At 59.0% G+C, this 57,671-nt stretch carries 45 protein-coding genes and 2 pseudogenes (1 of these 47 running past the window's edge); 20 read left to right on the forward strand and 27 right to left on the reverse strand.

Annotated elements, in window-relative coordinates:
* Positions 1-159: 159 nt before the first annotated feature.
* From ACQKPC_RS14690 to ACQKPC_RS14715, 6 genes are read right to left on the reverse strand one after another with little or no spacing between them, the layout of a single operon-like run.
* Complete coding sequence (locus ACQKPC_RS14690) at positions 160-1,674, reverse strand: ABC transporter substrate-binding protein (RefSeq protein WP_427625256.1); 1,515 nt, start codon at positions 1,672-1,674, stop codon at positions 160-162.
* 33 nt (positions 1,675-1,707) lie between these two features.
* A complete protein-coding gene (locus ACQKPC_RS14695; protein WP_427625258.1) occupies positions 1,708-2,679 on the reverse strand; it encodes an ABC transporter ATP-binding protein in 972 nt (323 codons plus the stop codon).
* Positions 2,676-3,662, reverse strand: coding sequence for an ABC transporter ATP-binding protein (locus ACQKPC_RS14700; protein ID WP_401170938.1), 987 nt, complete (start codon positions 3,660-3,662; stop codon positions 2,676-2,678). The genes ACQKPC_RS14695 and ACQKPC_RS14700 overlap by 4 nt, the downstream gene beginning before the upstream one ends.
* Positions 3,659-4,513, reverse strand: coding sequence for an ABC transporter permease (locus ACQKPC_RS14705; protein ID WP_218395056.1), 855 nt, complete (start codon positions 4,511-4,513; stop codon positions 3,659-3,661). The genes ACQKPC_RS14700 and ACQKPC_RS14705 overlap by 4 nt, the downstream gene beginning before the upstream one ends.
* Positions 4,510-5,457: an ABC transporter permease gene (locus tag ACQKPC_RS14710; RefSeq protein ID WP_427625261.1), complete on the reverse strand. Its 948-nt coding sequence runs from the start codon at positions 5,455-5,457 to the stop codon at positions 4,510-4,512. The genes ACQKPC_RS14705 and ACQKPC_RS14710 overlap by 4 nt, the downstream gene beginning before the upstream one ends.
* A gap of 3 nt (positions 5,458-5,460) precedes the next feature.
* The gene (locus tag ACQKPC_RS14715; RefSeq protein ID WP_427625263.1) at positions 5,461-6,348 is read right to left on the reverse strand and encodes a proline iminopeptidase-family hydrolase; all 888 of its coding nucleotides are present in this window, start codon (positions 6,346-6,348) and stop codon (positions 5,461-5,463) included.
* A 180-nt stretch (positions 6,349-6,528) separates the two neighbouring features.
* Here ACQKPC_RS14715 and ACQKPC_RS14720 point away from each other — a divergent pair, with 180 nt between their 5' ends.
* Both ACQKPC_RS14720 and ACQKPC_RS14725 read left to right on the forward strand, forming a co-directional pair.
* Positions 6,529-7,287, forward strand: a complete 759-nt coding sequence (locus ACQKPC_RS14720) for a LuxR family transcriptional regulator (protein WP_427625264.1) — start codon at positions 6,529-6,531, stop codon at positions 7,285-7,287.
* A gap of 93 nt (positions 7,288-7,380) precedes the next feature.
* A complete protein-coding gene (locus ACQKPC_RS14725; protein ID WP_427625265.1) occupies positions 7,381-8,325 on the forward strand; it encodes a proline iminopeptidase-family hydrolase in 945 nt (314 codons plus the stop codon).
* Between the two features lie 118 nt (positions 8,326-8,443).
* On the opposite strand, the gene ACQKPC_RS14730 is transcribed toward ACQKPC_RS14725, so the two are convergent.
* Positions 8,444-9,340: a LysR substrate-binding domain-containing protein gene (locus ACQKPC_RS14730; protein ID WP_427625266.1), complete on the reverse strand. Its 897-nt coding sequence runs from the start codon at positions 9,338-9,340 to the stop codon at positions 8,444-8,446.
* 160 nt (positions 9,341-9,500) lie between these two features.
* On the opposite strand from ACQKPC_RS14730, the gene ACQKPC_RS14735 reads away from it, so the two are divergent.
* Positions 9,501-10,802, forward strand: a complete 1,302-nt coding sequence (locus tag ACQKPC_RS14735; protein WP_427625267.1) for an NAD(P)/FAD-dependent oxidoreductase — start codon at positions 9,501-9,503, stop codon at positions 10,800-10,802.
* A gap of 70 nt (positions 10,803-10,872) precedes the next feature.
* A complete protein-coding gene (locus ACQKPC_RS14740; RefSeq protein ID WP_427625268.1) occupies positions 10,873-11,961 on the forward strand; it encodes a polyamine ABC transporter substrate-binding protein in 1,089 nt (362 codons plus the stop codon).
* A gap of 215 nt (positions 11,962-12,176) precedes the next feature.
* Here the strand turns inward: ACQKPC_RS14740 and ACQKPC_RS14745 are convergent, their stop codons facing one another.
* The 5 genes and pseudogenes from ACQKPC_RS14745 to ACQKPC_RS14765 form a co-directional block, all read right to left on the reverse strand.
* Positions 12,177-12,968 (reverse strand): ABC transporter ATP-binding protein, encoded by a 792-nt coding sequence (locus ACQKPC_RS14745; protein WP_008074309.1) that lies wholly within the window; start codon positions 12,966-12,968, stop codon positions 12,177-12,179.
* A 65-nt stretch (positions 12,969-13,033) separates the two neighbouring features.
* Positions 13,034-13,885 carry a nitrate ABC transporter permease gene (ntrB, locus tag ACQKPC_RS14750; protein WP_063343812.1) on the reverse strand — a complete coding sequence of 284 codons (852 nt, stop codon included), beginning with the start codon at positions 13,883-13,885 and terminating at the stop codon, positions 13,034-13,036.
* A gap of 15 nt (positions 13,886-13,900) precedes the next feature.
* Positions 13,901-15,183 (reverse strand): annotated as a pseudogene (locus ACQKPC_RS14755) (CmpA/NrtA family ABC transporter substrate-binding protein).
* Between the two features lie 356 nt (positions 15,184-15,539).
* Entirely contained in the window at positions 15,540-16,187 is a 648-nt protein-coding gene (locus ACQKPC_RS14760; RefSeq protein WP_427625270.1) for a hypothetical protein, read from the reverse strand.
* Positions 16,184-17,374, reverse strand: coding sequence for a methyl-accepting chemotaxis protein (locus ACQKPC_RS14765; protein ID WP_427625271.1), 1,191 nt, complete (start codon positions 17,372-17,374; stop codon positions 16,184-16,186). The genes ACQKPC_RS14760 and ACQKPC_RS14765 overlap by 4 nt, the downstream gene beginning before the upstream one ends.
* A 448-nt stretch (positions 17,375-17,822) precedes the next feature.
* Here ACQKPC_RS14765 and ACQKPC_RS14770 point away from each other — a divergent pair, with 448 nt between their 5' ends.
* Positions 17,823-18,155, forward strand: a complete 333-nt coding sequence (locus tag ACQKPC_RS14770; RefSeq protein WP_427625272.1) for a hypothetical protein — start codon at positions 17,823-17,825, stop codon at positions 18,153-18,155.
* Here ACQKPC_RS14770 and ACQKPC_RS14775 read toward each other — a convergent pair.
* From ACQKPC_RS14775 to rfaH, 13 genes are all read right to left on the reverse strand, one after another.
* Positions 18,130-19,590 carry a family 16 glycosylhydrolase gene (locus ACQKPC_RS14775; RefSeq protein ID WP_427625273.1) on the reverse strand — a complete coding sequence of 487 codons (1,461 nt, stop codon included), beginning with the start codon at positions 19,588-19,590 and terminating at the stop codon, positions 18,130-18,132. The genes ACQKPC_RS14770 and ACQKPC_RS14775 overlap by 26 nt on opposite strands.
* An 8-nt stretch (positions 19,591-19,598) precedes the next feature.
* Positions 19,599-20,663, reverse strand: a complete 1,065-nt coding sequence (gene galE / locus ACQKPC_RS14780; RefSeq protein ID WP_427625275.1) for a UDP-glucose 4-epimerase GalE — start codon at positions 20,661-20,663, stop codon at positions 19,599-19,601.
* 83 nt (positions 20,664-20,746) lie between these two features.
* Positions 20,747-22,165 (reverse strand): oligosaccharide flippase family protein, encoded by a 1,419-nt coding sequence (locus tag ACQKPC_RS14785; protein ID WP_427625276.1) that lies wholly within the window; start codon positions 22,163-22,165, stop codon positions 20,747-20,749.
* A 13-nt stretch (positions 22,166-22,178) separates the two neighbouring features.
* Complete coding sequence (locus ACQKPC_RS14790; RefSeq protein ID WP_427625277.1) at positions 22,179-23,132, reverse strand: glycosyltransferase family 2 protein; 954 nt, start codon at positions 23,130-23,132, stop codon at positions 22,179-22,181.
* A 17-nt stretch (positions 23,133-23,149) separates the two neighbouring features.
* Complete coding sequence (locus ACQKPC_RS14795; RefSeq protein WP_427625279.1) at positions 23,150-24,463, reverse strand: O-antigen ligase family protein; 1,314 nt, start codon at positions 24,461-24,463, stop codon at positions 23,150-23,152.
* A gap of 1,050 nt (positions 24,464-25,513) precedes the next feature.
* Positions 25,514-26,626 (reverse strand): glycosyltransferase, encoded by a 1,113-nt coding sequence (locus ACQKPC_RS14800; RefSeq protein ID WP_427625280.1) that lies wholly within the window; start codon positions 26,624-26,626, stop codon positions 25,514-25,516.
* Positions 26,623-27,702, reverse strand: coding sequence for a glycosyltransferase (locus ACQKPC_RS14805; RefSeq protein ID WP_427625281.1), 1,080 nt, complete (start codon positions 27,700-27,702; stop codon positions 26,623-26,625). The genes ACQKPC_RS14800 and ACQKPC_RS14805 overlap by 4 nt, the downstream gene beginning before the upstream one ends.
* Positions 27,703-27,725: 23 nt before the next feature.
* Positions 27,726-28,433 carry a WecB/TagA/CpsF family glycosyltransferase gene (locus ACQKPC_RS14810; protein ID WP_427625282.1) on the reverse strand — a complete coding sequence of 236 codons (708 nt, stop codon included), beginning with the start codon at positions 28,431-28,433 and terminating at the stop codon, positions 27,726-27,728.
* A 29-nt stretch (positions 28,434-28,462) separates the two neighbouring features.
* Positions 28,463-29,854: an undecaprenyl-phosphate glucose phosphotransferase gene (locus tag ACQKPC_RS14815; RefSeq protein WP_427625283.1), complete on the reverse strand. Its 1,392-nt coding sequence runs from the start codon at positions 29,852-29,854 to the stop codon at positions 28,463-28,465.
* A 142-nt stretch (positions 29,855-29,996) separates the two neighbouring features.
* Entirely contained in the window at positions 29,997-32,243 is a 2,247-nt protein-coding gene (locus ACQKPC_RS14820) for a GumC family protein (protein ID WP_427625284.1), read from the reverse strand.
* A gap of 2 nt (positions 32,244-32,245) precedes the next feature.
* On the reverse strand, positions 32,246-32,779 hold the full coding sequence (locus ACQKPC_RS14825; protein WP_427625285.1) for a polysaccharide biosynthesis/export family protein: 534 nt from the start codon (positions 32,777-32,779) through the stop codon (positions 32,246-32,248).
* Positions 32,780-32,796: 17 nt separating this feature from the next.
* Positions 32,797-33,951: an outer membrane beta-barrel protein gene (locus tag ACQKPC_RS14830; RefSeq protein ID WP_427625287.1), complete on the reverse strand. Its 1,155-nt coding sequence runs from the start codon at positions 33,949-33,951 to the stop codon at positions 32,797-32,799.
* Between the two features lie 206 nt (positions 33,952-34,157).
* Positions 34,158-34,679, reverse strand: coding sequence for a transcription/translation regulatory transformer protein RfaH (rfaH, locus tag ACQKPC_RS14835; protein ID WP_427625361.1), 522 nt, complete (start codon positions 34,677-34,679; stop codon positions 34,158-34,160).
* Between the two features lie 700 nt (positions 34,680-35,379).
* Between rfaH and ACQKPC_RS14840 the strand changes: the two genes are divergently transcribed.
* Positions 35,380-37,506, forward strand: coding sequence for a TonB-dependent siderophore receptor (locus ACQKPC_RS14840; RefSeq protein ID WP_427625288.1), 2,127 nt, complete (start codon positions 35,380-35,382; stop codon positions 37,504-37,506).
* Positions 37,507-37,590: 84 nt separating this feature from the next.
* Here the strand turns inward: ACQKPC_RS14840 and ACQKPC_RS14845 are convergent, their stop codons facing one another.
* On the reverse strand, positions 37,591-39,060 hold the full coding sequence (locus tag ACQKPC_RS14845) for an aldehyde dehydrogenase family protein (protein WP_427625289.1): 1,470 nt from the start codon (positions 39,058-39,060) through the stop codon (positions 37,591-37,593).
* A gap of 684 nt (positions 39,061-39,744) precedes the next feature.
* On the opposite strand from ACQKPC_RS14845, the gene ACQKPC_RS14850 reads away from it, so the two are divergent.
* The 14 genes and pseudogenes from ACQKPC_RS14850 (at position 39,745) to ACQKPC_RS14915 (ending at position 56,144) form a co-directional block, all read left to right on the forward strand.
* Entirely contained in the window at positions 39,745-40,413 is a 669-nt protein-coding gene (locus ACQKPC_RS14850) for a haloacid dehalogenase type II (RefSeq protein WP_007904415.1), read from the forward strand.
* A 36-nt stretch (positions 40,414-40,449) separates the two neighbouring features.
* Positions 40,450-41,724 carry an NAD(P)/FAD-dependent oxidoreductase gene (locus ACQKPC_RS14855; RefSeq protein WP_427625291.1) on the forward strand — a complete coding sequence of 425 codons (1,275 nt, stop codon included), beginning with the start codon at positions 40,450-40,452 and terminating at the stop codon, positions 41,722-41,724.
* Between the two features lie 86 nt (positions 41,725-41,810).
* The gene (locus ACQKPC_RS14860; RefSeq protein ID WP_427625292.1) at positions 41,811-43,457 is read left to right on the forward strand and encodes an ABC transporter substrate-binding protein; all 1,647 of its coding nucleotides are present in this window, start codon (positions 41,811-41,813) and stop codon (positions 43,455-43,457) included.
* Positions 43,458-43,503: 46 nt separating this feature from the next.
* A complete protein-coding gene (locus ACQKPC_RS14865) occupies positions 43,504-44,460 on the forward strand; it encodes an ABC transporter permease (RefSeq protein WP_007904412.1) in 957 nt (318 codons plus the stop codon).
* A complete protein-coding gene (locus tag ACQKPC_RS14870) occupies positions 44,457-45,329 on the forward strand; it encodes an ABC transporter permease (RefSeq protein ID WP_427625293.1) in 873 nt (290 codons plus the stop codon). The genes ACQKPC_RS14865 and ACQKPC_RS14870 overlap by 4 nt, the downstream gene beginning before the upstream one ends.
* A 1-nt stretch (position 45,330) precedes the next feature.
* Positions 45,331-47,175 carry an ABC transporter ATP-binding protein gene (locus ACQKPC_RS14875; RefSeq protein WP_427625295.1) on the forward strand — a complete coding sequence of 615 codons (1,845 nt, stop codon included), beginning with the start codon at positions 45,331-45,333 and terminating at the stop codon, positions 47,173-47,175.
* Positions 47,172-47,480 carry a (2Fe-2S)-binding protein gene (locus tag ACQKPC_RS14880; RefSeq protein ID WP_007904408.1) on the forward strand — a complete coding sequence of 103 codons (309 nt, stop codon included), beginning with the start codon at positions 47,172-47,174 and terminating at the stop codon, positions 47,478-47,480. Before ACQKPC_RS14875 ends, ACQKPC_RS14880 begins: the two co-directional genes overlap by 4 nt.
* A complete protein-coding gene (locus tag ACQKPC_RS14885; RefSeq protein WP_427625297.1) occupies positions 47,462-48,838 on the forward strand; it encodes an FAD-dependent oxidoreductase in 1,377 nt (458 codons plus the stop codon). Before ACQKPC_RS14880 ends, ACQKPC_RS14885 begins: the two co-directional genes overlap by 19 nt.
* The gene (locus ACQKPC_RS14890; protein ID WP_427625299.1) at positions 48,835-49,989 is read left to right on the forward strand and encodes an NAD(P)/FAD-dependent oxidoreductase; all 1,155 of its coding nucleotides are present in this window, start codon (positions 48,835-48,837) and stop codon (positions 49,987-49,989) included. Before ACQKPC_RS14885 ends, ACQKPC_RS14890 begins: the two co-directional genes overlap by 4 nt.
* The gene (gene argE, locus ACQKPC_RS14895; protein WP_427625300.1) at positions 49,986-51,143 is read left to right on the forward strand and encodes an acetylornithine deacetylase; all 1,158 of its coding nucleotides are present in this window, start codon (positions 49,986-49,988) and stop codon (positions 51,141-51,143) included. The genes ACQKPC_RS14890 and argE overlap by 4 nt, the downstream gene beginning before the upstream one ends.
* 187 nt (positions 51,144-51,330) lie before the next feature.
* Positions 51,331-52,554 (forward strand): annotated as a pseudogene (locus ACQKPC_RS14900) (nitrate- and nitrite sensing domain-containing protein); the annotation flags it as partial.
* Positions 52,555-53,412 carry a methyl-accepting chemotaxis protein gene (locus ACQKPC_RS14905; protein WP_427625362.1) on the forward strand — a complete coding sequence of 286 codons (858 nt, stop codon included), beginning with the start codon at positions 52,555-52,557 and terminating at the stop codon, positions 53,410-53,412.
* A 153-nt stretch (positions 53,413-53,565) separates the two neighbouring features.
* Entirely contained in the window at positions 53,566-55,023 is a 1,458-nt protein-coding gene (locus ACQKPC_RS14910; protein WP_427625302.1) for an NAD-dependent succinate-semialdehyde dehydrogenase, read from the forward strand.
* Between the two features lie 41 nt (positions 55,024-55,064).
* A complete protein-coding gene (locus ACQKPC_RS14915; protein ID WP_427625303.1) occupies positions 55,065-56,144 on the forward strand; it encodes a tartrate dehydrogenase in 1,080 nt (359 codons plus the stop codon).
* Between the two features lie 445 nt (positions 56,145-56,589).
* Here ACQKPC_RS14915 and ACQKPC_RS14920 read toward each other — a convergent pair whose 3' ends face one another.
* On the reverse strand, positions 56,590-57,671 hold the 3' portion of the coding sequence (locus tag ACQKPC_RS14920; RefSeq protein ID WP_427625304.1) for an aminotransferase class V-fold PLP-dependent enzyme. 88 nt of this gene lie beyond the right edge of the window; only the last 1,082 of its 1,170 coding nucleotides appear in the window; its start codon lies beyond the right edge, outside the window; its stop codon occupies positions 56,590-56,592.

Here is a 57,671-nt window from a genome sequence, read left to right on the forward strand (position 1 = left end):
GTGTAGTCTCGCTGACTACGCCTTTTTGCTGATTCCATTACGTCCTCCTGAAAAACAGATCAGAAGGTGTAAACCTTATTCAGGACGGGACACAGGCATAAAAAAAGGACCTCTGAAAAGAGGTCCTTTTGTTTTTCCATGCTTCAGCGCAACGATTGCTCAGTTCTTCACCGTTTCCTCAAGAGAGAAACGTCCCAGTGGATTCTGCTGGAAGTTTTCGATGTTCTTGCGCGAAATGTTGATGTAAGGGCTGTAGTAAAGGTCGATCCAGTTGACGTCATTTTTGGCGATCTTCTGCAGGTCGACGTACATCTGTTCACGCTTGGCCGGGGCCGCTTCAATGCGGGCAGCCGATACCAGATCCTTGACCTTGTCGTTCTTGTAGCGGGTCATGTAGTTCATGTTGGTGTCGTGGCCCAGAACGAACGTGGTCTTCTGGTCCGGGTCGAGGATGTCGTTGGTCCAGTACATCACGGACAGGTCGTAGTCACCGTCGACCAGCATCTGCCAGCTCTGGGTGGGGTCAACCTTTTGCAGGGTGGCGGTCACACCGACGGCTGCCAGTTGCTGTTGAACCAGCACCGCAATCTGCTCATCAGCTTCGTTACCGGCATTGACCACGTAATTCAGCTTCATGCCCGCTGCGCCGGCATCGATCAGCATCTGCTTGGCTTTGACCGGGTCAAACGGACGCTTCAGGTTGTCGGCGTAGTGGTAAAGCGAGCCTTTGGGGATGTAGGAGTAAGCCTCCTGGCCATGGCCGAAGGTCACGGTATCGACCACCGATTTTTTGTTGATCGCCATGTCCAGTGCCTGACGTACTTCAGGCTTGCTCAGCAACCCGTGCTCATGGTTGATCAGCAGGTGATCTTCCCGAGTGGAAGGGTCGGAGTGGATGGTCAGGTTGGGATCCTTGCGCAGCGCATCGACTCGCGAAAACGGTACGAAGATCGCGGAGTCCAGCTCACCTGCCTGCACCTTGAGCATCCGGGTGTTGTCGTCCGGAATGGAAATCCACTCCACGCCATCCAGGCTGACCTTGTCGGCCTGCCAGAAGTGCGGGTTCTTTTCCAGCTTCACGCGATCGCCGCGCAGCCATTCCTTGACAAAAAATGCCCCTGACACCACTGGCTCCTGAGCATAGGCATCTTCGCCCATGCGGGTCATGGCCTTCTGCGAGAGCACCGACACGGTCGGCGAGGCCAATTGCGAGAGGAACGGTACCGACGGGGTAGTCAGGGTAACGACCAGGGTCTGTGGATCGGCCGCTTTCGCCGTGTCGATCAGTTTGTAGGCATCGCTCCACAGCGAGGCCTTGTTATCACGAGTGCGCAACAGACTGAATGCCGCATCTTCGGCCGTGATCGGCGAGCCGTCGGAGAATTTCGCCGCGCGCATTTTGAACGTGTAGGTCAGGCCATCGTCGGAGACTTTCCAGCTTTCAGCCAGGCCGGGCTCCATCTTGCTGCCGGCCTTGTTGACCCGGATCAGTGTGTCGTAGACATTGGAAAATACCCAGGTATCGCGGTTTTGCGCGCTTTTGATCGGGTCGAACGTGGTGCTTTCTTCACGGCAACCGATGGTGAGTACACCCGCCGCCTGGGCAATGCCGCTGGCAAGGGTACAAGCGGTCAATGTGGCTGCGGCGAGCAATTTCAAATGCCTGGATCTCATGGTCAAACTCCTTCTTGATGAGTACGTGGTTTTTTAAAACAGAGGCTCCTCGAGCACGCAGTCGTAACGGCGAGCGTCGAGTTGACGGGTAGGGGGCGCCACCTGGCTACAAGTGGCACGAATGTAGCGACAGCGTGGGTGAAAGGCGCAGCCGGATGGCAACTGCAAAGGGCTGGGCGGTTCACCGGGCAAAGGGTCGGTGGGTAGCGCCCGGGCCGGATCGATTTCTGGAATCGACTGGATCAGCGCGGCGGTATAGGGATGTCGCGGGGAGCGAAATACTTCTTCCACCGGTCCTTCTTCCACGATCTTGCCCAAGTACATCACCGCCACTCGATCACAGAGCCGGCGAACGATCGCCAGATCATGGGCAATGAACACAATCGCCAGGTTCATGCGCTGGCGCAGCTCCAGCAGCAAGTTGATGATCTGCCCCTGGATGGACACGTCCAGCGCGGCCACGCATTCATCGGCGACGATCAGGCGCGGCTCCACGGCCAGCGCACGGGCGATCCCGACACGCTGGCATTGGCCACCGCTCAAGGCGTGCGGTTTGCGGGAGGCCAATTCGGGGCGCAGACCAACCAAAGTCAGCAGTTCATCGACACGGGCGGCAATCAGCGATTCCGGCACTTTGCGTTGTACCCGGAGCACTTCTGCCAGGGTCTGGCCGATGCTAAGGCGTGGATTGAGGGCGGCATAAGGGTCTTGGAAAACCATCGCTGTCTCATGACGCAGTCTCTCGATATCGATCTTCCCGGCATGGGCCATGTCGATGCCGTCGAACAGCACCTGCCCGGCGTAAATCTCGTTGAGGTGCAGGATCGCCCGCCCCAGGCTGCTTTTACCGCTGCCCGACTCGCCGACCAGCCCGAGCGTTTCTCCAGCCGAGAGGGTCAGCGAGACGCCGTTGACCGCCGTCAGCCATTGCCGGTTCATGCCCAGCAAACCAGTGCCCGGCGCGGCGAAGCGCACATGCAAATCCTTGACCTTGAGCAGGGTCATGAGCGGTCTCCGGCGGCCAAGGGGTAATGACAAGCGATGCGGTGTCCATGGCTGACCGGCTGCAAACCCGGCATCAGTGTTGTGCATCGGTTGCCGATTTGCTGGCAACGCGGATTGAAGCGGCAACCCTGGGGCAGGGCGTCGAGCAGGGGCGGTTGCCCGGCGATGGTTTTGAGCAATGCGTGACCGTGACTGGTGGCCGGTTGACAGTCGATCAACCCCGCGGTGTAAGGGTGGCGTGGATGGGCCAGCACCTCGTGCTTGTTGCCGTGCTCGCACAAGCGTCCGGCGTACATCACCGCAATCGAGTCGCAGGTCTGCGCAACGACCCCCAGGTCATGGGTGATCATGATGATCGACAGGCCACGCTGGTCACGAAGATCCAACAGCAGGCGCAGGATCTGCGCTTGCACCGTGACGTCGAGGGCGGTGGTCGGTTCGTCGGCGATCAGCACGTTCGGGTTGCAACCCAGTGCCACGGCGATCATCGCTCGCTGGCGCATGCCGCCGGAGAATTCGTGAGGGTAACTGTCGACTCGTCGCTGCGGATCGGGAATGCCCACCTGACGAAGGACGTCGATGGCTTGAGCGCGGGCTTCACGCTTGCTGGCGCCTTGGTGCAGACGAATACCTTCGCCAATCTGCTCGCCGATGCGCATCAACGGGTCGAGATGGCTGCTGGGGTTCTGGAAAATCATCCCCAACTGACGCCCACGCATGCGACGCATGCCGGCCTCGTCCAGGTGCAATAGATTTTCCCCGGCCAGTTGCACGGCGGTGCCTTCGACACGCAGGTTCGGCGACGGCAACAGTCTCATTAAACCGCGACAAGCCAGGGTCTTGCCGGAGCCGCTTTCTCCCACCAGTCCGAGCACTTCACCCTCGGCCAGGTCAAAGGACAAACGATCCACCAGCGTCACCTCGTGCTCACCCTTACGGGCGATAACGCTGAGCTCCTCGACCTTCAGCACAGGCGCACTCACGAGCGTTCACCCAAGTGTTCGGCAACAGCATCGGCCAACAGGCTGAAGCCCATGGCCAGGGTGACGATCGCCAATCCAGGGAAGGTGCAGATCCACCAGGCGGAAGTAATGAAACTCTGGCCTTCGGCGACCATCGTGCCCCACTCGGCGGTCGGTGGTTGAACCCCGAGGCCGAGGTAACTGACCGCTGCGCCATTGAGCAATACCAGCACCGCATCGGACATGGAAAACACGATTGAACCGAACATCGCGTTCGGCAGCAGGTGCCTGAACAGAATGCGCCCATGACCGAAGCCGAGGCTTTTGGCGGCCAGGGCAAAATCGCTTTCCTTGAGTATCAGGATCTGCGAGCGGATCAATCGTGCGTAGGACACCCAGCCCACCAGTGCCATGGCGATATAGAAACTCATCAGGCCGGGACCGAGGATCGCCATGATCGCCAGCATTAACACCAGGAACGGGAAGGCCAGGATGATATCGATCAGGCGCATGCAGAACGTGTCGAAACGCCCGCCGATGTAGCCGGACAAAGCCCCGACACACGTGCCGATCAGAAACGGGAAAATCACCCCGATGACCGCCAGCTGCAAGTCGATGCGGGCCGACCAGATCACTCGGGACAAGACGTCGCGGCCAAAATTGTCGGTGCCGAAAGGATGGGCCAGATGGGGCGCCAGCAAGCGAATATCCGTGTTTTGGGCGATCGGATCGAAGGGCGCGATCCAGGGCGCGAAGATCGCCAGCACCAGCCAGCCGAGCAGGATTGCCAGGCCCAATCCCATTGCCAGTCGAGGGTTACGCAAACCCAGGCGCAGGTTCAGTCGGGGGACCGTCGTTGCCTGGCTGCTCATCGGATCTTCACCCGTGGATCGATAGCGACTGTCACCACATCGGCGAGAAAGTTTACCGCCACGGTGGCGCAGGCCAGCACCATCGCTACGCCCTGGACCACCATATAGTCACGGGTGAAGATGCCTCGGACCAATAACTGGCCGATCCCGGGAATGGCGAACAGACTTTCGATGACCACCGTGCCGCTGATCAGCCAGCCGATATTCACCGCCAGCAGGTTGACGGCGGGTACGAGTGAGTTGGGCAGTACATGGCGACGAAACACTACGTCTTCAGACAGGCCGCGAGCCCGGGCTGCCGTGACATGGTCGGCTTGCAATTCCATCAGCATGCTTGCCCTCAGGTTACGTATCAATACCGCCGATAACGCCAGGGCAATGGTCAGGCAGGGCAGGACCATGTGGTGCAGTTTGTCCGGCCAGGAACGGCCGTAGCCGGAAACCGGAAACCAGCCCAGTTGTACGCTGAATAGCAGGATCAACATGATCCCCAGCCAAAATGCCGGCATGCCGAGGCCGGCGGTGGTGAACAGGCGGATCAGGTTGTCGCTCCAACCGCCCTTGTTACGGGCCGCAACGGTGGCCAGCGGCACCGCGATCAACATGGCCAGCAGCACGCTGCCAAGCACCAGAAACAACGTGGGCTCGATGCGCGTGCTGATCAGTTTCAAGGCGTCGACCTTGTACAGCAATGACTGGCCGAGGTCGCCATTGAACAGGTTTTTCAGGAAGTAGAAGTACTGCATCCACAGCGGCTGATCGAGGCCGAACTGAGCGCGCACCCTGAGCAGCCCCTCTGGCGTGCTGCGCGAACCGAGCAGGGCGCGCGCCGGGTCGCCGGGAATCGAGCGCACCAGCACAAACGTGATGAGACTGATGCCGAACAGCACCGGCAGCAGCTGCAGGGGGCGTGACAGGATGAAACGGTAACGCGACAGATTCATCGACTAACCTCGGTGCCGCTGGAGGAAATCCAGTAACACCGGAAAGTAGGCGTGAGGTTCTTCGTAGAAGGGCATGTGGCTGCTGTTGGGGAACACATGCAGTGCCGCATCCTTGAGTGCCATTTTCATGCGCATGGCACAGGCCGGCGTCAGTTCGTCGTGCTGGCCGGTGGTAATCAATACCGGCATGGTGAAGTCGGCCATTTCCTGGAGACGGTTCCAGTTTTTCAGGTTACCGACGTAGAGAAACTCGTTTGGCCCCTGCATGGTTGTGTAGGGCCCCATGTTCCAGTCGCTCAGAGAGCGCGTGACCGGCGCCGGCCACTCGTCCAGTCGGCAGACGTGGCGATAGTTGAGGAGGGTGATTGCCGCTTGGTATTGAGGGTGATCGAGGGTGCCCATGGCTTCATGGCGCTGCATCATCGCCACGGTTTCGCTGCCAAGAGCACCACGCAGACGCTCCAGTTCCTGAGACAGGTGCGGGATATCGCCTACGGTATTTTCCAGAATCAGGGTTTTGAGTGCATGAGGGTGGTAAATGGCATATTCGATCGCCAGCCAGCCGCCCCAGGAGTGCCCCAGCAAATGCACCCGGCCCAGGTCGAGGGCCTGCCGGACGGTTTCCACCTCAGCGACATAACGGGAAATATCCCACAGGGATGGGTCTTGAGGTCTGTCAGACGCGCCGGTGCCGAGTTGGTCGAAGGCGACCACGCGCAACCCCTTGTCCTTGAGCCAGCCATGGGCGTCACGCAGATAATCGCAGGGAAGCCCCGGGCCTCCATTGAGGCACAGCAGGACCTCATCGCCCTCGCCAAAGCTGTAAACCACCAGATTGTGGCCGTCGACTTCAACGTTATAGTGCTGGTCCGGTTCGATTTCACGCCACATCGCACTCTCCCTTTATGATGCTGGCCGGTTCGGACGCTGACCAAATGGCTCAACCTTACTGAGTAAGTCATGCGCCCAAAAGCTAGTATTTCGTATAGGTTTTGTCTGGCAGTCCCGCGCCGAGGCGTGGCATTCTACGTGCTGAATTTCAGGATTGAAATTAATTAGGGAGCGCAATGGATGCAGACCAAGCTAGCAGACCTCAATCCCCGTCTGTTATCGGGCAAGAGCCTGGATGAGCAGATGGACAACGCCTTGCTATTGGCCGAGGAGCTGGGCTTTGATGCTTTGGTGTACGACTACAGTCCGGTGCCGCTGGACCATGAAGGCAATTTGATCACGCCCGCGGTGCTCAAACTGCGCAACACGCCAGCCGATTGGCATACGCGTTGGTGTGCAGAGGGTTACTACCAGATCGACCCTGTCCAGCAGGTAGCACTCAATCGTGTTTCACCCTTTGTCTGGTCCTATAAACCCGGAACTGACACCCTGTTGGAGCCGGTCATCAGTCAGTGCCATGCGCCAGTGGTGAATTATCTGGAAGACGCGCAGATGACCTGTGGTGTGTCGGTCCCGATTCATCTGCCCAGAGGCGGCTTTGCCTCCTTGACCGGGCTGCGTATCAGCAGCAGCAGTGTCCTGTGCGATGCCCGGCGGACCCTCGCCGATTTCAGCCTGATTTCCCATGCCTTGCAGGAAGCGGCCTATCCGTTGCTTGGCAAGGAGGCGCACACACCTCCCGTTCATCTGACCAAACGTGAACGCGAGTGCCTTAAATGGGCGGCTGAGGGGCTGACCGCCGCCGAGATTGCCAACCAACTGAATCGTTCATTGGCCACCATCAGCCTCCATCTGACCTCGGCCATGCATAAACTCGGGGCCAAGAATCGGGTCCAGGCCGTGGTTCGGGCCACCCACTATCGATTGCTCGATAGCTGAAACAGGGCAAAAACCTATCTATTTCTCTAGTTATTTTGAAGGTCTGATCCCGCTATCGTGTGCCGTACGGTTTTTCAGGGGCGGCACGAAGAAATGGAATCTATCGGAACTCGCGAAGGCTTCGCACCTTTTGGTCCTTATCAGACCTGGTATCGCGTCACAGGTCACTTTGACGGCAAAAACACGCCGCTGGTGATTCTGCATGGCGGCCCGGGCTGCACGCATGATTACGTCGATGCCTATAAGGACATCGCCGCGAGTGGGCGGGCGGTGGTGCATTACGATCAACTGGGTAATGGTCGCTCGACCCACCTGCCGGAAAAAGACGCCTCGTTCTGGAACGTGGCGCTGTTTCTCGAGGAGCTGGACAACCTGCTGGATCATCTTCAGATCAGCGACAATTACGCACTCCTGGGGCAATCCTGGGGCGGCATGCTCGCCAGCGAACACGCGGTACGGCAACCTGCGGGACTACGGGCCTTGATCCTCGCTAATTCCCCGTCGGACATGCGCGTCTGGGTTCAGGAAGCCAACCGTTTACGTCAACTGCTGCCTGCCGGTGTCCATGAAACTTTGCTTGAGTACGAACGGACAGGGGATTTTCAAGCGGTCGCCTATCAGGACGCTTCGAGGGTTTTCTACGACAACCATGTGTGTCGCGTCATTCCCTGGCCCGAAGAAGTCGCGCGTACGTTTGCCCAGGTCGATGCCGATCCCACCGTTTACCATACGATGAGCGGGCCGACGGAATTTCATGTGATAGGCAGCCTGAAAGACTGGACCATCGTCGACCGCTTGCCGCACGTCAACGTGCCGACGCTGGTGATCTCAGGTCGCTACGATGAAGCAACACCGACGGTGGTCAGACCCTTTCTGCAGCAGATCCCGAATGTTCGTTGGGCGTTGTTCGAGAATTCCAGCCATATGCCCCATGTCGAGGAGCGGGTCGGCTGCATGGGGACGGTGGTGAGGTTCCTGGATGAGTGCTTGAGCGGGGCGATGGCTGGCGATCGCAAGCTTGAAGAGCTCCCACTCTGACTCGTGTCTTTCCTGTCCCGGGGCATGAAGAATCCACCGTCGCGCTTGCAGATGCCCGGCGGCTTCAACGAAGGCTTTTCGACATGCGCCCTATAGGCCTGTCGTTCAACTTCAGCCGTTAGCCTTCATCCTGTTCGGCCTGCCGGGCGAACCATTGCATGATCGGCAAGCAAGCCGGATGCGAAGCGGCCGAGGGTTGCGGGCACAACGAATAGACCCCCCGGGTCTTCAAGGGTTGGCCGAACGGGATGACGAGCACACCACGACCGATGGATTCCGCTGCCAGGGTCATATCGGTCACGGCCACCCCCAAACCTCGCGCCGCAGCATCAAGTGCCAACTCGTCGAGGTTGAAGGGGATGTGCCTGTAGGCCTCCAGCGACTTGCCGGCATTGGCTGCCAGCCAGTCAATCCAGGCTTGTTTGTCTGCTGAGCGATGAAGCAGCGGGAAGTGTACGAGATCTTCTACCGACGCCAGTGGTTGGGTTGCGCTGGCCAGGTTCGGGGCGCACACCGGCACCAGCGCCTCCTCGAACAAGGTCAGGCAATCAGGATCGCTGGACGGCTCGGGCAGATAGAGGATGTAGGCGTCGCTGTCGCTCGCCGGCTCGACGATCTCCGTCGCGACGGTTTCGATCGACAAGGATACGTGCGGGTGAAGCCGGTAGAAATCGCTCAGCTTGGGCAGCAACCAACGAACCGCCAGCGACACGTGCATGCGTATGCGAAAGGGGCGCTTGTGCGGAGAAAGCCGATCCTCGAGCGTCTTCAACTGCTCGAAAATATTCCGGGCGCTGCCAAGCACCTGTTCGCCTTCTGAAGTCAGTCGAATGCTGCGGCTGCTCCTCACGAACATCGGTATGCCGAAGTGACTCTCCAACTGCTGAATTTTTCGGCTCACTGCGCTTTGGGTCAGGCAGAGCTTTTGCGCCGCTTGGGTGAAACTGCCCGAATCAGCGACCTCCACCAGTGCCTGCAAGGCTTGAAGAGAGGGTAGGTGGCGAATTTTATCCATGCGTTTTCAGAATGTCTCAATGATTTTATAACGTTGGTTGTAGGGGTGTGGACCTTATACATTCTAGCTCTGGCCGCCGTCATATCAAACAGCTCATGCGATTAGTGCATGCAGGAGGATAGAGGCGGTTGGCAGAACGACAGTCAAATCGAGGTGACGCATGGAAAATATCTGTGGCTGGATTGCGCAAGCTGGAAGTTCGGCCGGTCGCGCGCGGCTGAGCGGCACGCAAAAAGCCGATTGGCTGGTCATCGGTGCCGGCATCACCGGCCTGTGTGCCGCTCACACGTTGGCGCAAATGCACCCTCAGGCACGCATCGTGGTCGTCGACAGACAGCGAGCAGCGCAAGGGGCTTCGGCGCGCAACTCAGGATTCGTGGTAGCCCACGAACATCCGGGCAATGATGAGCTGATTGGCGGTGAGGGGTTCGCTGGCTTCGAAATCGACACCTCAATTTCACGGGCCGCCAGCGAGGAAGTACGCCAGCGCATTGCCCGGCATGACATCGCGTGCGACTTCAGGGACTGTGGCTATTACTTTGCGGTCAGCGATCGCGCCAAGCTAACCCATGTCGAGGCCAAACTGGCGACGCTACGAGCCCTCGGTGCCTCTGCGCAGTTTCTGCAAGGTGACCAGCTGAGCCAGAAACTGGGTACCCGGCATTACCAGGCCGCGATCTGGTGTGGCCATGGCAACGCATTGCTTCAACCGGCGAAATACGTGAAGGGCCTGCTGAATGCGCTGCCGGACACCTTGACCCTCTACGAAAACACCGATATCACCGGCCTGGAGCGTTTGGGCCAAGGGCGTATTCGCGCTAATGGCATCGATGGCAGCATTGAGGCCAAGCAGGTGCTGGTTTGCTTGAACGCCTTCATCCCGCGAGCGGGGATCGATGACAGCGCGACGTTCCCGATGGAGCTCAGCGCCAGCCTCACGCGGCCGCTCAGCGACGAAGAGTTCCGAGCCTTCGACGGTGTGGAGCCTTGGGGTGTGCTGTCCACCCGTCCACTCGGCGCCACGGTGCGGCTGACCCCGGATCGCCGCGTGATGATCCGCAATACCGCGGAATACCGCTCTCGGGATTTGTCCGACAGTGATCTGCTGATCCGTCGAAAGCACCATGTGCTGGGCCTGCAACGACGTTTTCCGTGGTTGACCGAGCAGGATATTCAATACACCTGGACCGGACACCTGAGCGCCTCACGCTCCGGGCAACCTTATTTTGCCAAGGTCGAAGAGGGGCTGTTCGCCGTCGCCGGATGCAATGGTTCTGGGGTCGCGCGCGGCACGCTGTGGGGACGGCTGCTCGCGGAACTGGCGTCGGGTGCCAGCTCGCCAATGTTGCAGTCGGTCATGCACAGAGCGAAACCCGGCTGGCTCCCGCCCCGACCATTGCTCGATATCGGTGCCATGCTTCGAATGCGCGTGGAGGCGGTCAGGGCCAGAACAGAAATCTAAAACAACCACAAAAAACAACAAATCCAGAAAGCCACAAAATAATAAAAGCCCCTGAAAAAGGTGATTGAACATGCGCGTCAACAATATTTCCCTGATGGTACTGCTCACGGCGCTTTCGGCAGCCAGCCACGCCGCCGAAACCGTCAATATTTCCAACTGGAACGGCTACATTGCCGACGATACCTTGACCAATTTCACCAAGGAAACGGGGATCAAGGCGACTTACGACATTCACGACAGCAACGAGGTCCTGGAGTCAAAACTGATGACGGGTAACACGGGTTATGACGTGGTCAGTCCTTCGAACCATTTTCTGTCCAGATTGATCAAGGCAGGGGCCATTCAAAAGCTCGATAAAAGTCAGTTGCCCAACTGGAAAAACCTGGACCCGGCGCTGATGAAAAAACTGGAGGTCAACGATCCAGGTAATCAGTACGGTTATCCCTACATGTGGGGCACCGCGGGTATCGGCTACAACGTGGAGAAAATCAAAGCGATATTCGGCAACACCGATGTCACCCGTTCCTGGAGCCTGTTCTTTGATGAGAACAACATCAAGAAACTAAGCGAATGCGGTGTGGCGATTATCGATAACCCGACGCAGATCCTGCCGATCACCCTCAATTACCTCGGACTGCCGCCCCATAGCCACGAGCCTGCGGACTATAAGAAGGCCGAGCAGGCGTTGCTCAAGATCAGACCCTACGTCCAGTATTTTCACGCCTCCAAGTACATCAGCGATCTGGCTAATGGCAATGTCTGCGCCGTGATCGGTTTCAATGGCGACGTGGTGCAGGCCGCCGCGAGCGCCAGGGAAGCCAACAACGGGATTGAAATCGCATATTCGATCCCTGACGAAGGATCGACCCTTTGGCTCGACATGGTCGTCATGCCAAAAAGCGCGCCGCACGAGAAGAATGCTTACGCTTACATGAACTACCTGTTGACCCCTCAAGTCATTGCCAATATCAGCAACAGCGTCCATTACGCGAACCCCAACATCGCGGCGGATGACTATGTTGTTCCGGCCGTGAAGCAGGACCTGGCGATTTACCCGCCAAACCATGTGATGGACAAGTTGTTTACCGTAGAGGATCTGCCTGCTGCCATCGCGCGGCTGAGTACTCGTCTGTGGACCAAGTTGAAAACCAATACATAACGACCTGTGCACCTCGGGTTGCGTTGCAGAGTGGCGAGCGAGCTTGCTCGCGTTGGGCTGCGTAGCGGCCCCAAAAATCTGGCGGTGATTGCCGATTTTCGTGAGTGCTACGCACTCAAGCGGGAGCAAGCTCCCTCGCCACAGGTTTCTCACTGACTCAAAACGTTCTTAAGTGAGTAGATCGGAGTGCGGGAGGGCTTCCTCGGACTTCGTTTTCAAGCCGCCGGCATTTGCTGGCGGTGGTAGAGGAACTCGAGGACCGTCGTGCGATAGCGGTGGTACTCGGGGTCGTTGGCCAGCACCAGGCGATTGCGCGGTTTTGCCAGGCCAACGCTAAGGATCTCACCGACGGTGGCCGCCGGCCCGTTGGTCATCATCACGATGCGGTCAGAGAGCAATACGGCCTCATCGACATCATGGGTGACCATCACCACGGTGCTCTGAGTGGCGGCAACGATACGCAGCAGCTCGTCCTGAAGGTGCGCGCGGGTGAGGGCGTCGAGTGCGCCGAAGGGCTCGTCCATCAGCAGTATTTTCGGCTCCATGGCCAGCGCGCGGGCGATGCCGACACGCTGCTTCATGCCCCCGGAAATCTCGCTGGGGTGCTTGTGCATGGCATGCTCAAGACCGACCATGGCCAGCGCCGCCTCGGTCCGCGCCTTCAGCGCGGCCTTGTTTTCGCGTTTGCCGAATACCTTTTCCACGGCCAGGTGCACGTTACCGAAGCAAGTCAGCCAGGGCAGCAGGCTGTGGTTTTGAAACACCACTGCGCGCTCAGGGCCGGGACCGTCGATTTCGCGACCGTTACATATCAAGCCGCCGCCATTGGCTTCAAGCAGACCGGCGATCAGGTTCAGCACGGTGGATTTGCCACAGCCTGAATGGCCGATCAACGAGACGAACTCGCCACGTGCGATGCTCAGGTTGACGTTGCTGAGGGCCTGGAAGCGGCCTTTTTTGGTGTCGAAGTGCTTGCTGACCTGGGTCAGCTCGACGAATTTAGTCATCTCGGTTCTCCTGCATCGGGTAAGCGTCAGGTGCGGGCAACCCAAACACCCGCGCGGGCGTCGGTTCAGTTGGTGTAGTCGAAGCGTTTGGCGATCCACAACAGGCCCTGCTCGAGCAGCAGGCCGACCAGACCGACGATGATGATGGCGATGAGAATGTGCTCGACATTGAGGTTGTTCCATTCGTCCCACACCCAGAAGCCCAGACCGACACCGCCGGTGAGCATTTCTGCGGCGACGATCACCAGCCACGCCACGCCGATGGACAGGCGAATGCCGGTCATCAGATGCGGCAGCACCGAAGGAAACAGGATGTGGGTGAACACCTTCCATTCGCTGAGCTTGAGCACCCGCGCGACGTTCAGATAGTCCTGCGGCACGCTGGCGACCCCCGCGGCGGTGTTGAGAATGATCGGCCAGATCGAACTGATGAAAATCACCCAGATCGATGCCGGGCCGGCGGCCTTGAACACCAACAAGCCGATCGGCAACCACGCCAGCGGCGAGACCGGACGTAGCAGGCTGATGATTGGCGCGAACATACCGCCGAGGAAGGCGAAGCGGCCTATGGCGAAGCCCAGCGGAATACCGAGCAGGGCGGCGAGGCCGAAGCCGATGCCGACCCGGCCAAGGGAGGCCAGTACGTTCCAGCCGATGCCCATGTCGTTCGGACCGTTGTCGTAGAAGGGGGCGCTGAACAGCTCCAGGGCTGAATACCAAGTAGCGAGCGGACCGGGCAGGCCCTCACTGCGTGCGGCTATAAACGCCCAGACGGCGAGAAACAGGGCGATACCCAATACTGGGGCAATGCCATCCCTGGCGCGTTGACGCAACCCGCTCAGGAGGGGAGAGCGACGCTCTGGCTGGGTACTCGCCGTAGTGGTGGGCGGCGCTGGCAACTTGAGGGGTGCGTTCATGGCGGGTTACTCCGGTCAGGCTTTGATGGTGAAGGAGTTGGCATAGGCGGCCGGATTGGAGCCGTCCCAGACCTTGCCGTCGATCAGGGTGCTACTGCGCAGCGGACTGCCCGGTACAGTCAGGCCAAGCTGGCTGGCGGCTTCGCCGTAGAGTTTTGTCTGGTTGATAGACTTGGCCACACCGGCGTAGTCCACATCCTCCTTGAGCAGGCCCCAGCGACGGAACTGAGTGAGGAACCACATTCCGTCCGACAGGTAGGGATAGTTGACGCTGCCATCCTTGCAGAAGGACATCGCATGCTCGTCCGTCCATTGCTTACCTAACCCGTCGTCGTAGTGGCCGAGGAAGCGTTGTTCGATCACTTCGACGGGCGCATTCACGTAGGCCTTGCCGGCAATCAGTTGGGCGGTGCTTTTTTTGTTCTCTACGCTGGCCTCGATGAACCGGCTGGCGTCGAGCACCGCCATGGTCAGCGCCCGGGCGGTGTTGGGGTATTGCTCGACGAAGGCACGGGTGGTGCCAAGGATTTTCTCCGGGTGATCGGGCCAGAGTTTCTGGGTGGTAAGGGCGGTGAAGCCGATGTTGTCGGCGATCGCCCGGGCGCCCCAGGGCTCGCCGACACAGAAACCGTCCATGTTGCCCACGCGCATGTTGGCGACCATCTGTGGCGGTGGCACCACGATGGTCTTCACATCGGTCAGCGGGTTGATGCCGAGGCTGGCGAGCCAGTAATTGAGCCACATGGCATGGGTGCCGGTGGGGAACGTCTGGGCGAAGGTGGCGTGCCACCTTGCTTGACCTTGGCGGCCAGTTGCTCGCCATTGGTCACGCCCGCTTGCTGCAGCTGTTTGGAGAGGGTGATCGCCTGGCCGTTCTGGTTCAGTCCCATGAGCATGGCCATATCTTTCTGCGGCCCGCCGATGCCCAGTTGCACGCCATAGATCAGGCCGTAGAGCACATGGGCAGCATCCAGTTCGCCGTTGAGCAGTTTGTCGCGCACGCCGGCCCAGGACGCCTCTTTGCTCGGCGTGATAGTAAGACCGTATTTTTCGCCGAAACCCTGGGTTGCCGCCACCACGACTGACGCGCAATCGGTGAGGGGAATGAAACCGACCTTCAGCGCAGCTTTCTCCGGCGCGTCGCTGCCGGCAGCCCAGACCGCGCTGCGCAGAAAGCCCGGCGCGACGACATCGAGGGCGGCGATCCCGGCGACGGTGCCTGCCGTCACCAGGGATTGCTTCAGGAAGGTGCGCCGGCCGGGGTGTACCGGATGTTGCGAGTCACGCTCATCAGTCATAACCACATCCTTTTTTTAGGGGCAAAAAAAACGGCGTGCGCCAGGCACCCTCGATAGAGGGACCTGACGGACGCCGTTGTCCGGAAAGTGCAGCACGCCGCCATTGGCGTGCCGCATGAGTCTGTTAGTCAGTAATAGCAAAGGGCTTGCCAAGTTTATGTCCGAGTTTTTTTATGCGAAAAAAATCAATTGGTACAAAGGCTTGAAGTGGTTTTGTGATGTTTTCTAAAAAGATATCGAAGGGGGCGTAGAGCCGGGGGAGAGCGAAGCACTGATCGCTTTTTGGGCAGCTTGGGTGCGAGGTGAACTAAAACAGCTCTCCTGCGCACCGTTGCGTAGTCGAATGGAGGTAAGCCTCAGCCCAGATCCCGGCGGATGGCGTCGAGGCGTTCGTCGAGCAATGGGGTGAGCAAGGCGTAGCACTCCGCTGGGGAGATGGACACTGTCGTTGTACCGATCAGGCAGCGTTGCAGTCGTTCGAGCGCGTTGTGCAGCGAGCGGGGGGCATGCCTGAGCAAGCGCTCGTGCAGGTACTGCAATTGAACAAGCATTTGCAGTGGGCAACTCTGATGGGCGGCGGCGCGCACCGACAGGCCGCGCAGCCGGCCCAGGTCTTCCAGCTCCCAACAGCGCTCGGCGATGCTCGGGGACTGCAGATTAAGCGCGCAGCGCCGCAGTTCGAGGTTCTGGATGGCGCCGAGCAGGTCTTGCAGCAACCGGCAATGGCCCTCGAAATCCGCTGGCTCGCGACGTAACGCGTTCCAGGCCTGGCACTGTGCGCTATACGGCCATTCTTTCCAGCGTTGGTCGAGCGAATGACCCAGTGCCTGGCAACGTTGCTGTGCCTCGCGGGTGGTCTGTCCGCCGAGACCACGATGCTGCTGCAGACCTTGCAACAGGTCGAGACCCAGCAAAAGCATCTGTCTGAGTCCTGCGTCGTTTTGTGGCAGACGGGTTCGTCGGGATTGCCCACCATCGAGTGCGGTGGCGAATTGTAGGTTCATGGGCGGTTTCCGACGGTGAGCTGGTTTAGATAATGGGTCAGGTCGTGCAGCGCATGGGTCCGCGTACTCTGCTCTTGCACCGCGGCATTGACCTGTTGCAACTGTTCGCTGAGGGCATGATTGGCATGCTGGTGCTCGCTGAGCGCCTGTTGCATGGCGCCGAGGTGTTGCAGATTGATCTGACTATGTTGAGCCAGGTCGTCGAGGTTGGCGGCGAGTTGCTCGCTCTGTTGGCTACCGGCTGCCAGCAGGTCGCGGTGTTCCTTGACCTCGCCATCCACTTGGCGCACGGCCATGGCGATCGCGGTCGCGGCTGTGGTGATTTCATGGGTAGCCCGGTCCGTGGCTTGGGCCAGGCTGCGGACCTCATCGGCGACCACGGCGAAACCGCGACCGTGCTCGCCGGCACGGGCCGCTTCGATGGAGGCATTGAGTGCCAACAACTGGGTCTGTTTGGCCAGTGCCTGAATGCTATTGACGGTGCTTTCTACCGCGCTAGTGCGCTGCAGCAATGCTTCCACGGCGTGTGCGGTATTGCCCAGGCTGTGCTGAATGGCGCGCATGCTGTCACCCACTGAGCGCGCTTCCAGACAACCGGTTTCGCTCATGGCATGGGCGTTGGCGAAGGCTGCCAGCGCGCCCTGGGCCAAGGCATCGATGCTGTGTAAGGTCTGATCGATTTGCTCGCTGGCGGCGGCGATCATGGCGATTCGTTGGCTCTGTTCCTCACCTTGGTCGCGGGCCTGTTGAGACATTTGCTCCAGCGCACGACTGGCGAACTGTACTTCGCTGCGCAAGCGTTCGTTGTTGCGCAGTTGCATGCTGGCGGCCACCAGTAGCGTCGCTGGGTCGGCATCCCGGGAGCTGCGCAGCAGTTGTGCAAGTTCAGTGTCCCAGAATATCTGTAGATGGCGTTGATGACGCTCACGAAGATGCCACGCGCACCCCAGATAGAGGACGCCAGGTAACAGGGTCAGTGCGCTTGCTGGCTGTTCGGCCAGTGCGAGACCGCAGGCCCCGAGGGCCAATCCGAGTGGTAACCAGAGGCCGATCCTGCTGCGTTCAAGCAGGGCCATGCCAGGGTCGAACAATGACCGCAATGCAATGCCAGCAGGGCGTGACTTGCCGACACCGCTGTGCGCAGGCGCGATGGCATGACCCGGGGGGAGCATTCCTTGAGCAGGCATGAGGATTTCCTTTTATGCCGGGGTGAAAGCAAAAACGGCGCACGCCCACCTGTCGCAATGCGCAGGGGAGCGGACGCCGTTGTCCGTGATGTTTGCGAAGCCATCGTCGTTGATGGCTCAAGCCTGATCAGACCTAAGCAAGTTGTTTGCCAGCCGTGCCATCGACAACTTGTCAGCCTGTCGCTCAAGCAGTGGGAGGGGTTCCATTCGATGGCCATAGGGCTGCGAAGGCAGAAAAGGCGATCAACGCACCAGTCGCGAGAATTTCCGAGCCGCAGTGCTCTGTTCTGGTTCGCGCAGGGCGTTAGAGCATGTTGACCAGAACGGTCGATCCGGCATCCCTGACAGGTCAGATTTCGTTGTTATCCCTCAGTCGAAACTGGGGCTCATGTATTGAGTTCTGCGCAGAGAAGAGATGGACAGGGTATTGCGCCATGATTAATCGCAAGTGCTCGATAGCTTCCAGGTATTTAAGATCGGCCTGCCGTCTTTTCCTCTGATACTGGGTGAACTTTTCCGCGTCCATGTGGGGCTGATCGAGAAGGTCAAGGGCGGCGTGGCTCAAGTGATAGGCGTCGCTGAACAGTTGTTTGTTACGCTCAAGCGCCAGATTCAGGCAGGCTATCGCTTGATCGGAAGTTATCGTACCGTTCATTGTTGCGACCTCTTTTATGGGGGTGTTCCTGGATTTTTGGTAATGCCTGGCTCCGGTGAAAAGCGGTTGGGGCCTTTCAAGAAAACCGGTCGAGTTGCGACTATCTACCGCGCCGCCACACCTTGAGGTAGTCCACGCTGAAGATGGAGGGCAGATCGGCGTCGTCGACAACGCCGAACCAATTCCACATGGCCTCGCTGTCAAAGAGGATATGCATGGGGAAGAACCAGTGGGTGTTCTTTGCCTCGCGCACCAGTACGCCGTCGACGTACCAGCGCAATGTGTCGGGCTGCCAATCGAAACCGTAGATATGGAATGCGCTGGCCAGCCGCCAAGGGCTGATCCAGCTGCTGCCATCGCTCAAATGCTCGGTGCTTTGCGGCGTGGCCCAAACGTGGGCGTTCATGTTGTACCGACGGTCGAAGGAGGCGTTTTTGGTTTTTCCGCCGATTTCGAAAATATCGATTTCCGTGGCATTGTCGGCAAGCCCCGTCCATGCGAGCCAAAAAGCGCTGGAACCTGCCGAGTCCATCGGTTTGGCGCGGGCTTCGTAGTAGCCGTAAAAACTGCGCTCAATCGTTCGGATCATCGCCGAGCTGTAACCTTCAAAGCCGAGTCTTACGTACTTTTGCGGCAAGGTTTGCTTGCGGAAAACGATGTTCAGATGGCCATCGCTCAGGTAAGCGTTGTCCGGCATGAACAGCGCCGGCTTGCGCCCGAGCGAGTCGGTGCCGGTGGCATTGTTGACGTGCCAGCGACTGGCGTTAAGGGTCGCGTCATCGAAGTCGTCGGAGAATCGTGTGTCCAGCATCCACTGGCCGGCATTGCCCTGATCGGACAGCGGCAGTCCGGTGTTGGTCCGTTCCGGTATCGTTCCCAGCGGGCCGACGCGGGTCCAGGAATCGGCAGCCTTGGGGAGGGCGACGGACCACTTGTTTGCCAGGTACTGAAATACGCGCTGCCGTTCCTCCAGGGAGGCCAGGTGCCGGTCGTACATCAGTATTTCGGCGATGTCGCCGCGCAAATGTTCGACGCTGCCGACTACGTTGCGCCCCACCGCATACGGGCCGATGGGCACGTCGTTGAGTTCCAGGACGAAGAGGGTCGGATCGTAGGCGGTGCGCTGTTGCACGCTGATCGCGAAGTTCGGCGGCACGTTGTCGTTATCGGCGATTATCGGGCGCGAACTGAACAGTCGCTGCCAGGTCTCGCCGCCGCTTTGCCCGGTTAGTCTGCGTGACACGATCAATAGGGTAACAGGGCCTTTTGCCGTACGAATGGCCTTGCCAAGGAAGGCTGAAGTACCACTCAAGCGCACCACCGGATGGCCATTCATGGCGTTCTCCACACGCTGCGGGAGTGCGGCGTCTGCGCCATTGTCTACGGTAACGTCATTGGCTTCGCCGGACTTGTCGTGCCACCGCAGGAGGTGGTTCTGGGCATCGAGGGACATTTTCGACGCGTCGGCGGCGTCGAGCCACAGCACCAGGCCGTTGGCCTGCGGCGGGGGAGTACCACCCGATGCGTTGCAAACGATCGATAGCAGGGTCGCCAAAAGCATGAACCTGCTCATATCCATTGCTTCAACGCAGGCGATGCCGCCAATCCGGGTTGGGAGTGGTACCCATGCGGGTTAGACAATTGCCATCGCCAGGTGTCGATGATCATTTGCATCAGGTCGCGCTGTGCGTACCAGCCTAGATCACGCCCGGCCTTGGTGGGGTCGGCCCAGCATTCGGCGATATCGCCGTCGCGGCGCGGTGCGAACCGGAAGGGGATGGTAATACCGGTAATGTTCTCGAAGCTGTGGATGATCTGCAGCACGCTATGGCCAATGCCTGTTCCCAGGTTCCAGACGTGGATGCCGTTTGTGTTCTGCAACGCCCGCAACGCTTTGAGATGGCCATCGGCAACGTCGAGCACATGGACGTAATCGCGCACGCACGTTCCGTCGACAGTGGGGTAGTCGCTGCCGTACACCATGAGTTCGGGCACTTGCCTCAACGCGACCCGTGTCAGGCAAGGCAGCAGGTTGTTGGGCCTGCCATTGGGGTTTTCTCCGATCAGCCCGCTTGCGTGAGCACCAATCGGGTTGAAGTAGCGCAACACCGCAATGCTCCATTGCGGATTGGACAGGCACAGGTCGGTGAGCAACTCTTCGATCAGCAGCTTGGTGCGGCCGTAGGGATTGATCGGTTTGCCTGCGCCCATGTCTTCGATGAGCGGTATCTGTCGGGGGGCGCCATACACAGTGGCCGACGAGCTGAACACCAGTTTGAAGATCTCAAACCGGGCCATCGCATGGCAGAGGTTGAGCGTGCCAACCACGTTGTTGGCGTAATAATCCAGCGGCTTGCGAACGCTTTCCTCGACGGATTTGAGGCCGGCAAAGTGCACCACGGCATCAATGTCGTAGCGGCTGAAGATATCGTCGAGCAGGTGGCTATCGCGAATATCGCCTTCAATGAAATCGACTCGTTTGCGAGTCAGATACTCCAGGCGCGTGAGCGATTCGCGGCAGCTGTTACACAGGTTATCGAGGACCAGCACCTGTCGACCGGCGTCAATCAGGGTCAGGGTGGTATGGGAGCCGATGTATCCGGCCCCGCCGGTAATCAACGTGGTTTTGTGCATGATGAGGCGTTCCTGTCACAAGGAAATTGCACGAGTCAGGAGAATGGGGTCCGGGAAGGGAAAAGGTTGTCGGGTGCGTCCTCTCAGCGGGTGGTGAAAACCGATTTGAATTCTTGCGGCCAGCGCGGATGCATCACGCTATACGCCACGGCATAACTCAGCGCGCCAACCACGATGCTGCAGATCAGGTGCAAGTAGCCCTGAACACCCAGGCGGGAAGAAACCATCAGGACGATCGCTGCCATGACGAGCGAAGCAATCACGCTGCGATAGTTGGTTTCGAAAAATCGCCGCCAGCCATAGCCGATTGCACTGTTCAACCCGCGGATTTGCAGTGGCGTGATGATCGCCATCCGGACCAGCAGGGCGAGGGCGGCGGCCATGCCGCCATAGAGGCTGCCGAAGCCATAGACCAGCGCCAGTGCCAATACGGTGGTTGCCACTTCGGCCTTGATGGTCAGGTGGCTGCAATTGACCGCGACCAGTGCGGTCGTGGCGTACATGGCGGTATTACCGATGGCTGCCGTGCACGCAAGCACTTGCAGCAGCACAATGGCCTCGGTCCATTTGGCGCCGAAGATCAACAGGATCAGATCGTGCGCCGTGAGTGCGATGCCGATGAACAGGGGGGTCAGCAGGAAGCAGCTGACGGCGGTCGAGTCGCTGATGATCTCGCGCAACCGCGATGGATCGGCGCTGCGTCGGGCAAACACCGGCAGCGCATAGCTGATCAGGCCGTGATAGATCGCCGTGCGCGGCAGATCGATGATGCGCATCGCCATGTTGAACATGCCAACCGCGTTGGTGCCGGCCGTCATGCCCAGGATGACGGTGACCCCGCGCTGTAGCGTTTGCGAACTCAGCGCATTGACGGCAACCGGTGCGCCGGCCCTCAACAGTTCGCGCAGGAGCGGGCCGTCAATGTAAAAGGCAATGCGGCGCGGGTCTGCGCGCATCAATACGATAACGGACACGAACTCCATGATCAGTGCCTGAGCAATGACCGCCCAGGCGCCCAATCCCCAGAGCGCGACAGCGATGCCGCCCACGCCACCACATACCTTGCCCAGCAGCGTGCGCGAGGCCAGCATCCTGAAGTTGCCGCTACGGCGCATTTGCGCCACATAGACCCGCGCCATCATGGTGAACAGGATTTTTACCGAGGCCACCGCCGTCATCCATTGCAGCATCGGGTGAGGCGTGTACAGAATCGCCGCGCCCGAGATGACGACGATGGACGCCAGGCTGACGAGTACCGACGCCCAGAAGGCTGTGGCGATGTGTTTGTCTTCCAGCCGCTCGAGTCGTACCAGCGGGTCTTCCAGAACCGAGGAATACATCATGCCGATCAACTCGACGATGGCAATGATGACCGTTCCCACACCCAACTCTGTGGGCGACAGCAGCCTGGCATACGCGACAAAGGTAATCATCGACAGGAAAACCAGGCCGAATTTCTCGGTGAAAATCCAGATCAATTTAACCAGACGGTGATTGGCCATGGCGGATACCGGCTCAATGAGCGGTGGTTGACGCAACTGCCTTGCGCAATGACTGGACGCATGCATAGAGCAAGCGCAATGTCGGTTTGCCGTTCCTGAAGATCAGCGTTTGCCAGGAGTACTCCAGCATTCGCCGGTACACATCGATCACCTGGGCATGCTCGCCTCTGCGGGAAAACAGTTCGAGAAAGTCGGAGTGGGCGCCCAGCGCGAAATCGATCCGTTGCTGCTTGCTCAGCTGCGGGCCAAAGTGGGCGAGGAACGCTTCGATGAACCTGATCTTGTACGGGTAGTACCTTGTCGGTTGCGCGGTCATGTTGCCGCTGTTGACCATGCGCTGCATCAGCACCTCTGGCACGGTGTGAACCTCCCAGTGTTCGGCGATCCGGGTCCACATGAAACGGTCTTCGGAGTAACGCAGGCTGGCATTGAAGCCGCCGAGTTGCATGATCACATCACGTCTGGCCATCGCGGAGGACACGCCATTGAGGACGTTGGCACGAATGAAATCGTCGAAATGCCTACCGTTTTTTTGCCGGTTTTCCAGTATTCGCGTACCGTCGCTGTAGTCGTTGTTCACGTAGCAATCTATCAGCGCCACCGGCCGTCCCTGACGACTCAGTTCCTCAAACAGTGCCAGTTGTCGCTCCAGCTTTTGCGGATACCATCTGTCATCGGCATCGAGAAACGCCACATAAGTCTCTTCAGTGTGCTGCAGTCCGTGGTTGCGGGCGCTGGCCTGGCCTTCGTTGGCTTGATGCAACAGCGTCAGGCGAAACGGCGCCGCAAAGTCCTTGACGCGTTGTGGTCCATCATCGGTGGAGCCATCGTCGATGACGATGACGTGATCGGGCAGTCGGGTTTGCCCGGCCACGGACGCCAGTGTTTGCTCGATGCTGTCGGCGCCGTTGTACATTGCGATCACGACGCATACTGTGGGGGGTGAAGAGGGGGCTTGGTCTGGCATGGTTATTTCTCCTTCTGTTACGCATTGGCTGAGTCGCGTGGTAATGCCTTGCCAGGCGGACGCTGACCCAGGGTTGGCCGTGACAACTCGGGGTATGTCGCGTGGTGATGCCGCAAGGACAGGGCGAGGACGCAGAACACCAGAAACTCTGCGCAGCGGTAGTTGGGAACGACATACGCCACATAGTTGGTGAGCATGAACGCTGCGACGATGACCATTGCGCTGGCGTGAAACCGCGCCGACTGATCCGCTACCACGGCCCGGTAGTGTTTGATCAACGCCTCGATCAGCATCAGGATCAGCGCTGTCAGCTGGATGACACCGCCGTTGAGCAAGGTCTCCACGTAGCCGCTGTGGGCATTGCCGATGTAACCCCAGCGGTTGATGAATGCCTCGGCACCCGGGCTGGACCAGAAAGCACCGAAGCCGTAACCCTTGAGGAATTCGGCGTCGATCAGCGGTGTGAGCAAGCCCCAGATCAGCGTGCGGTCGGTGAGTGATGCGTCACGCCCCATCAGTTCCAGCAGCAGGGTGTAATTGCCGTATAAAAACAGGCAGATCAGCACATAGATGAATGTGGTAGCGAGGAATGCTGTCAGTGAGCGGTTGATGTGCAAGCGAATCAGCGTGAGGAAGTACCAATAGCTCACGGTGCCGGCAACAATCAGTGCGATTGCCGTGGCAGATTGGGCCAGCGCAATCGCGATCAGCGAGAATAATGAGAAGACGATGGCCCAGGGATTGCGCTGACGGATCATCGGCAGCAGTAACAGAATGGCGATCGCGTTGAGCCGGGCAGCGGCATTTTTTTCCGGGAAAATCCCCTTGAACGCACCGTCACGAATGCCGCCATCGATGAAGACGATGTCGGGCCTTACCAGCGCGAATATCAAACCGAACAGCGCTATCGCGCCGATGGTGCAGCCGAGCATGAAAGCGATTTTCTCGAGGCTGTAGTTGTAGGCAATGAAACCTGCAAAGAACACCACGCTGATCAGCGCCACAAACCGTTTTAAACTCAACATCGGGTCGTAGGACCAACTGATCGATACGGCCAGGCTGAGCATGAATATCAGCAGGAAGGTGTTGTTCCTGTAAAAGCTTTTGCTGATGAAGACCTTGTTGCGGATGAAGAAGAGCAGCGGAACCAGCAGGGTGATCAGGCCACAGATCTGGTTGACCACGTTGCCTTCGAGGTCTTTTTCGGCGGCGTCCATATTCGACGTATCGGCCAACCCGAAAAAAAATCCGATGACCTGGGTATAGAACAGCACGCCGAACAATGTGAAAGCGTCGCGCAGGGTGGTGTACCTGACTTCCAGTTTGTTCATGACGATTGGCTCCCCAGGGGGGCGTTCTCAATTAGTTTCCCCGCCGTGTTGTCGTGTTAGAACGGCATGGGTATCTACATATCTCTTGGGCTTCGGAGAGTTACTGTCGAGGCCTGGTGTTGTAGGAGCGAGGCTTGCCCGCGAAGGCGGCCTGATTGTCGACTGGGCTCTTTGATCGGGTACATATCCGTTTCTGCGGTAACGGCCGCCTATGGTTTCGCTCTTACAGCGAGTCACTTTCGAAAAGCGCGAAAGTAACCAAAGCGCTTTTTGCCCCGCCATTCGGTGCCTCGCCTAGGCTCGGCATGCCATAACGAAGGCATTGCTCCGGGGGCCCGCCGCCATCGGCCATCCATGGCCGGGGGCGGCTACCGCGGCATCCCTGCCGCGGTGCCCCCTACGCAACGCCTGCGTTCGGCCTCTGGGAAAGGGGCGGCAGATCAAGATCAAGATCAAAAGCCAAAGCAACGGCAACGGCAAGATCAACAGCATCGCGAGCAGGCTCGCTCCCACAGTTGGACCGGGTACATCCGGGGAAGATTGGTCGGTTGACAGGTCGCCTTCGCAGGCAAGCCAGCTCCCACCGGGATGATGTGCATCTGCAAGAGACTGGTCAGCTGTCAGGCCGCCATCGCAGCGATGCGGCGACCCGACAAGCCAGCTCCCACAAAAAATCAGAGCACATCCGCCTTGCCTTTCACCACTCAACAGGCCGAGCGTTAGCTCGCCTGCAGCTTTTGATGTTGACGCACCGCCCCCTCGAGAGGCCGAGTGGAGGTTCTGCGCAGTGGGCAACCCGGCATGGATGCCGGGTTAGCCGCGCACGGCCATGGATGGCCGATCGCGGCGGGCCCACGGAGCAGGACCGGAGCGAGGGCATGCCGAGCCTAGGCGAGGCACCGAACGAAAGGGGCAGAAGCGCTTTGGTTACTTTGGCGCTTTTCCAAAGTGACCCGCTGTAAGAGCGGAACCAATAGCCGCCGTGACCGCAGCAACGGATATGTACCCCCTCAAAATCGGCCTTACCACAGCACCAGCCCCGGCGCGGAACTAGTTTAAAACGCCCCCTAGCAAGACATCGAGATAGGTCTTCGCCGCGCAGGCACTCACAAAACGGGCAGCGGCATCGATGCGTGCCTGACGGTTTGCATCACGAGACAACGTCAGTTCCACGGTGATCGCCTGTGCCAGTGCGTCAGGGTCGTCGACCGCCACCAGCGGGGCGATCGCGCCATTGTCGAGAATCTCTTGCGGGCCATAGGGGCAGTGGGTCGATACCACCGGGGTGCCCGTGGACATGGCCTCGACCAGCGCGTTGGGACTGCCCTCGAAACGCGACGACAGCACAAAGCAATCGGCCGCGGCCACCTCCGCCAATGGATCGTTGGTATAGCCCGGCAGATCGAAGCGGTCGGCCACGCCCAAGGTGACTGCCTGCGCCAGCAACTCGGCTCTGAGCGCGCCTTCGCCGAAAATGATCAATCGAACACTGGGATCGGCTAATCGGGCAAAGGCATCGAGCAATACGTCAAAGCCTTTTTGCCGTGCCAGGCGACCTACGGCGACAACTACCGGGGTGGTTTTTTTCGACAGCCAGCGGTGGTTTGGACGTCCCGGCGTCTTGTCGCGAAAATCGTTGTCGAGTACCGGGTTGTCAGCAATGGTGACATCCTGCGGGCGCGTGATGGTGGTGTCGACCAGGTCCTGAGCAACACCGCGCGAGACGCAGATCACCGGATTGGGAATGAGCCGATACAGCAGTGGTGCCAACAGATAGGCGATACGCACCATCAGCGCGGGATTGACGTGTCTGTCATGGGAAAACGCGTTGCGTTCGCTGACATGCAGGCGCGCCAGCGTACCTGACAGCGCAGCCGCGGCGATGGCTACGACATTGACATGGGTGAGGGCGGCCAGTTGTGCGTCAAAGCGATTGTGGCGAAGAAAGCGTGCCAGCGCCGGCACTGCTCTGGAGCTGCGCGCACTGTGCAACTGCACCTGTTTGACCCGGGGGTCGAGGTATGCCGAGTTCACACCTGTGCCGGTGAGCATCAACAAGGTCACGTCATTGCCTGCGTCAGTCAGCGCACCGGCGAGCCGCGCCATCATTTTTTCGGCGCCGCCCCCGCTCAAGTCCTGCAGAATAATCAGCAGCCTTTTCATTGATTCCAAACCTGGTAATACGCTTGCGCGGCATGTTGACTGGTGTACTGTCGGACGGCTTCAGCGGCCATTTCACCGCGTGGCGTCGCCTGGCTTGGCGAGATCAGGCTGCGCAACATCCCTTCGGCCAGCGCTGGTACATCATTGACCTTGACCAGATCGCCAAGGCGGCCGTTATCAAGCAGTTCCCGGGGCCCGGTTTCACAGTCGCAGGCCAACACAGGGGTGCCCAGCGCCAGGGCTTCGATCAGCACGGTCGGCAAGCCCTCATGAAACGAACTCAGGATCAGCAGTTTTGCCTGCCTGATAAAAGGGTAGGGATTGCTCAGGAAACCGGTGAAATGCACACGGTCCTCGATGCCCAGGCGGCTGGCCTGTGAGGTCAGCGCAGCGTGTTGCGGGCCATCGCCGATGATCACCAGATCCGGCAGCGCGGCGCTGTGCAAGGCTATGGCATAGGCATCGAGCAGCAGGTGGAAACCTTTCGGTTCTATCAGCCGTCCCACTGCCAGCCAGAACTGCGCCGGCAAACCGGTGGACATGGGCGTCTGTGCGGCACTGAGCAGTTGCTCAGTGACCACTGCATTGGGGCAATAACGAATGCGTTCGCGACCCCAGGGCACCAGGTCAGAGAGGGATTGGCGCAAGCCGTTGGAAACCGTCACTACCTGGCCGTTGCCGCAGAGGTACAACGCATAGAGCAGGCGCAGGGTGGCGGGGCTGATTTTTTGTTCACCGCAATCCAGTGCTGCATGACGGCTATAGATGACCTTGCAGGGGCTACCCAAGGTCGCAAACCAGGTGCAGAGGTTGGCTTGTTCTTTGGCGGCGATGAGGTGAGTCACTTGTTCGCGACGAATAATCCGGCGCAGCAATACGATGGACTTGAGCAGGCCGACGATTCCATTGCCGCCGCCATTGAGCGTGGCCGTTCCTTCATCGTCTGGCGTGTCGCCATTCATGACGAAATAACTGACACGCTGACCATCTTTCAGAAACTGTCTGGCCAGGCGTTGCTGAACACGCTCGAGGCCACCATCGGGCTTGAAGTCCTTGAGAGTGAACAGGATATGCATGGTCGTGGCTCGGTACTGGATGTTCAGGGATAAGTTATATTGATGGTCACTTTTCGCCGGATGATCATCACCAACAGATGAACAAAATTGGTCGGGTAATCGATCAGGTAGCGTTTGATGGTGTGCGGTTCGCGGTACATCCGATAGAACGCGCGCAGATGCAGGCGGTTGATCAGTTCAGGGTAATAATCATGCGTTGCCGTGGCCTCTTGGCGAATGAAACCGCCACAGGTGAATGCCACACCGTTGAAGCCGGCACGCAGGGCATCCTGCTCGAACTGTTCCTGAAGCCCGGCGCCCAGGCCTACGATCAGGATGTTCGCTTCACTGCGACAGATGTCTGCCAGGATGCACGTGGCCTGTGCTGCATCGAAATAGCCATTGTGATGACCGGCGATAATCAGGGCGGGGTAGCGAGCCTTGATCTTATTGAGGAACAGGTCCAGTTCGGCTTGAAGGGCACCGACAAAATAGAGGCGCTTGCCGTGTTTCTCGGCATAGCTGAACACAGAATCGGCGATGGACGTGAAGTCGAAGCTGACCCGGCCGATCGTGCGCCCGGTGATGCGCGACATGAAGGTCGACATCAGCATGCCGTCGCAAAAATAGGCGATGGAAGTCGGGGGGCGGTCGAGCAGACCGCCGACGGACGCAAAATTGATGAAGGAAAATGCCTTGTTGGCGTCCAGCAGATTGGGTGCGTAATGCCCGATTAATTCCAGGTCGATCATGGGCTGGGCCTCAGGGTCAACCGACCCTATTAATAGATGTCTTTTGAGAACAACGTAAAAGGCGTCTTGACCAGAATCTTGATGTCCAGCCACAGCGACCATTGGTTGATGTAGTTGAGGTCCTGGGCGACGCGCTGCTGCATTTTTTCCAGCGTCTGGGTTTCACCTCTATGCCCGGTGATCTGGGCCAGACCGGTGATGCCCGGCTTGAGGCGATGACGGGCCATGTAGGCGCGAACTTTGCCGGTGTAATAAATGTTGTGCGTGACGGCGTGCGGTCGCGGGCCGACCAGGGCCATTTCGCCGAAGAGCACGTTGAACAGTTGTGGTAGTTCATCAATGGAACTACGGCGCAAAAAGCGCCCAAGCGGGGTGATGCGCTCATCATCGCGGGTGGCCTGACGCACTTCGTTGTCGTCGTGCACACGCATCGTCCGGAACTTCCAGACCTTGATCACCTCAGAGTTGCAGCCGTAGCGATTTTGTTTGAACAGCACCGGGCCGGGCGAAGACAGCTTCACGGCGGCCGCCACGATCAGCAGCAAGGGGCTGAGCACGATAATGGACACGGCGGCCAGGCTACGTTCGAACAGTTCTTTGCAGAGCAGGCTGCCGGGGTGCGAACTGATCAGGCTTTCATTGAGGTAGATGGCGGGCATTCGCTCTATTTCCGAGATCGAATGATTGAGCAGCACCATGCTGCCGAAATCCGGGATCCAGACCACGTCGACATTCACGTCCAGAAGATCGATGTACAGCGCCTCGATGATGGCGGCTTGTGCCATCGGCAAAACGATATAGACGCGGCGTACGTGCAGGCGGGTGATGATTTCGCGAACCTCGTCGATACGCCCCAGCAGCGGCAGAATGCTCGGGGCCGGGCCGGTGTGGTCGGCGGTTGCGATAAAACCCAGCAGCGGTACGCGATTGCGCCTGGACAGTTTTCTCGCCAGCGTATGTGCGGTCGGACACGTCCCGATGATCACCGCGCGGCGCTCGTTGCAGAGCTTGTGTGAATGCAGGCGGGCCAGGTAATGCAGGGGCAAAAAGCTCGCCGCCTGGATCAGGTAACCCAATACGGCCCAGACGATGATCACCTGACGCGAGAAAATCACGCTGGTCTGGGTGACGAAGGCAATGCTGATCAGCACGGCCAGCAAGATCATCCAGGCCGCCAGCAACCGTGCGAGCCCTGACAACCATTCATGACGCTTGTGATAAACCTGCATGACGCTGTAGATCGGCACCGAACCGAGCACGGTGAGAATCATCAGCACACGGTATTCACTGGTCAGGCTGCCGACGCGCCAATACACCAGCAACATCAGCAGCAGGTTGACCAGACTGAGCGCGCACAGCCATTGGCCCCAGAAGGTCAGACCTCGGCGGCGCGTCATTTGAGCGGCGTAGAGCGATGTCATCGGCGTAACCTCCGGGCATGGGTTGGACATCGGCGCCAAAAATTGCACGCCCTCGTTCCCGCACGCTGGTATAGCTCGACTGGGATGAAGCAGTTTTTAGTAGATGTTTGAAGGGGACTACGGGTGAGACAGACGCAAGGTGCTACCTGGACAGGTAGTCATAGTTCTGGAACGTATCGGAATGGCTGTAGCCTTGTTTGCGGGCCTTGCTCAGGTCAACCTGGTTAAGCACCACACCAAACACCGGCGCATGGCTCTGCTGCAGTATCGCAAGGCACTTTTGTACTTCGCTGACAGGCGTGCTTTCGGCCTTGATTACGTAGATCACCGCATCCGAATGCTTGGCCAGCAACAGTGCATCGCTGACCATTTGTGCCGGCGGGGAATCGATGATGATGCGTTGATACCGCGACTTCAGCGCCTCAAGCATAGGGGCCAGTCGCGACGAACCAAGCAGATCCAGCGGTGGCGGCGACAGTTTTCCGGCCGGCAGCATGTCGAGGTTGCCGACAGAACGGATACAGTCATCGAGCCGCGCAGTGCCCGCCAGGACGTTGGCCAATCCCGGGCTGTCTGCCGGGAAATCGAAGTTGAGCGAGAGGCTGGGTCTGCGCATATCGGCGTCGATCAACAGGACACGCTCCAGCTTGGCAAGTGAGTAGGCCAGGTTGTTGGCGATGGTGCTTTTGCCTTCTTCGGCCATGGTCGAGGCAACAAGTACCACCTGTGACGGCATGTCGCCGCCGTGCAGCATCAACCAGGTGCGCAGGTTGCGAATGGTCTCGCAAAAACGCGGATGGTCATTGTCGTCGAACAGTCGCGCGAGTTGCCGGCGACTTTTCCTCATGACCAGCGGCACTACGCTGAGCAGGGGAACGTCAAGGGTGCTTTCAATGGCTTCGTCGCTCTTGAAGGTTTTGTTCAGGGTTTCGGACAGCAATGCCAGCGCTACCCCGATCAGCGCAGCCACGACGGCGACAATCGCCAGAATCAGTGTTTTACGCGGCTTGCTGGGTTCCAGAGGAACAATTGCAGGGTCGACGATGCGCGCCTTGGTGGAGTCCATGTCTGAGGTGGCCGCGGTTTCTTTCAAACGGGTGATAAAGGTCTCATACAGCGCGCGGCTGCTGTCGACTTCACGCTGGAACTCACGCAGTTGAAACTCCTTGCGCGAAATATCCTGTAGCTGCGCTTTGTTGCTGTTGAATGACTTACGCAGTGAGCTTTCATTGGCCCGGGATAGCTGGTACTCATGTTCAATGCTGGCAACCACCTGCTGAACCTGCACCCGCAAACTGTCGGTGGCCATGCGCAGCTCGGCGCGAGCGGCGGCAAGGGTCGGATGTTTTGGACCGTAGCGCCCCGACAACTCTTCGACCTTGGCTTGGGCCTTGGCCTGTTGAGCCCGGAATTTCTGTACCAAAGGGTTACTCAAGACGGCCGGCACACTGGAAAGGTTGCTCAAGTTGCCATTGATCAGGGCCTGTACCTGGCGGAACTGGCTCTCGGCCTCTGCCAGATTGCGACGGGCATCGATCATGCGATTGCCGGTCAATTCCAGTTCATTGGCGCTGATGGTGGCGACACCACCGACGTCGACCAGGCCTTGTGCTTCCCGGTAAGCCTGAAGTTTGTCTTCGGCACTGCGCAGGTTATTGCGCAACTCGATCAGGCGTGAGTTCATCCAGCTGGTATTGGTCAGCGAGGACTTCAGGTTGTTATCGAGCTGGCTGTCGATGAAGCCTTGGGCAATCGCATTGGCAGTAGCGGCCGCCAAACCAGGGTCGGGCAGTTCCACTTCTATTTTGATCAGCTGGCTCTTGCCAACGAATTTGACGCTGGTGTGCCGCATGAGGTTCTGCGTGACTTGATTGAAAATCTCGGCTTCGGTGGGCATCACCTGCATCGGTGTCAAACGGCCCAGTACTGGCAGCCATTGGCCAAGTTCAAGCGATGCCAACCATTTGCGCGGCGCAAACCATGACTGCGGTTGCTGGCGTGGGTCAGTCACCGGGTGCGTGGTCAGGTTTAGCTTTCTGACTGCGCGCTCAGCGAGATCGCGCGATTGCAGGAGCGCCAATTGTGTCTGCAAATAATCGACGGTACCGGCGCTCGAATCCGTGACTTGCTGGAAGACCAACAGCGGTGGCGTTTTTTCTTTGATCAGCAACGTGGTGCTGCCGATGTACTGCGAGGGAATGAACGACAGCGTAACCATCGCCAACACACAGCCAAACAGTACCCACCAGCAGATTTTCCAATGGGCGCGCCAGATCACCCTCCAGTACTTGAGCAGGTCAATGGTGTCCTTTTCCTCGCTGTACTGCTGATGTTGCGGCACACGCGGCTGGAGTGGACGTTCGACATATAGGCTAGGGCTGTTGTCCATGATCAGAAAAAGCCTTGTGCAATGGAGATGGTGTCACCGGGGGCAATGGCAGTGCTGCGCGGGATGTTGTCGGTCAGTGGTGGGGAGCCATCGCCGCGTACGATGGTCACCCGCTTGATCGAGGCTCGTTCGGTCAGGCCGCCGCCCAGGGCGATGGCTTTCTCCAGCGTCAGCCCGGGTTCGAACGGATAGCTGCCGGGTTTCTGGACCTCTCCATTGATGTAGAACGAGCGGTAGGCGATCAGGTTGAGGCTGACCTTGGGGTCGACCAGATAACCTTGCTTGAGCCCGTCGACGATGAGCTTTTCTACCTGCTGGGGCGTAAGTCCCTTGGCGGCAATGTCACCCAGAAATGGATAGGAAAACATTCCGGCATCGTTGAGGCGGATTTTTTCGAAGCTCAGGTCCCGCTCACCGAACACAGTGATACGCAATACATCGCCGGCTGCCAGTTTGTACTGGGCGCCGGTGTCTGCTGCAAACGTCACGGGCAACAGCCACGGCACGAACAACAAGCCAAGCATTCGCGAGTTCATGGGGAAAACCTCTTCTCTTAGAGACTTACGTTGAAGCTGAGCAAGAAGATGTTGCGTTCAAAACTCTGATTGTCGACATCGGAGTCATCGTTGCGGTAGCGATAGCCCAGCTCGATATCCAGCCAGCGGCGCATTGCGTATTCCACGGCGAGGTTGTAGTCACGAAGGTCGTCAGTTCGGTCCTGCCCCTCGTACTCGTAACGGCCAAGACCGACTTCGGCCACTGTGGTGATGCGTTCGGTCCAGCCATGACGCCAGCCGACCAGCGCCGTGGTGGTCTTGACGGCATCAGCACCGTCGTCGCCCTCGGCCATGGCCTGGCGGGCAACAAACGAGAAGGTCGAATAGGTGCGTGGTTTCCAGCGCAGATCCACTTGCCAGGTCGGGTTGCTGAGGTCATCGACATCGCTGTCGTCGAAGTTTTTGCGCTCATAACCAACACGGACTTTGCCGGTGGTGCGTGCGGTGAAATCCCATTCGGCACCGGCGAGGACCGCATCGGATGTGCTGTTGAGACGGCTGTTGGACTCGTAATCAAAGACGGTGTGGTCGTATTCCAGTAATCCACGTGTATTGCTACCGATGCGGTGGTACCACGTGGTGGTCAGGCCAGCGGTATCGCGCTCTTTGTCATCGTTTATGCCGCCTGAGTTGTCGTATCGAAGTTGGGCGTAACTGGCGCCCAGATCAATCTGGTTGGCAGCGCTCCTGGCGCCGTAGGTATAGAGACCGTTGACGCGGTTACTGCGAATCTTGTCATTGACGCCATCGACAGCGGTCGACGTCGTACGCTCGTATTTACGTGTTTCCGCATCAAGTTTCAGTCGATGGCGGTCGGTGAATTCCATGATGCTATTGAGGCGCAAACGTTGCGCCGTATTCGAGGCATCCGAGTCGTCATGATAAATGTACCGGGTAGGTTGCCAGATGAGTCGGGTAGCACTGTTGCGGTCTTCAGCCTTGAGTTCGAAAGTGGGCGCCACTTTTGTCACCATCGAAGATTGCGCTCGCTCCAGTTCGCGGAAATTATCATCATAACTTTCTGAAAACAGCAGGGTAGGGGTGAAGTCGAACCCATAAATATCAATGGACTGGGGGTCAAGACTCCAGGCCGTTCCGGGGCACAAATAGATCATGAACAGTGCGAAAGGGCCGCGGGTCTTGAGAGTCATATCATTGCTCCAAGGGGTGAGTTCAATGACTATAGACCGGAAAAACAGTGGGTAAATGGGGCTGTGTAATGCCGGCAGCAATTAATAAGGAGTTTTAAGTTGAATCGGGGTGGGGTTCAATAGTTCATGGAAGTGCTGGCAGTAACAGACTGTAATTTGAGTTGCGCAGTTGTAAGATGCACAAGTTAGAAGCGACAATGATTTGTTTATAGACAAGGCCGAGGTCGCGCAATGTCAGTTAATGGCACGCGAACCTGATGCTCTCTATTCAAAAAGTGAAGAAGTATCATGACTCGTTCATCACCTAACATGCTCAGGAAAATACCTTCCAGTGTCGACAGTGGTCCTCGGGTTATTTGCAGCGTATCCCCAGGTTTGAACGGTTGAGAGGCCTGCATTACGGGTGGCTTAAAACACCGGGTACGCAGATGCTCGATGACATCGTCCGGGACGATTGCCGGGCCGTGATTGAAGTCGACGAGGCGGCTGACACCGCGGGTAGAACGCAGGGGCGCCCATTTGTCGTCACGGCTCAGATGAATGAAAAGATACCCCGGGAAGAGAGGTTCAAGCGATTGATGGGGTTTGCCATGAATCAGGCGCTCGCTAATAATTTGCGGGCAAAATATAACGTAATTTTGCCGCAATAAATTGATTTGCGCCCGTTCATCCTGACGCGGCTTGCACTGCAAAAGATACCAGTTGGAACCTTGGGTACTCGTCAGCATTCTGGCAAGCTCCGGAATATGGGTTAAGCATGCCTGTTCACGCATCAGCAATGCCACTGCCCCTCCAACGCTTTAGAGTAGGTGGAATTGCGAAAGTGTTAAGTCACTGGAACAGGTGTGTTAATAATGAAGCATGTAATGGGCAAGTAGCGATAGAACATCCAAGTCAATAATTTGGCGTGAGCGCCGCGCAGCTAGTTTAGTTCGCTTTGTCGGACGGCGCTCAAATAGAACTCTTGATCGAAAGTGTAAAGGTTACTTAACGCTATCAGTGATATCGATGTGTCATCAGATCGTTGCGACGGGCAAAGCTACCGCAGGGTCCGAACTCTCGGTCCTATGAAAAATAAACACTGTCTATCGTGAACTTAATCGCTGGGGGCTGACGTATATCTATTAAAGGAATTACATCTTTTTATACGTCGACCCTGTTAGGTATCGACCACTCCAGACGGCCTGTCAAATGTCACTAGTCAAAAATATAGCCTTCTGTCCAGTAATCTATTAAAAGCCCTCAAGCCGTTGTTTTAACGGGCCATTTTTTTTGACACACACAGAGTACTTGCTGAAACCGACCGGCAGACAACACACAAAACCCTCCTAAATCAAAAGCGGGCAGATGGCCGTCAAGGGTATTTACTGAAAATAGATCGCACAATACAATGAGAATCGTTATTACTAACTCATCGAGTGCAACGTCTTGAGCCAGCCCCACCCCTTTGCCCGCCGCAAGATCTTCATGAAACGCGCGTTGCCGACGCTCTCCTGCGTTATGTTTGCCAGTCCTCTATGGGCACAGGCACCCCTCGAACTGCCGACCACGGATATTCAGGCGAGCCGCGTCAGCCAAGACACGAGCTACACCACTTCTCACGCCAGCACGGCAAGCAAAAGCAATGTGCCGATCAAGGAAGAGGCGCAATCGGTCAATGTGGTCACCCAACAGACCCTGGCTGACTATCAGGTGCGCTCGCTGGACGACGCGATGAAGTTTGTCAGTGGTGTCAGCCAGGGCAATACCTTGGGCAACTCGCGGGATTCCCTGGTCAAGCGTGGTTTTGGCACCAACGATGACGGCTCGATCCTGCGCGATGGCGTGCGTTCCAATATGGGCCACAACTTCAGCGCCACCACGGATCGTGTGGAAGTGCTCAAAGGGCCTGCTTCAATGCTGTACGGCGCGCTGGAACCCGGCGGATTGATCAACGTGATCAGCAAGAAACCTGAATACACCCAGAGCACAACGCTGAGTGGCTCGGCCTATAGCGAAGGCGGCGGCACCCTGGCCGTAGACACCACCGGGCCTTTGGGAGACACGGGCCTGGCCTATCGCCTGATTGCCGAACGCGGCCATGAGGATTATTGGCGCAACTATGGTGTGAACGAGAGCACCCTGGTCGCGCCATCGCTGAGCTGGACCGGTGATCGCGCCAGCCTGACCCTGAGTTACGAATACAACGATTATTCCAGCCCCTTCGACCGCGGCACCGTGTTCACCAACGGTCATCCGGCTGACATCGACTACGACAAGCGCCTCGACGAACGCTGGGCGAAAAGCGTCGGTATCCGTGAAGTGGCCACCGCGCGTTTCGAGTATCAGCTCAGTGACGATTGGAAAACCCGCGTCACCTACGGCTGGAACAACGACCGCTACAGCCTCTCGATTGCCCAACCGAATGCGTTGACCGGCAACAATCTGCGACGTGCTGCCAACGGCGCTCATTACGACGATGAAACCCGCTACGCCAGTTGGGATTTCATCGGCCAGCAGGACCTGTTCGGCCAACGCCATGACCTGCTGATCGGCGCGGATACTGAAGCGTCCGACCAATTCCGTGGCAAAACCTACCGTAATACCCCGCGGTCAGGCTTCGACATCACCGCGCCAGTTTATGGGCGTTTGGCTGAACCCAGTCTGGTCAGTGCCACGCAAAGTGATCTGAGCAATCAGCTGACCTCAAGCTCCGTGTACTTCAAGGATAACTGGCACCTCGATGACCGCTGGATCCTGGTCCTCGGCGGTCGTCAGCAGCATTACGATCAGTACAGCGATCAGGGCCGAGGCAGCAGCTATACCGTCAACCGCGACGATAATGGCGATGCCTTCGTGCCATTTTTGGGCCTGGTCTACAAAGCCACCGATACCTTGTCGCTGTATGGCAACTACAGCCGTTCGTTCAAGCCCAATACCGAAGTCGACGACGCCGGCCACACCTTCGATCCGGAGGAGGGCCGCAGCTACGAGGTCGGTGCGAAGTACGACCCGCTGCCGGGGCTGAACATCAACCTTGCGCTGTTCGACATCGTCAAGAAAAACGTCGTGACCAGCCAGTCGATCGGTGGCGTCAGCCTTTCGGAGGCGGCGGGCAAGGTCGGTTCACAGGGCCTGGAACTGGACATCACCGGGCGTGTGGCCGAGCGCTGGGACCTTATCGGCACCTACGCCTACACCCACACGGAAATCCTCGACGATCCGGATGACGAGGGTCATCGCCTTGCCGATGCACCCAAGCACACCGCGAGCCTGTACCTCACCCATCACCTGAACGTTCCCACGGAATTCGGGGCCTGGCATACCGGCGCTGGCGCACGTTACGTCGGCGAGCGCGCGGCCAACAACGCCAACGATTTCTGGCTTGGCAGCTACACCGTGGCCGATGCCTTCGTGCGTTGGGAAGCGCCGATGTTCGGCTACAAGACTTCGCTTCAATTTAACGTCGACAACCTGTTCGACAAACAGTACTACCCGTCCTCTACCGGCACCCAACTGGCGGTCAATGTCGGCGAACCGCGTACGGCACGCCTGAGCGCCAGTGTGACGTTCTGATCCTTTTGCATTGAGACGCCCCCGTTTCGCTGGTTTTGTACCGGTCGGAACGAGGGGCGCCTCATGTAATCCCCGACGAAATCTCTATCGTTCGCCGCCAAACCCAATGATTGCTTTGGTTTCCAGATATTCCTCGAAACCGTAGACACCATACTCACGACCGTTACCCGATCGCTTGTAGCCGCCGAATGGAGCCATTGGATCCCAGGCAGGGTAATTCAGATGCACTTGTCCGGCGCGGATGCGAGCGGCAACGGCACGTGCGAGATCAAGGTTCTGGGCCTGAACATGGGCACCCAGCCCGTATACCGTGTCGTTTGCGATAGCGACCGCCTCATCGATCGTTTCATACGGAATGATGCACAGCACCGGACCAAAAATTTCTTCTTGAGCGATCCGCATGGCGGAATCGACTTCGGAGAAAACAGTCGGTCGGGTATAGAAGCCTTTTTCAAAGCCCTGCACACGTCCTGGTCCACCGCAAACGAGTTTTGCGCCGTCATTCAGGCCGGCCTCGATCATTGCTTGCACGCGATTGAACTGTGCCTCGTTGGCAATGGGGCCCAGCACCGTCTCTTCCAAACGCGGGTCACCCACGATGATTGCATTGGCAGTTGCGGCAGCCAGCGATTCGACCTCCGCCAGCCTGTCCTTTGGAACGATCATTCTTGTCGGGGCGCTGCACGATTGTCCGACGTTGCGAAACGCAGACATCACTCCCAGCGGGACGGCTTTGGCGAAATCGGCGTCGGGCAGCAGGACGTTCGGGGACTTGCCCCCCAACTCTTGCGTGACGCGTTTCACCGTATGGGCGGCCGCCTGGGCGACCAGTGCGCCCGCGCGGTTTGAGCCGGTAATCGAAATCATATCGACATCCGGGTGCGCCGCCATGGCTGCGCCGACCTCGGAACCACTTCCATTCACAAGGTTGAAAACGCCCGGTGGAAGGCCTGCGTCATGCACCAGTTGTGCGAAAAGAAGGGCGCTCAATGGCGACAGTTCGCTTGGTTTCAAGACCACTGTGCAGCCGGCAGCAATAGCCGGGGCGACTTTTGCTGTGATTTGATAAAGCGGCCAGTTCCACGGAGTGATGAGACCGCAGATGCCGATGGGTTCGCGTTCAATCGCGGTACTGCCTTCAATGGTTTGGAAACGATAACTGGACAGCAGATCCCGTGCGACCCGAACGTGTTCAGCCGCGAGGGGCACTTGCATTGCCCGTGCGGAACCGATGGCCGCGCCCATTTCGAGAGAGATCGCCTGGGCAAGCACTTCTTTTCGTTCAAGGATCAGGTCATAGATCTTTCCAAGGAAAAGCGCGCGTGATGCCGCCGAGGTGGCAGACCAGCCAGGAAACGCTGCACGAGCCGCAGCGACTGCCCGATCAACATCCTCGGCAGACCCCTGCGCGACGTGCGCAACAACCTCTTCAGTTGCGGGATTGACCACCGGCAAACTGGCCGGGATTGCCGGGGAGGACCAACAGCCATTGATATAAAACTTGTGAGACGTTTGCGCATCAACGCTGTAGCTATACGAAGATTGTGTGGTCATCCTACTAGCTCCTTAGAGCGGTAATTAGGCACTGCGAGCAGCAGAGGGTGGGCTTTCTTGCGACCTTGCAAGGCTGCCGATTCTTCTCAATAAGCTAACAAAGCAGGCCAGACAAAATATGCCGTTGTTTAAGGCTGCAAAGGACAATCTGCTGTATCTGCGAGGCTAACCGTGCACTACTCGTTTTACGTCAATAACCGGCTGGTAAAGCTTCTTGTTGGTGATCGCTAGTCGATAGCTTTTAGTAAGCAGAGCAAACTGCTTGATTGCGTCAGTTGATTGCGCTGGAACTGCGCGCGAAGCATTCGCGGCACTCTGTCGATAAATCATGCTGGACCGCTTTGTCAGGGTTGCAATCCACGCATTCTTCGAGGGACGCACTCATCTTGTTTCGCAGCCTGGGCTCTGCGGCACGTTGCATTATGCAGGGCTCGCCAGCGCACCATAACTGCCCGAGAAGGCACAGAAACAGAGGTGAAACGCCCGAGTCTGGAGCGTCCCGCAAAGTCTGCTGAGCAATCCCTGCAAAACGGTGGTTTGTGCCAAGCAACCTATACTTTTAACGATTTATGCACGGTCTCATGATGTTGTAATGAACTCGTGATGCAGCGTTACCCCGATGCTTCTCGAACGGAGTAACTGCTTGCCCCGTCATGACCTCAACCATCATTCAGGACTGCACTCATGAGCTTTCTTCGACCCAAGTTTATTACCTTCGACTGCTACGGCACGTTGACCAACTTTCAAATGGGAAACATGACCCGCGAGCTGTTCGCCGATCGTGTCCCTGCCGGGCAAATGGATCAGTTCGTCAAGGACTTCTCCGCCTATCGTCTGGATCAAGTGATGGGTGACTGGCGGCCGTATGATGAGATTATCAAGACCTCTCTGGCGCGGGTCTGCAAGCGTTGGGGCATCGAGTACAAAGGCGAAGGCCAACTCTACTACGACGCCGTACCAACGTGGGGCCCACATGCCGACGTGCCGGCCGGCCTGGCGAAAATCGCCGACAAAATTCCGCTGGTGATTTTCTCCAACGCGATGGACGAGCAGATCATGTCCAACGTCGACAAGCTCGGCGCGCCCTTCCACAAGGTCTTCACCGCCCAGCAAGCCCAGGCCTACAAGCCGCGCCTGGCTGCCTTCGAGTTCATGCTCGATAACCTCGGCTGCGGGCCGGAGGATGTTCTGCATGTGTCTTCAAGCTTCCGCTATGACTTGATGCCGGCCCACGACATGAAGATCAAGAACAAAGCCTTCGTTGCCCGTGGTCACGAGCAGCCGGCGAATGCGGTCTATGGCTACCACCAAATCCCCGATATCGGCGGTTTGGCCGGTTTGGTCGGTCTCTGAGTCTCAGGGCACTCTTCAAGGTAAAAGGGGTTAGACATGGGCAGTGAGTCCTATTGGCTCGATACCGCACCGGTATTCACCGGTGCCCAGCTCGGTGCGTTGCCTGGGCAGGTCGATGTGGCCATCGTCGGTGGTGGTCTCACCGGTCTGGCGGCGGCCCGCGCCCTGGCCTTGAAGGGGGCCAGTGTGGTGGTGCTGGAAGCGGGGCGGGTAATTGGCGAGGCGTCAGGGCGCAATGGCGGTCAGTGCAACACCGGCGTTGCCCAGGACTACGCGGCACTCAGCGCCAGCCTCGGCGCTGATAAAGCGCGAGCCTATTACCGGGCCTATGAAAGCGCCGTGCAGAGTGTCGTCTCGCTGGTAGAGCAGGAGCAGATTGCCTGCGACTTCAAGCGCAATGGCAAGCTCAAACTGGCCGCCAAACCGATGCATTACGAAGGCTTGGCGCGCACTTGCGAACTGATTCGGCGGGAGGTCGATGCCGAGGTCGAGTTGCTGTCTGCGCAAGAGGCCCGTGCTGAAGTCAACTCGGCCCAGTTCCATGGAGGCTTGCTGCAGCGCAACGGCGTGCAGATGCATGTCGGGCGCTTCGGTGTCGGTCTGGCCGAGGCGGCGGCACGTCACGGTGCGTTGATCTTCCAGGGCGTGTCGGTGACGGACTGGAAAGCCCGTGCTGGTGGCTATCAGGTCAACACCACCAAGGGCTCGCTGCATGCCAAACAGGTTCTGCTGGCTACCGGCACGTGCCAGCAGGGCGGATTGGGTTGGTATCGGCGGAGGATCGTGCCGGTGGGCAGTTTCGTGATCGCCACCGAGGTGCTACCGCAGGCCCTGATCGACAGCTTGCTGCCGGCACGGCGTTCCTATGTCACCAGCCGCATGATCGGTAACTACTTCCGCCTGACGCCGGACAACCGCTTGCTGTTTGGCGGCCGTGCACGGTTTGCCATGTCTGACAGCGTTTCCGACGCCAAGAGCGGCAAAGTGTTGCAAGCAGCGATGGTGCAGATGTTCCCGCAGTTGGCTGGCGTGAAGATCGATTATTGCTGGGGCGGGTTGGTGGACATGACCTCTGATCGTTTGCCACGGGCCGGCCAGCATGGAGGCGTTTATTACTCCATGGGTTACAGCGGTCATGGGGTACAGATGTCGGTGCACATGGGGCAGGTCATGGCCGAGGTCATGGCCGGCAAGGTCGAAGCCAATCCGTGGCGCGAACTCGACTGGCCGGCCATCCCCGGGCATTTCGGCAAACCCTGGTTCCTGCCCCTGGTCGGTGCGTATTACCGCCTGCAGGACTACCTACACTGAGTTCAAGGTATTTGCTTTACGTTTCAACCACACACCATTTATCGCGCGCACTCGAGCCTTATCACTTTTCGAAAGGTAGAACTGACATGACTGACAACAAAAATAGTATCGACTCCCAGTTGATCACAGGGGAAGAAAGTCTGCGCATTTTCGAAGGGCTCAATCGCGGCATGTCACGCCGCAATGCATTGCAAATGCTGGGGTTGGCCGGGGTGGCTGTCGCGGGCGCCAGTAGTCTGTTCGGCGCTGCCGGCAAGCTGTTTGCCGATGAAGAAGCCGCAACCCCTGGCAAAGGAAAACCAGGCGGACGGATTCGCGTTGCCGGTCAGACCTCTTCCACCGCCGACACCCTCGATCCGGCCAAGGGCTCATCGTCAACCGACTACGTGCGCCATTACATGTTCTACAACGGCCTGACGCGTTTCGACAGCCATATGGTCCCGCAGCTGGAGTTGGCCGAGCGCATTGAAACCACTGATGCCACGCTCTGGGTCATCACCCTGCGCAAGGAAGTGGTCTTCCACAACGGCAAGGCCCTGACAGCCGCCGATGTGGTGTTTTCTCTGTTGCGGCACAAGGATCCAATCACCGGTTCCAAGGTCCTGCCGCTGGCGTCGCAGTTCGCCGAAGTCAAGGCCAACGGCACCCATGAAGTGCAGATACAGTTGAGCGGCCCAAATGCTGAGCTGCCATCGGTTCTTGCCATCTCTCACATGTTGATCGTTCCCGAGGGTACGAGCGATTTCAGCCAGGGCATCGGTACCGGTCCGTTCAAGGCCAAGGAGTTCAAGCCCGGGGTGCGTTCGATTGGTGTGCGCAATACCAATTACTGGAAACCCGGCTTGCCGTATCTGGACGAGATCGAATTTATCGCCATTGCCGACGAGCCGTCGCGGATTAACGCCCTGTTATCGGGCGACGTACAAATCGTCAACGAGGTTAACCCGCGCTCAACGATCCGCATCAAGGCCAGCACCAAGCACCGGGTCGTGGACTCGCCGTCGGGTAACTACACCGACCTGATCATCCGTCAGGACCAGTTGCCGGGCAAAAGCCCGGAGTTCACCCAGGCTATGAAATTGTTACTGGACCGGGAACAGATCAAGTCGGCGATATTCCGTGGCTTCGCCAGGGTCGGCAACGATCACCCGATCGCACCCGGTGCACGCTTCTACAACGCCGATCTCCCACAACGTACCTACGATCCGGAAAAAGCCAGGTTCCTGCTCAAAAAGGCAGGTATGGAAAATATCAGCATGCCGCTGATGTGCTCGCCGGCCGCGACCGGTTCGGTGGACATCGCCGTGTTGCTGCAGCAGTCAGCCAAAGAGGCCGGGCTCAAGCTCGACGTCAACCGCCTGCCGGCCGATGGCTACTGGTCCAATCACTGGGCGAAGCACCCGCTGAGCTTCGGCAACATCAACCCGCGGCCCAATGCCGACATGCTTTTCTCGCAGTTCTTCCAGTCCAGCGCACCCTGGAACGAATCGGGCTGGAAGAACGATCAGTTCGATCAGTTGCTGATACTCGCCCGCGGTGAAACCGACGAGGCCAAGCGCGGCAAGATGTACGCAGATTTGCAAACCCTGGTGCATGAACACAGCGGTATCGGCATTCCGGTGTTCATCAGCAACATCGATGGCGTCGACCAGCGCGTCAAAGGCTATGGCACCAACCCCCTGGGCGGTTTCATGGGGTACATGTTCTCCGAGCAGGTCTGGCTGGACGCTTGATGAAAGTCGGGTTTTTGCTGCAGCGATATTGCATGAGGATAGGGTGATGAATAGCAACACACTGTGGTTGATCGGCCGGCGCCTGGGCGCGGCGATCGTGACCTTGTTGATTGTGTCCATGGTGGTTTTCGCCATCACGGCGGTGCTGCCGGGGGACGCGGCGCAACAGTCTCTGGGGCAGTTCGCCACGCCGGAACAAGTGGCAGCCTTGCGCCTGAAAATGGGGCTGGATCAGCCTGGTGTGTTGCGCTACCTGCACTGGTTGATGAGCCTGCTCAGCGGTGACATGGGGCTGTCCGTTTCCAACGCCATGCCGGTCAGCGAGTTGATGGCCGGGCGGGTGCCGAACACCCTGATGCTGGCGGCCGCTACGGCGCTGGTATCAGTACCGGTGGCGTTGATCCTGGGCATCGGTTCGGCGATGGGGCGGGGCGGGCGCATCGACGGTTTCCTCAGCTTTTTGACCTTGACCATGGTAGCGGTGCCGGAGTTTCTGGTGGCGACCCTGGCGGTGCTGATATTCGCGGTGAATCTGGGCTGGTTGTCGGCGCTGTCGTACGCCAGTGACATCACTTCCCCCTGGCAATTCATGCGCACTTACGCGTTGCCGGTTATGACGCTGTGCTGCGTCATCGTCGCGCAAATGGCACGCATGACCCGGGCGGCGGTGATCGATCAGCTCGACAGTCCTTACGTGGAAATGGCCCGGCTCAAAGGCGTGAGCAAGATGCGGATCGTCCTGCGCCATGCCTTGCCCAATGCCATCGGGCCGATTGCCAATGCCATCGCCCTGAGCCTTTCTTACCTGTTGGGCGGGGTGGTGATCGTCGAGACGATCTTCAACTATCCCGGCATCGCCAGCCTCATGGTCGATGCAGTGACCAACCGCGACATGGCACTGGTTCAAGCCTGCACCATGTTGTTTTGTACGGCGTATCTGACGTTGGTGCTGATTGCCGACCTGTGCGCGATTCTTTCCAATCCGAGGCTGAGAAATCAATGAACAATCTCATTGTGAAATCGCCGGCTACTACCAAATTAGCGCTGGGCAAGGTTTCCCACGGATCGTCCTGGCTCGGCCTGATCGGCGCCTCGATGTGTGTGATCTGGTTGCTGGTCGCCATCTTCGGCCCGTGGCTGGCGCCACATCCGGTTGGGGAAGTGGTCTCTGATAATGTCTTTGACAACCTGAGTGCTGCTTACCCGTTCGGCACCGATTACCTGGGCCGTGACATGCTCAGCCGGATCCTCGTCGGCGCACGCTTCACCGTTGGCCTGGCATTGGTGGCCGCGGTAATGGCCAGCGGCCTGGGGACCAGCTTCGCGTTGCTGTCGGTGGTTTCACCAAAGTGGCTGGATGAGCTGATCAGTCGCCTGATGGACGCCTTCATTTCGATCCCCAGCAAGATGCTGGCGCTGATCATGGTCTCGGCCTTCGGCTCCTCGGTCACCTTGCTGATCTGCACGGCGGTATTGAGCTTCACCCCGGGCGCGTTCCGTATCGCCCGCAGCATGGCGGTGAATATCGAAGCGCTGGAATACGTGCAAGTGGCCCGTACTCGCGGCGAGCGTCGGCTGTACATCGCCTGCGTGGAAATCCTGCCGAACATGCTCAACCCGGTACTGACGGACCTGGGCTTGCGCTTCGGTTTCATCGTCCTGCTGCTCAGCGGCATGAGCTTCCTGGGCCTGGGTGTGCAACCGCCGGATGCCGACCTCGGGTCGCTGGTGCGCGAGAACATCGGCGGTCTCAACCAAGGGGCGCCGGCCATCGTGATTCCGGCTTTGGCCATCGGCACCCTGACCATCGGTGTGAATCTGTTTATCGACCGGCTGTCGTCGCGACGTAGTCGACGTTCGGGAGGCCATTGAAATGAGCGAATTGATTCGAGTCCAGGACCTGCGAGTAGTCGCCTGTGGCGAACTCGGCGAGGTGGAGATCGTCAAGGGCGTCAGCTTCTCCCTGCAAAAGGGTGAAGTGCTGGCATTGATCGGTGAGTCTGGTTCCGGCAAGACCACCATCGCCCTGGCATTGCTCGGTTATGCCCGGCGTGGTTGTCGGCTGGCAGGTGGCGTGGTGCAAATCGGCGAACACGACATGCTGGCGTTGAGCGAAAGCGAGCTGCAAGGCCTGCGCGGCAATCGGGTGTCGTACATCGCGCAAAGCGCTGCGGCAGCGTTCAACCCGGCGAAAAAACTCATCGACCAAGTGGTGGAGGGCGCGTTGATTCATGGTCTGGGCAGCCGGGCTGTGCTTGAGGCCAAGGCCATCGAGTTGTTCCGCGACCTGGCCCTGCCAGACCCCGATCGCATTGGCCAGCGCTACCCGCATCAGGTCTCCGGCGGGCAACTGCAACGGGTGATGGCGGCCATGGCACTGATCAGCGATCCACTGCTGGTGGTGCTCGACGAACCGACCACGGCACTCGATGTGACGACCCAGATCGACGTGCTGCGTGCCTTCAAACGGGTGGTGCGCGAACGTGGCGCGACGGCAGTCTATGTATCCCACGACCTCGCTGTGGTCGCGCAGATGGCTGATCAGATCGTGGTGCTCAATGGTGGCGAAATCTTCGAACAGAGTGCCACGGCGCCATTGCTCAAAGCCCCGGCCCACGAATACACCCGCAGCTTGCTGGCGGCAGCACGGCCGGACACCACGATCCGTCCACCCTGCGGTATCGCTGAAGACACGCCTTTACTGACTATCCAGGGCCTGACCGCCGGTTATGGCAACAAGAACGCGCAAGGCATGCCGGCCATTCGCGTGCTGGAAGACATCGACCTGACGGTTCGCAGAGGCCAGGCCATCGGCGTGATCGGTGAGTCGGGCTCTGGCAAGTCAACCCTGGCACGGGTGGTGGCCGGATTGTTGGAGCCCGCTCTCGGCGGCCTGACCTTCGATGGCCAACCCTTGGGTGGCAGCCTGTCGTCGCGCACCGACGAGCAGTTCCGACGCATTCAAATGGTCTTCCAGAATGCCGACACCGCACTCAACCCGATGCACAGTGTCAGCACCATTCTGAGTCGCCCGCTGAAGATGTACTTCGGCCTTAAGGGGGCCGCGCTGCGTGAACGTATCGGCGAGCTACTGGATCTGGTGCGCTTGCCGCGAACCATGGCTGAACGCCGCCCGAACGAACTCTCCGGCGGGCAAAAGCAACGGGTCAATCTGGCCCGGGCCCTGGCAGCCAAACCAGATCTGATTCTGTGCGATGAAGTGACCTCGGCGCTGGATACCGTGGTCGGTGCGGCGATTCTCGAACTGTTGCGCGACCTGCGTCAGCAACTGGGCGTGTCCTATCTGTTCATCAGCCATGACATCTCCACCGTGCGAGCGCTGTGCGACGACATTGTGGTGATGTACAGCGGCCACAAGATTCAGGCCGGCACTCGCCAGTCGTACGCTGAGGCGCCGTTCCATCCTTACACCGACCTGTTGATCCACTCGGTGCCGGAGTTGCGCCAGGGCTGGCTGGAAGGCTGTGGAACAACGACCTGCGGCACGCTACCGCCCATTGGGGCAAAAGCCAATGTGCCTGGGCTGTGCACTTTCCTCAATCGTTGCCCGGTGCGGGTTGACGGCCTGTGCAATTGCGTCCCGCCGGACCGTCGGTTGATTGTTGGCGGCAGTGAAGTCCTTTGTCATCACGACAGTGCCGAGTTGCTGAAAACCCAGAAGGATTCCAACAGCATGAACGCAGGAGCCTATGCATGAACGGGCGTTTCGTAAGGCTGGCCGAACAGGGCCGGCCCACCATCAAACTGCAGGTAGACGGCAAGCCTATCGAGGCGCTGCAGGGCGATACGCTGATGGTCGCGTTGCTGACTCAGGGCTCGGCGTTGCGCCAATCGGAATTCGACTCGGGCCGGCGCGCCGGCTTCTGTCTGATGGGCGCGTGTCAGGACTGTTGGGTCTGGACCCGCAGCGGCGAGCGTCTGCGCGCCTGTTCCAATGAGGTCCGTGAAGGGCTGGATATTGTCACCACACAACCGGAGGCGATATGGCCACTGCGCGGATAGTCATTGTCGGTGCCGGGCCGGCCGGCATACGTTGTGCCGAAACCCTGGTCGCCGCTGGTTTCAAGCCCATCCTGATTGACGAGAATCGCCGGGATGGCGGGCAGATCTACCGTCGCCAGCCCGAAGGTTTTACCCGTGATTACGCCACCCTGTATGGCACCGAAGCCGCCAAGGCCAACGACCTGCACCAGAGCTTCGACCGCTTGCGCCGGCAGATCGACTATCGCCCGGACACGCTGGTATGGAACCTGACGCCGGGGCAATTGTGCTGTGTCAGCCAGGGCAAGCATTCGACAGTGGATTACGACGCGCTGATCCTGTGCACGGGCGCCACCGACCGTTTGATGCCGATCGAAGGCTGGCAATTGGCGGGCACTTACAGCCTCGGCGGGGCGCAGATCGCGCTCAAGTCCCAGGCCGTGTCCATCGGCCATCGCGTGGTGTTCATGGGCAGCGGGCCGTTGCTGTATTTGGTCGCCAGTCAATATGTGAAAGCCGGGGCCAAGGTCGCGGCGGTGCTCGACACCTCGCCATTGAGCAAGCGAATTGGCGCATTGCCCAAGCTGTTGGCGCGCCCCGGATTGCTGTTCACCGGGATGAAACTGCTGGCGCAGCTCTATCGAGCGAAAATTCCGGTGCACCTGGGCATTTCGCCGCTTCAAGTGCTGGGTGATGCGGCCAACGGTGTCAGTGGCGTACGCGTGCGCACGGCGAGCGGTGAGACTTTGACGGTGGATTGCGATGCCGTGGCGTTGGGTTATCACTTGCGCCCGGAAACCCAACTGGCCGACCTGGCCGGTTGCCGTATGCGCTTTGACGAGGCTTCCAGCCAATGGTGGCTGGCCGTCGATGAAGACGGTCGGACCTCGGTCAGCGGTGTATATGCCGCCGGCGACGGTTCGAAAATTCGCGGTGCCGATGCCGCCGAGCACACCGGAAGGCTAGTGGCCATGGCGCTGCTGGAGGATCTTCAGCAACCGGTGAACATCGGGTTGCGCGACGAACAACGGCACGCGCTGGCGGTAATGGATCAGTTTCGTCTCGGCCTGGCCCAGGCGTTTCCCTGGCCGGCGGCGCAAGCCAAAGCGTTGCCGGACACGGCCATCGTCTGCCGCTGCGAAATGATCAGCGCGGGCGAATTGCGTGCCGTGGTCCGGGAAAAAGGCGCTTGTGAAGTCAACCGGGCCAAGGCGTTCAGCCGGGTCGGCATGGGCCGCTGCCAGGGGCGTTATTGCTCCCAGGCCGGGGCTGAAGTGATTGCCGCGGCCGCCGGCGTTTGCGTGGAACAGGTCGGTCGTCAGCGCGGTCAGGCACCGGTCAAACCCCTTTCGATGCTCACCGAGGAGGTGTCGTCATGACGCTACACAAAGCCGATGTCGTGATTGTCGGCGGCGGCCTGATGGGCTCGGCGGCGGCGTTTTTCCTGCGCCAGCGCGGGCAGTCGGTGATTCTGCTGGAACGCGACCAGATCGGTCAGTACGCCAGCGGCGTGAACTTCGGCAACGTGCGACGCCAGGGGCGTTACCTCGGGCAGCTGGAATTGGCCAACCGCTCCTGGGCGCTGTGGAAGCGTCTGCCGGAGCTGATCGACGATGACCTCGAATTCATCGCCAGCGGCCATATGCGGGTGTGTTACCGCGAAGACGAGATCGCCGAGCTGCAAGCCTATGCCGACGCCCCTGAGGCGGAGCAGCTGGACTTGAAAATCTTTCGTGGCGACGAGTTGCACAAGCGTTTTCCGTTCCTCGGCCCTGATGTGAAGGGCGGTTCTTATGCGCCCCACGATGGCCATGCGAACCCGCGTCTGGCGGCCCCGGCGTTTGCCCGGGCAGCACGACGCCTTGGCGCGCGGATTGAAGAGCGTACTGAAGTGGCCGAGGTGCAGAAGGTCGGCGGCGAGTTCAGCATCAACACCACCGACGGCCGTCAGTTCAGCGCCGAGCGCCTGCTGATTACTGCCGGCGCCTGGGGGCAAAAGCTTTCGGCGCAGTTTGGTGAACCCGTGCCATTGGAAACCCATGGCCCGCAAATGGCCGTGACCGAACCGGTGCCGTACGCCTTGCCGACGGTGATCGGCGTGTACACCAAAATCCCCGAGGAAGTGATCTATTTCCGCCAGATACCCCGCGGCAACATCATCATTGGTGGCGGCTATCGCAGCGAACCGGACATGCTCAACCGCCGGGCCTATGTCGAGCCGCGCAGCATTCTCAATCAAATGGATCAGATGCGTCGGCTGCTGCCGGGTGTCGGTAACCTGAACATCATCCGCGTGTGGAGCGGCATCGAGGGCTACCTGCCCGATTCCCTGCCCGTGATGGGGCCAAGCGGTACGGTTGATGGTTTGTTCTATGCCTTCGGTTTCTCCGGCCATGGCTTCCAACTCGGTCCGGGCGTGGGCGACGTGATGGCCGAACTGATCAGCACCGGCAGCACCAGCACTTCGATTCTACCGTTCTCCATCAACCGGTTCGCTTCTTCAGCCGAGCAACGGAGCAAGGCCTCATGAAAGCCCGCGTACTGGATATTCTCAAACGGCTGATGGCCTTCGACACCGTGTCGTCGGAGTCGAACATGGCCTTGATCGAGTACGTGCGCGATCTGCTGCTGAGCAAGGGCATCGAGTCGTTGATCGTCAAGGATTGCACCGGTAAAAAAGCCAACCTGTTCGCCAGTACCGGTCCAAGGGAAGTGCCGGGGATTTTGCTGTCCGGGCACACCGACGTGGTTCCCGCAGCGGGACAGGCCTGGACCTTCCCGGCGTTTCAGGCGACGGTGCAAGACGGGCGGATTTACGGGCGTGGCAGTTGCGATATGAAGGGCTTTATCGCGCTGGCGATCGACGCCATGCTCGATGCCGCCGACCATTCATTGAACCGGCCATTGCAACTGGCACTGTCCCATGATGAAGAGATCGGTTGCGTCGGTGTGCGGCGTTTACTGGATGTGTTGCACCTGGCGCCGGTGCGGCCGTTTTTGTGCGTGATCGGTGAGCCGACCAACATGCAGTTCGTGCTCGGGCACAAGGGCAAGGGTTCTTACCGCACTTACTGTCGCGGTCTGGAGGCTCATTCATCGCTGGCGCCGCGCTCGGTCAATGCGATTCACGTGGCTTGCGATTTCATCGCTGCACTGCGTCAGAGCCAGCAGCAACTGCAAGAGCAGGGCGCCCAGGATGTGGATTACGACGTGCCCTTCAGTACCGTGCATGTCGGGCAGATTGTCGGCGGCAAGGCGCTGAACATCGTGCCGAACCTGTGCACCCTGGATTTCGAAGTGCGTAACTTGCCGGCGGACGATCTGGATCAGTTTCTGGAACAGATGCGCGAGCGTGCCGAAGTGATTGTGCGCGAAGCTAAAAAGTTGTCCAGCGTGGCGGATATCGAAATTGAAACCCTGAACGTCTATCCCGGTCTCGATACCCACCCGAGTGTCGAGGCGGTGCGTTTTCTGAAGAACTTCGCTGCACCGGATACCGGCACCGCCAAGGTCTCCTTCGGCACCGAGGGCGGGTTGTTCAAACAACGGCTGGATGTGCCGGTGGTGGTCTGTGGCCCAGGCTCGATAGAACAGGCGCACAAGCCTGACGAGTTCATCGAGATCAGCCAGATGGACGCCGGGGAGCACTTCCTGCAAGGGTTGTTGGGCTCGATGCGGGTTTAGAGTTCTGTTTGCCTATGCCGAACACTTGCACACCACGCTTGTGTCTCGGTTATGGCATGACGCCCGAGCTTGAGTTCACCCCTTCAATGTAGCTGACAGTGTGGGAAGTGCTGAGAAAGACTTCCCAGGCCTGGCTGCGCCTATTCAGAAAACCGCTAGCCACTCGCAACCCTTCTGGAGTTCCCCCATGAAAGTGCTTGAGCGCCTGTCATTCTCTGGCAAATTCGTCTTGCTCGGCTTGCTAGCCGTAACCCTGATTGCCATTCCAACCAGCCTCTACGTGCTCGGCGCCTATCAGAATAGCTCCCAGACAAACCAGGAGCTTCGCGGCATCCGGCCGGTGCAGGCATTGCTCCAGCTGATCCACTTGACGCAGCAACATCGCGATTTGTCATCCGTCGTGCTGGGCGGCAACCGGACTTTCCACGAGGTTCGTTTGAACAAGCAGGCCGAGGTGGATCAAGCCTTCGAGGCAACCGAGCGCGTGTTACAGGAGGCCAAGGTCAGCCCCGACATCCTGGCTGCCTGGGGGCGGGCGCAGCAACAATGGCGCGAGCTGGCCGGCGAAGTGGGCCAGACCACAATCAAAGGTTCGCAGAGTCTGACCCGGCATAGCCAGTTGATCGCAGCCTATCTGCTGATCGAGGACGCAATGCTCGATCACTTCAAACTGTCCCTTGATCCAGTGTTAGGGACGTACTCGCTGATGGCGGGCGCTTTGATCGAGTTACCGCAAGCCACCGAGTTGTTGGGTCAGTTGCGTGGTGCCGGCGGCCTGTATCTGGCGCAGGGTCGGATCCTGCCTGAGCAACAAGGTGCGCTGCGTGGCTTGGCCACCCAGGCGCTGAGCAGCGTTGACAAGGCGGCACGTGCCTTGACCAAGGCGAGTGCCGTCGAGCCGGAACTCAAGGCTCTGCTGGAAGCGCCGCTAATGGCACTAGGTCCGCAAATCCGGCAGGCGCTTGAACTCAGCAATGCGAGATTGGTGTCGGCCGTCGAAATGGACATGGATTTCGCGCCCGGCGCAAGCCCCGCAGGAAATAACGAGCCTACCGATGCCTTGTACGCGCTTAAGCTCAATTACCCGGTCGGCGACTACCTGACTGCTTACAACAAACCGGTTGATGCCTTGTATGCCCTTGGCCACTCAGCGCTGACGGCGCTCGATGAAGCGCTGATGAAACGCCGCGACAGTGATCGGGAGAGACTTATCCTGATGTCTGCAGGTTTACTGGCGCTGCTGTTAGCTGGCGGGACCTTGGCCACCTTGATCGTGCTGCGCCTGCTTGAACAGTTGGCGACTGCCATGGCGGCAGCCGAGCGTATCGCCAAAGGTGACCTGACCCAATCACTGGATGTCGTTGGCAAGGATGAGGCGGCGCGCCTGCTGCAGGCGCTTGAGCGCATGCGGATGAACCTGCGCAGTACCGTCAGGCAGGTATTGAGTTCTTCCGAGCGACTGGCCACGACCTCCGCTCAGTTGAGTGCCGTGACCGATGACGCCACCCGTGGCGTGCGACGCCAGAGCACCGAACTCGATCAGGCGGCCAGTGCCGTGACCCAAATGACTGGCGCGATCGAAGACGTGGCGCGCAACGCCGCCTGGGCCTCAGAGGTTTCCCAGGCAGCAGACCAGCGCTCGCGTCAGGGGCAGGAGAGCGTCTGCCGTACCGTCGGTGCCATCGAATCGTTGACCGAGGATATCGAGGATACCGCGGGGGCCTTGCAGGCCCTGGCAGGCCAGATAGGTGACATTGGCTCGGTGTTGGATGTGATTCGCGGCGTTGCCGAGCAAACGAACCTGCTGGCCTTGAATGCGGCGATCGAGGCGGCTCGCGCGGGCGAAAGCGGTCGGGGCTTCGCCGTGGTGGCCGACGAGGTCCGGGCCTTGGCGCAACGAACCCAGGAATCGACCAAACAGATCGAGACGATCATCGGTTCGGTGCAAAAAAGCAGTCACGGCACCTTGCGAGCCATGCAAAGCAGTAACGGTAAAACCCGGGAAACCCTGGAGGTCGCCCGTGCGGCAGGCGCAGTACTGAGTGCCATCGTCGACGACATCGCGCAGATCAATGAACGCAATCTGTGTATTGCAAGTGCCACCGAAGAGCAATCCCAGGTTGCCCGTGAGGTGGACCGCAACTTGCTCAATATCCGTGATGTTTCCCAACAGGCTTCGGCCGGAGCCAATCAGAGCCAGGCTTCTAGCCGGGAACTCGCAGGCCTGGCCAGCGAGTTGAATAGCATGGTCAAGCATTTTATCGTCTGACCGAGCTCGTCGTGTTCGATCATCACAAACCAACGGTAGAGCCTGCTGTCGAATGCTGATTTTCAGCATTCAAGGCTGCAGGGGCGGCGCTTTCAGCATCCTCGTCTGTGACGACCCAATAGACTGAAGGCTGTCTCGGAACAGGACTCGACCATGCTCAAGAATCGCCTGAAAGACCCCAGCCTGCTGGTAGAACTCGCTTACATCGACGGTCAGTGGATCAGCGCCGACAACGCCGCCACCCTTGACGTCATCGACCCGGCCAGCGGCCAGTTGCTCGCTCGTGTACCCGCGATGCAAGGCAGCGAAACCCGACGTGCCATCGAAGCCGCCGAAAGCGCCTGGCCAGCATGGCGCGCACGCCCGGCGGCGGAACGGGCAGCGCTGCTTGAGCGCTGGTATCAGGCCATGATCGATAACCTCGACGACCTGGCACTGATCATGACCTGCGAACAGGGCAAACCGCTGAATGAAGCCAAGGGCGAAATTCGCTACGGTGCCGGCTTCGTCAAATGGTTCGCCGAAGAAGCCCGACGGGTCTACGGTGAAACCATACCGGCACCCAGCGGCGATCGCCGCTTGCTCACGCTCAAGCAGCCGGTCGGGGTCTGCGCCGCCATCACGCCGTGGAACTTCCCCAATGCGATGATCACCCGCAAGTGCGCGCCGGCTCTGGCCGCCGGGTGTACGATCATTGTCAAACCCTCGGACCTGACGCCGCTGTCGGCCCTGGCGCTGGCCGTACTCGCCGAACGGGTCGGCATTCCGTCCGGCGTGTTCAACGTAGTGACCGGCATGCCCGCCGGCATCGGCGAAGAACTGACCGGCAACCCGACGGTACGCAAAATCTCCTTCACCGGATCCACCGCTGTCGGTCGGCTGCTGATGCGTCAGAGCGCCGAACACATCAAGCGCTTGAGCCTGGAGTTGGGCGGCAACGCACCGTTCATTGTGTTCGACGACGCTGACCTTGAGCAGGCAGTGGCCGGCATCATGCTCAGCAAGTTTCGCAACGCCGGACAAACCTGTGTCTGTGCCAATCGGATTCTGGTGCAGGACGGTATTTACGAACGCTTCGCCCAGCGCCTGGTGGAAGAAGTGGGCAAGCTCAAGGTCGGCAACGGCCTGGACGCCGACGTCAGCATCGGCCCGCTAATCAATGCGGCGGCGGTGAGCAAGGTCGCCCGGCACATCGACGATGCCTTGAGCCTGGGCGCGCGTTTGCTCTGTGGCGGCATCCCCGAGGGCGACAGCCAGTTCGTCCAGCCAACGGTGCTCGGTGACGCCCATGCCGGGATGTTGCTGGCCAACGAAGAAACCTTCGGCCCGGTTGCACCGCTGATGCGCTTTACCACGGAGGAAGAGGCACTGACCTTGGCCAATGCCACACCTTATGGCTTGGGCGCCTATTTCTTCACCCAGGACTTGCGCCGTTCATGGCGGTTCGGAGAGGCGCTGGAGTTCGGCATGATCGGTCTCAATACCGGGCTCATTTCCATGGAGGTCGCCCCCTTCGGCGGTATCAAACAATCGGGTCTGGGCCGTGAGGGCAGCAAGTACGGCCTGGATGAATACCTTGAAGTCAAAGCCTTCCACATCGGTGGGCTGTGATCCGGACACCGTTTGAACAGGACATTGAGGAGCCACGATTGATGAGTAAAACATTTAGAATCGCCGCGATTGCCGGCGATGGTATCGGCAAGGAAGTCTTGCCTGAAGGGCTGCGGGTACTGGAGCAGGCCGCGAAGAAATGGCAACTGGATTTGAGCATCGAGGTGCTCGACTGGGCTCACTGCGATTACTACCTGGAACACGGGCAGATGATGCCCGATGACTGGTTCGAACAACTCAAGGGCTTCGACGCGATTTACTTTGGCGCAGTAGGCTGGCCGGATAAAGTGCCGGATCACATTTCCCTTTGGGGTTCGCTGCTGAAGTTTCGCCGTGACTTCGACCAATACGTGAACATCCGTCCTGTGCGGCTGTTTCCCGGTGTGCCGTGTCCGCTGGCCGGACGCGAAGCGGGGGACATCGATTTCGTGGTGATCCGCGAAAACACCGAGGGCGAGTATTCCTCGGTTGGCGGCAAGATGTTCGAAGGCACCGAGCATGAGTTCGTACTGCAAGAGTCGGTGTTCACCCGGCGCGGCGTGGACCGGATTCTCAAGTTCGCTTTCGACCTGGCCCAGACCCGGCCGCGCAAGCGCCTGACGGCGGCGACCAAATCCAACGGGATTTCCATCAGCATGCCGTACTGGGACGAGCGCACGGCATTGATGGCTGCAAAGTACCCGGACGTCACTTGGGACAAGCAACACATCGACATTCTGTGCGCGCGGTTTGTGCTGCAGCCGGATCGTTTCGATGTGGTGGTGGCGTCGAATTTGTTCGGCGACATTCTGTCCGACCTGGGGCCGGCCTGCGCCGGTACCATCGGCATCGCGCCTTCGGCCAACCTCGATCCAGAGCGCCGTTTTCCGTCGCTGTTCGAACCGGTCCACGGCTCGGCCCCGGATATCTATGGGCAGAACATCGCCAACCCGGTTGCGATGATCTGGTCCGGTGCGCTGATGCTGGACTTCCTGGGCAATGGCGATGAGCGTTATCGCGCAGCCCACGACGGAATTCTGCAGGCGATCGAGCAGGTCATCGCCCAAGGACCGATCACTCCCGATCTGGGAGGACAGGGCTCGACCCAGGATGTCGGTATGGCGATCGCCGCATTGCTTTGAGCCGAGGCAACAACTGCTCAGCAGGAAGCTTTATCCATTCTTGTATCTCACCCTTTTAGCCCGTCTCACTGCGGGCTTTTTTTTGTCGCGCGTAAAACCCCCTCTGATAGTCTCTGCTCATTGTGGCCTGCTGGGCGTCTGCGCAGGTGAAACCGTTGCGAACGGCTCTTTCCGGTGTTGCGAAGGATCAGCGAAGAGGAATCAAAGGAATGTGGAGGAAGTTGCGCGAGGGCGTCTTGCCCGGAATGATCTCAACTGGTTAGTTGATGTACCCAGGTACCCAGGTACCCAGGTACCCAGGTACTCCGGTGAGGCGGGTAGCTGGGTTATACCTGGCTCAATGCTTTGGCTTTCTCTTCATGCAACGTCTCGACAAGGTCCTGGCGGAGTTGGAAGGAGATGAAAGCATTGAGCGCATGGCAATGTCGTTGATGGGGCGGGCGGGCTAGCTGCTTGCAACCACTTGCCGTAGTGCCTCGACGAAGCGGCACAGATCGCTCTTCTGCGTGTAGATGCTCGGCGACACCCGAAGTCCGCTTATGTGCCTGATCTGGCGGAACTTGACATGCACCTTGTGGGTTTTTCGAAGTTCCTGCTCAACCCATCGAGCATCGCATTGATCGATAGAGAACAGGCTTACTGCGCCCAGCTCAACGGTATCAAGTGGCGTGTGGAGCCTGAAACCGGGAATGTCTTTGGCGAGGTCAACCCAGTAGCGGGTCAGCTCCTGTAGACGCGCGTGAATGGCTCGCGTGCCGATTTGCGCATGGAAACGGATAGCCGGAGCAATGCCCGCTTGTATCGCCGAGTTGTAGGTGCCGAGATTCCAGTGGTCGAACTTGTCGATCTGGAGCGGCGGAGGATCGAAAGGCCCCAGCAACGGCCAGGTGCTGTCGATTCGCTCGCGCCTGACAATGAGCATGCCATTGCCGACCGGTGCACCGAGCCATTTGTGGAGGCTGGTGACGAAGTAGTCGCAATCCAGTTCGCGGAAGCTGAGCGGCATCTGCGCAAACGTCTGGGCACCGTCCACCACCGTGATAATCGCTTGCGCCCGGGCTAGCGCACAGATGCGTTTTACCGGTAGGACCCGCCCGGTCCAGTGCAGCATGTGGGTCAGCTGGATTACCCGGGTACGCGGGGTAATTGCCTGCGCATAAGCTTGCACGATGACATTCTCATCGTCCATCAGGTCAAAGTCGACGGTCACCACTTCGATGCCTTCGCGCTCCTGACGCTGCAACCATCCGGCTATTACGCTCGGATAGTCCCACAGTGAGACCAGTACCTGGTCACCGGCCTTTAATGGAATACCGAAGATGGCTGTCGACAAGCCTTCGGATGAGTTGCGGTTCAGGGCAATCTCATCGGGATCGCAATCAGCCATGTCAGCCAACTGTTGTTTGATCGCAGGAAGCTCTGCATCGAGCTTGCTCCACATATTGACGTCCGGGTTCTGGCTGATCAGCCGATAGGCATCGATCACAGCCTGCTCTACTACCAATGGCGGCGGACTCACGGCCGCGT

It is taken from the genome of Pseudomonas sp. NPDC089918, from assembly GCF_050280605.1.
GTDB lineage: Bacteria > Pseudomonadota > Gammaproteobacteria > Pseudomonadales > Pseudomonadaceae > Aquipseudomonas.

Excerpts from the sequence above, each read along its gene's own strand:
- ACQKPC_RS14760 (WP_427625270.1), bottom strand. The coding sequence starts at position 16,187 with ATGAACCTACAATTCGCCACCGCACTCGATGGTGGGCAATCCCGACGA.
- ACQKPC_RS14730 (WP_427625266.1), bottom strand. The coding sequence starts at position 9,340 with ATGGATAAAATTCGCCACCTACCCTCTCTTCAAGCCTTGCAGGCACTG.
- ACQKPC_RS14705 (WP_218395056.1), bottom strand. The coding sequence starts at position 4,513 with ATGAGCAGCCAGGCAACGACGGTCCCCCGACTGAACCTGCGCCTGGGT.
- ntrB (WP_063343812.1), bottom strand. The coding sequence starts at position 13,885 with ATGAACGCACCCCTCAAGTTGCCAGCGCCGCCCACCACTACGGCGAGT.
- rfaH (WP_427625361.1), bottom strand. The coding sequence starts at position 34,679 with ATGCTGACGAGTACCCAAGGTTCCAACTGGTATCTTTTGCAGTGCAAG.
- ACQKPC_RS14735 (WP_427625267.1), top strand. The coding sequence starts at position 9,501 with ATGGAAAATATCTGTGGCTGGATTGCGCAAGCTGGAAGTTCGGCCGGT.
- ACQKPC_RS14695 (WP_427625258.1), bottom strand. The coding sequence starts at position 2,679 with ATGACCCTGCTCAAGGTCAAGGATTTGCATGTGCGCTTCGCCGCGCCG.
- ACQKPC_RS14865 (WP_007904412.1), top strand. The coding sequence starts at position 43,504 with ATGAATAGCAACACACTGTGGTTGATCGGCCGGCGCCTGGGCGCGGCG.
- ACQKPC_RS14785 (WP_427625276.1), bottom strand. The coding sequence starts at position 22,165 with ATGGCCAATCACCGTCTGGTTAAATTGATCTGGATTTTCACCGAGAAA.
- ACQKPC_RS14915 (WP_427625303.1), top strand. The coding sequence starts at position 55,065 with ATGAGTAAAACATTTAGAATCGCCGCGATTGCCGGCGATGGTATCGGC.
- ACQKPC_RS14710 (WP_427625261.1), bottom strand. The coding sequence starts at position 5,457 with ATGAATCTGTCGCGTTACCGTTTCATCCTGTCACGCCCCCTGCAGCTG.
- ACQKPC_RS14795 (WP_427625279.1), bottom strand. The coding sequence starts at position 24,463 with ATGAACAAACTGGAAGTCAGGTACACCACCCTGCGCGACGCTTTCACA.
- ACQKPC_RS14875 (WP_427625295.1), top strand. The coding sequence starts at position 45,331 with ATGAGCGAATTGATTCGAGTCCAGGACCTGCGAGTAGTCGCCTGTGGC.
- ACQKPC_RS14905 (WP_427625362.1), top strand. The coding sequence starts at position 52,555 with ATGAACCTGCGCAGTACCGTCAGGCAGGTATTGAGTTCTTCCGAGCGA.
- argE (WP_427625300.1), top strand. The coding sequence starts at position 49,986 with ATGAAAGCCCGCGTACTGGATATTCTCAAACGGCTGATGGCCTTCGAC.
- ACQKPC_RS14740 (WP_427625268.1), top strand. The coding sequence starts at position 10,873 with ATGCGCGTCAACAATATTTCCCTGATGGTACTGCTCACGGCGCTTTCG.
- ACQKPC_RS14725 (WP_427625265.1), top strand. The coding sequence starts at position 7,381 with ATGGAATCTATCGGAACTCGCGAAGGCTTCGCACCTTTTGGTCCTTAT.
- ACQKPC_RS14690 (WP_427625256.1), bottom strand. The coding sequence starts at position 1,674 with ATGAGATCCAGGCATTTGAAATTGCTCGCCGCAGCCACATTGACCGCT.
- ACQKPC_RS14890 (WP_427625299.1), top strand. The coding sequence starts at position 48,835 with ATGACGCTACACAAAGCCGATGTCGTGATTGTCGGCGGCGGCCTGATG.
- ACQKPC_RS14715 (WP_427625263.1), bottom strand. The coding sequence starts at position 6,348 with ATGTGGCGTGAAATCGAACCGGACCAGCACTATAACGTTGAAGTCGAC.
- ACQKPC_RS14830 (WP_427625287.1), bottom strand. The coding sequence starts at position 33,951 with ATGACTCTCAAGACCCGCGGCCCTTTCGCACTGTTCATGATCTATTTG.
- ACQKPC_RS14775 (WP_427625273.1), bottom strand. The coding sequence starts at position 19,590 with ATGCTTTTGGCGACCCTGCTATCGATCGTTTGCAACGCATCGGGTGGT.
- ACQKPC_RS14885 (WP_427625297.1), top strand. The coding sequence starts at position 47,462 with ATGGCCACTGCGCGGATAGTCATTGTCGGTGCCGGGCCGGCCGGCATA.
- ACQKPC_RS14815 (WP_427625283.1), bottom strand. The coding sequence starts at position 29,854 with ATGACATCGCTCTACGCCGCTCAAATGACGCGCCGCCGAGGTCTGACC.
- ACQKPC_RS14745 (WP_008074309.1), bottom strand. The coding sequence starts at position 12,968 with ATGACTAAATTCGTCGAGCTGACCCAGGTCAGCAAGCACTTCGACACC.
- ACQKPC_RS14800 (WP_427625280.1), bottom strand. The coding sequence starts at position 26,626 with ATGAAAAGGCTGCTGATTATTCTGCAGGACTTGAGCGGGGGCGGCGCC.
- ACQKPC_RS14820 (WP_427625284.1), bottom strand. The coding sequence starts at position 32,243 with ATGGACAACAGCCCTAGCCTATATGTCGAACGTCCACTCCAGCCGCGT.
- ACQKPC_RS14810 (WP_427625282.1), bottom strand. The coding sequence starts at position 28,433 with ATGATCGACCTGGAATTAATCGGGCATTACGCACCCAATCTGCTGGAC.
- ACQKPC_RS14870 (WP_427625293.1), top strand. The coding sequence starts at position 44,457 with ATGAACAATCTCATTGTGAAATCGCCGGCTACTACCAAATTAGCGCTG.
- ACQKPC_RS14860 (WP_427625292.1), top strand. The coding sequence starts at position 41,811 with ATGACTGACAACAAAAATAGTATCGACTCCCAGTTGATCACAGGGGAA.
- ACQKPC_RS14850 (WP_007904415.1), top strand. The coding sequence starts at position 39,745 with ATGAGCTTTCTTCGACCCAAGTTTATTACCTTCGACTGCTACGGCACG.
- ACQKPC_RS14845 (WP_427625289.1), bottom strand. The coding sequence starts at position 39,060 with ATGACCACACAATCTTCGTATAGCTACAGCGTTGATGCGCAAACGTCT.
- ACQKPC_RS14880 (WP_007904408.1), top strand. The coding sequence starts at position 47,172 with ATGAACGGGCGTTTCGTAAGGCTGGCCGAACAGGGCCGGCCCACCATC.
- ACQKPC_RS14805 (WP_427625281.1), bottom strand. The coding sequence starts at position 27,702 with ATGCATATCCTGTTCACTCTCAAGGACTTCAAGCCCGATGGTGGCCTC.
- ACQKPC_RS14855 (WP_427625291.1), top strand. The coding sequence starts at position 40,450 with ATGGGCAGTGAGTCCTATTGGCTCGATACCGCACCGGTATTCACCGGT.
- ACQKPC_RS14825 (WP_427625285.1), bottom strand. The coding sequence starts at position 32,779 with ATGAACTCGCGAATGCTTGGCTTGTTGTTCGTGCCGTGGCTGTTGCCC.
- ACQKPC_RS14910 (WP_427625302.1), top strand. The coding sequence starts at position 53,566 with ATGCTCAAGAATCGCCTGAAAGACCCCAGCCTGCTGGTAGAACTCGCT.
- galE (WP_427625275.1), bottom strand. The coding sequence starts at position 20,663 with ATGCACAAAACCACGTTGATTACCGGCGGGGCCGGATACATCGGCTCC.
- ACQKPC_RS14720 (WP_427625264.1), top strand. The coding sequence starts at position 6,529 with ATGCAGACCAAGCTAGCAGACCTCAATCCCCGTCTGTTATCGGGCAAG.
- ACQKPC_RS14790 (WP_427625277.1), bottom strand. The coding sequence starts at position 23,132 with ATGCCAGACCAAGCCCCCTCTTCACCCCCCACAGTATGCGTCGTGATC.
- ACQKPC_RS14765 (WP_427625271.1), bottom strand. The coding sequence starts at position 17,374 with ATGCCTGCTCAAGGAATGCTCCCCCCGGGTCATGCCATCGCGCCTGCG.